This window comes from Streptomyces prunicolor (assembly GCF_045162825.1).
GTDB classification, from domain to species: Bacteria; Actinomycetota; Actinomycetes; order Streptomycetales; family Streptomycetaceae; genus Streptomyces; species Streptomyces prunicolor.
The window spans coordinates 9,592,122-9,649,474 of sequence record NZ_CP108676.1; the positions used below are offsets into that span (position 1 = coordinate 9,592,122).

The following is a 57,353-nucleotide window of genomic DNA, read 5'->3' on the forward strand; positions in this document are numbered from 1 at the left end:
ACCGGCTGCTGCGGCCCACTCTGGACGCGGCGCAGGTCATGCCGCCGTTCGTCTATCTCGTGCCGTTCCTCGCGCTGTTCGGCCCCACCCGCTTCACGGCCATCGTCGCCGCGATCGTCTACGGGGCCCCGGTCGCCATGAAGATCATCGCGGACGGGATCCGGGCGGTGCCCGAGACCACCGTGGAAGCGGCCACCTCCGCCGGGTGCAACACCTGGCAGATCATCACCAAGGTCCAACTGCCGATGTCACGCAGTGCCCTGACGCTCGCGACCAACCAGGGCCTGATCTACGTGCTGTCGATGGTTGTTGTGGGCGGCCTGGTAGGTGCGGGCGCCCTCGGCTACGACGTCGTGGCCGGATTCTCACGCGGGGAGCTGTACGGGAAGGGGCTTGCCGCGGGTCTGGCCATCGTCCTTCTCGGAGTCATGTTCGACCGGATCACTCAGGCCGCGGCGCGCCGCGCCACCGCTTAAGGAGCACGACACCATGGCAAGACACTGGCGAGCCGGCGCGGCCGGCCTGGCCGTCCTCGGCCTCACCCTCACCGCGTGCGGCGGGGCGAAGGTCGAAGACAGCTCCTCCGCGGGCTCGGGAAGCTCGGGCAAGTGCGGCACCTTCAATCTGGCCGTCAACCCGTGGGTGGGCTACGAGGCGGACGCGGCGGTCGTCGCGTACGTCGCGCAGCACCAACTCGGCTGTACGGTCGAGAAGAAGGACCTGAAAGAGGAGATCGCCTGGCAGGGCTTCGGCACCGGCGAGGTCGACGCCGTCCTGGAGAACTGGGGCCACCCCGACCTGGTGAAGAAGTACATCACCCAGCAGAAGACCGCCGTGGACGCCGGCCAGACCGGCAACAAGGGCCTCATCGGCTGGTACGTGCCGCCGTGGCTGGCCAAGGCGCACCCCGACATCCTCGACTACAAGAACCTCAACAAGTACGCGTCGAAGTTCAAGACGTCCGAGTCGGGCGGCAAGGGCCAGCTCCTCGACGGCGACCCGTCGTACGTCACCCACGACGAGGCGCTGGTGACGAACCTGAAGCTGGACTTCAAGGTGGTGTACGCGGGCAGCGAGACGGCGCTCATCCAGGCCTTCCGCACCGCCGAGAAGAACAAGCAGTGGGTGATCGGCTACTTCTACGAGCCGCAGTGGTTCCTGTCCGAGGTGCCGCTCAAGAAGGTCAGCCTGCCCGCGTACAAGACGGGCTGTGACGCCGATGCGGCGAAGGTCGCCTGCGACTATCCCGTCTACAACCTCAACAAGGTCGTCAGCGCGAAGTTCGCCAAGTCGGGCAGCCCCGCCTACAACCTGGTGAAGAACTTCAACTGGACGAACGACGACCAGAACGAGGTCGCCAAGTACATCGCCCAGGACAAGATGACCGACGACGCCGCGGCCAAGAAGTGGGTCGAGGCCAACAAGGACAAGGTCGACGCCTGGATCAAGTAGCGCCGGCGTCCGCCGCTGATGTGGTTGTTCTCCGGCCAAGGCTCCGTGGGTGTATTGCGTGAACTGCCGGAGGACAGCCTATTTCGCCCGCGATTCCTCCCGAATTCCAACATGAAATCCTCACCTGGAGCGTGGCCGCCGGCAAAATAGTCAAGCTGCGGCAAAAATGATTTCCGAGGTCCGGGGTGAAGGCATCTCCCCGGTAAGATCTCGTCCGGAATGACACACGGTTACGACCAAACCCAAATTCATTCGGAAACGGGGAGACATGGGGATTCGCAGATATACGCGGAGCGTTCTGATTGCCGGGATTCTGCTTGGGACATCCATCTTCACTCCAGCCACTCAGGCTGACGCTGCAGCTGGGCAGTACCACTTGAACCTCGGTCAGAAGCTGACCGTCGGGAAGTGCATCGTGTCCACTAAGGGGCAGCGCGGGGCTGTCGCAAAGCTTTGCATGGGCAAGTATGCCAACGCGCTCATCTACTACAAAGGTGTTCTAAAGGATGAGTTCGGACCGAATCACGTGACGTCGGCTCAGCCCAGCGCCTACATCACGCTCGCGTCCGACCACAACGTCAAGATTTATAAGTACTCCGGTGGGCCACTTCTGTTCAACAGCAAGACCGCCGGGAGATTCCCGGCGACCCAGCTGTGGATCGACTCCTGCGCGGCTCTTCCCTACTGGAACGTCGCCCTGGTGAAGCCTGGAAGCTTCAACTGGCCCTGGAAGGGTGAACACTGCGTCGGCTAGTTGTACCCGGCCAGTCGGGTAGGACCGCCGCATTGCTGCGGCGGTCCCCCTCAGAACCGGCCGTGCGGGCTTTCCCCGCAGCTCGGCTCAAGCAAGCCCGAGTGGCTCACAGGCGTGCAGTGCAGGACGAGTGGATGAGACGGAGTTGCACCCCGTCCGACGTTTCGATCCCGCGATAGGTGATCTTCCTGGTGGTGACCGCCTGTCGGGTGCCTCGCAGCCATTGTTCCCACTCGGTGGGGCTGGACGGCGGAGCGTCGGCGTGCAGCAGCGGTCCCCGGCAGATCAGAAACTGCCCGTTCTGCGCCTGGAGCAGGCGCAGGGTGGCACGGTTGATCGGCGGTGGTGGGCTGGTGCGGCGCCGTTCGGCCCAGTAGGTCGCCAGGGCAGGGTCGTCCGGGAACGCCGAGCCGTGGACCGTCTGGTGTCGGACGATCTTCGTCCAGGCGTATTTCAGCAGGTAGGCGCCGCTGTCGCGGTCACCGAACACCCACTGGTCCTGCCGGGACTTGTTGAATGTGCCGTAGTACCGGGTGGTGACCCAGTGCCGGGGCTTGTTCGGGTGCGCGCGGGTCGCCCACTTGTAGGTGAGCTTCCACATGTAGTCGTCCAGCGCGGTGAAGACCTCGCTGGCGACCACGCTCCGGTAGTAGGCCGACCTGCCCCGGATGATCGGGTTGAGTCGTTGCAGCACCGCGGCAGCGTTGGCCCCGTGCGGGGACCGCACCTCGGCGCGCAGCCTGTTCCGGATCCGTCTGATGGCCTCACGGCTGGGCTTGATCAGCAGCTTGCCGTGATAGGGGCGGATGGTGAAGCCGAGAAAGTCGCAGCCTTCTTCGAGGTCGACGACGCGCGTTTTGTCCTCGTTGAAGACCAGTCCCCTCGGCCTCAGCCACTCGGCAAGCCGGGCCTTGACCTGTTCGGCCTGTTCCCGTGAATGGCACAGGGCGACGAGATCGTCGGCGTATCTCACCAGCAGCGGGGAGCCCGGCATGGTGTCACCGGCACGGCGTCCGGTCGGCCGGTACTGGACTCCCGCAGCCGTCTCCATCCCATGCAGGGCGATGTTCAGGAGCACAGGGCTGATCACGCCGCCTTGAGGAGTTCCCTCCTCGGTTGGCGTGAACCGGCCTTCCTCGACCACACCTGCTCGCAGCCACTGCCCGATCCGTTCCCGCGCGGGGAATGTGCCGAGCTGCTGAAGCAGGTGGTCGTGGTCGATTCGGTCGAACGCCGCTGCCAGATCCGCGTCCAGTACCCACCGGCGGCGGGTCTTGCTGCCCTTGGCCGTCCAGTAGATCGCCGCGATGGCGTCCTGACAGCTGCGGCCGGGCCGGAAGCAGTACGACTTCGGCTCGAACCGCGCTTCCCACTCCGGTTCCAGTGCCTGGGAGACGCGGGCTGGCTCGACCCGGTCCAGGATCACGGGAATGCCGAGCGGGCGTCTCCTGCCGCCTGGCTTGGGGATATACACCCGCTTGACGGGCCGGGCTCTGTCCGGGCTGATCCGGTGCTGAACCCGAAGGGCCAGTTCCGCTTTGCCCGAGGCGGTCAGGACGACCTGACCGTCGATCCCGGCCGTCTTGCGTCCTGTGTTGATCTCCGTCACCCGTCGCACGCTGACCAGCGTGCTGGACAGAGAGCGGAGCATCAGTTTCTGCAAGTTGCGGACCCTTTTGAGGTCCCCTGCCTGCGATGCCGTGAAGATTCTCTGCCGCAGTCGCCGTACTGACTCCTCCTGGACCTGCCAGTCGATGGCATCCCAGTCGAGCGGAGTGTCCTCCGGTCCGTTCACCGGGCCGGTGCTGGTCGCGGCCGAGGCGGCAGCGGGTATGACCGTCACGGTGTCCAACTTGCCCTTCGGTTCTGGTTCCTGTTCAACAGCGTTCCTCACAGGCTCACCCGGCCCACGTCAGCACCCTTTCGGGTCGGGCATCCGCCCGTATCCGGCCAGTTATGCGGGACTCGGCGGAGGTGCCGGTGCTGTCCCGGTTTCCTGCTGCCTTTCGGCGGCCGGCGTTGGCTTCTTGGACCGTCCTGCACCCGCTGGGGAGTTGGGCCTTCCTTACGGTCGGCTGACCAGACCAGCAGGTCTGGACCCCAACGGGGTTGTCGCGTTCCGCACGCGTGAGATGCGACCGGGGTGGGCGCCCTCATTACCCCGGGGCGGTGGTGTCCTCCCGGCCGACTCGGAGTCTTCGACCGGCACCCGCCGCTTCTCAGCGGCCAGCCCTGCACCCCGCTCATGCTTCCCATCTGCGAGGCTTGCCATCACGGAGCATCGTTGAGGGTTCAGTGGGCTTCACCCGTCCGGTCTTCCCCTTGCCTGTGACCCCCGGATGGAACGGGAGCCCTTGGGCTTCTCCCCCGAGCTTCGCACCCCGCCATTACCAGCGGGTCCCAGATCGCGCTGCCACGCTAACTCGTTCGCCGCCCAGTGCCGCAAGCCCGTAAGCCGACCATCACACGATCGAGCTAAACGTCCCTGCGTGCTGAGTTCTTGACACCCCTCCCCGAGGCGGGCACATTGAGTTGCGCAACCTGCAGCACGTTGCGCAGAAAGCAACTCAACGGTTTTGAATTTCGGAGGTGCGGCGATGGCGGGACCCCGAGTGGTCATCATCGGAGCGGGCGTCGTGGGGGCGGCGCTCGCGGACGAGATCTCCGCGCGAGGCTGGACCGAAGTGACCGTGGTCGACCAGGGCCCGCTGCCCGCCACCGGCGGCTCGTCCTCGCACGCACCAGGGCTGGTCTTCCAGACCAACTCCTCGAAGACGATGACCGAGTTGGCCCGCTACACGGTCGAGAAGTTCTGCTCCCTCGACGTCGACGGCAAGCCCTGCTTCCTCCAGGTCGGCGGTCTCGAAGTCGCCACCACCCCCGAACGCGTCGCCGAACTCCACCGCCGCCACGGCTGGATCACCGCCTGGGGCATCGAGGCCCGCCTGCTGAGCGCCGAGGAGTGCGTCGAGCACCACCCGCTGGTGAACCCCGACCGGGTCCTCGGCGGCCTCCTGGTCCCCACCGACGGCCTCGCGAAAGCCGTCCTCGCCGTCGAGGCGCAGATCCGCCGGGCCACGGAGCGCGGCGTGACCTTCCTCGCCCGCCACGAAGTCCTGGACGTCCAGCAGACCGACGGCCGCGTCACCGGCGTCCTCACCGACCAGGGCGAGATCCCCGCCGACATCGTCGTGTGCTGCGCCGGCATCTGGGGCCCGAAGATCGCCCGCATGGTCGGCATGAACCTCCCGCTGACCCCGCTCGGCCACCAACTCGCCTGGACCGGACCGGTACCCGCCCTCGCCGGCCAGACCGAGGAGGCCGTCCGCCCGATCCTGCGCCACCAGGACGCCGACCTCTACTACCGCGACCGCTTCGACGCCATCGGCATCGGCTACTACGGCCACCGCCCCATGCCGATCTCGGCCGACGACATCCTCGCGGTCGGCGAGGCCGACGACATGCCCTCCGTCCTCAAGTTCACGGAGGACGACTTCGCGCCCGCCTGGACGGAAACGCAGTCCCTGCTCCCCGCGACGAAGGACGCGAAGGTCGAGGAGGGCATCAACGGCCTGTTCTCCTTCACCACCGACAACTTCCCCCTCCTCGGGGAGAGTTCGGACGTCAAGGGCTTCTGGGTCGCCGAGGCGGTCTGGGTCACGCACTCGGCGGGCGTCGGCCGAGCGATGGCCGAGTGGCTGGTCGACGGCCACTGCTCGTCCTTCGACCTCCACGAGTGCGACGTCAACCGCTTCGAACAGCACCAACTCGCCCCCGAATACGTCCTGGCCCGCGACTGCCAGAACTTCGTAGAGGTCTACGACATCCTTCACCCCCTGCAACCGTCCGGGAAGCCGCGCCCGATCCGCACCAGCCCCTTCCACACCCGCCAGCAGGAACACGGCGCGGTCTTCCTGGAGGCCAACGGCTGGGAACGCCCCCAGTGGTACGAGGCCAACTCGGCCCTGCTGGAAGGCCGTTCGATCCCCACCCCCAACGACTGGGCGGCGCAGTACTGGTCGCCCATCGTCGGCGCCGAGGCGCAGGCCACCCGCGAGACGGTCGCGATGTACGACATGACGGCCCTCAAACGCCTGGAGGTCACCGGCCCCGGCGCCGCCGACTTCCTGGAGGGCCTGGTCACCGGCAAGGTCGCCAAGTCGGTCGGCTCGGTGACGTACACCCTCCTGCTGGACGAGGACGGCGGCATCCGCAGCGACATCACCGTCGCCCGCCTGGCCCGCGACCGCTTCCAGGTCGGCGCCAACGGCAACCTCGACCTCGACTGGTTCACCCGCCACCTCCCGGCCGACGGCACGGTCCAGGTCCGAGACATCACCCCCGGCACCTGCTGCATAGGCCTGTGGGGCCCACTGGCCCGCAAGGTCCTCCAGCCCCTGACCGACGAGGACTTCACGAACGAAGGTCTCAAATACTTCCGCGCCAAAAAGGCCTACATCGGCACGGTCCCGGTAACGGCCATGCGCCTGTCGTACGTCGGCGAACTCGGCTGGGAGCTGTACACCACGGCCGACCAGGGCCAGAAACTCTGGGACACCCTCTGGCAGGCAGCGCAACCGCTGGGCGGTGTCATCGCGGGCCGGGGCGCCTTCAACAGCCTCCGCCTGGAGAAGGGTTACCGCTCCTTCGGCACCGACATGACCTACGAGCACGACCCGTACGAGGCCGGCGTCGGCTTCGCCGTCAAACTCGACAAGGGCGACTTCATCGGCAAGGCGGCACTGGAACGCCGAAAGACCGACGTACAACGGCAGTTGACCTGCCTCACCATCGACGACCCGCACGCGGTCGTCATGGGCAAGGAACCGGTCTACGACGGCGAGCGCGCCGTCGGCTACGTCACCAGCGCCGCCTACGGCTACACGATCGGCAAGGGCATCGCCTACGCCTGGCTCCCGGCCGAACTCGCCACCCCCGGCACCCAGTTGCACATCGGCTACTTCGACCAGCGCGTCGAGGCGGTCGTGGCGGCGGAGCCACTGTTCGACCCGACGATGTCCCGTCTCCGTGGCTGACCGGAAGGACACGAACGCCGTATGAACGCGCTCAACACCCCCTTGGCCGAACTGGATCCCGAGGTCCACGCCGCGCTCCGCGCCGAACTGCACCGCCAGCAGTCCACGTTGGAGATGATCGCCTCCGAGAACTTCGCACCCTCTGCCGTACTGGAGGCGCAGGGCTCGGTCCTCACCAACAAGTACGCGGAGGGCTACCCGGGCCGTCGCTACTACGGCGGCTGCGAACACGTCGATGTCACCGAGAGGTTGGCGATCGAGCGGGTCAAGTCCCTGTTCGGCGCGGGCTTCGCGAACGTCCAGCCGCACTCGGGCGCGCAGGCCAACACGGCGGTGTTCTTCGCCCTGTTGAAGCCCGGCGACACGATCCTCGGCCTGGACCTCGCCCACGGCGGACACCTCACCCACGGCATGCGCCTCAACTACAGCGGCAAGATGCTGAACGTGGTGCCGTACCACGTGGGCGAGACGGACAACCTGGTCGACATGGACGAGGTGGAACGTCTCGCGAAGGAGCACGGCCCCAAGATGATCATCGCGGGATGGTCGGCGTATCCACGGCAGTTGGACTTCGCGGCGTTCCGGCGGATCGCCGACGAGGTGGGCGCGCTGCTGATGGTCGACATGGCGCACTTCGCGGGCCTGGTTGCCGCAGGCCTGCACCCCAACCCCGTCCCGCACGCACACGTGACCACGACGACAACCCACAAAACCCTCGGCGGCCCACGCGGCGGAGTCATCCTCACCAACGAGGCGGACCTCGCCAAGAAGATCAACTCGGCGGTGTTTCCCGGCATGCAGGGCGGCCCGCTGGAGCACGTCATCGCCGCGAAGGCGGTGTCGTTCAAGGTCGCGGCGTCTCCGGAGTTCGCCGAACGCCAGGCCCGCACACTCGCCGGCTCCCGCATCCTCGCGGAGCGCCTCACCCGAGCCGACGTGGCCGCGACCGGCGTGAGGGTCCTGACCGGCGGCACGGACGTGCACCTGGTCCTGGTAGACCTGCGCGACTCCGAACTCGACGGCAGGCAGGCGGAAGACCTCCTCCACGAGATCGGCATCACGGTCAACCGCAACGCCGTGCCGTTCGACCCGCGCCCGCCCATGGTCACATCGGGCCTGCGCATCGGCACCCCGGCGCTGGCCACGCGAGGCTTCACGGAGGAGGACTTCGCCGAGGTCTCCGACGTGATCGCGCTGGCCCTCCAACCGGCCCCGGACACAGAGGACTTGCGCGCCCGCACGGAGGCGCTGGCCGCGAAGCACCCGCTCTACCCGTACCTGTCCGAGGAGGGCGACCCCCGATGACCCCGCGCACCCCCGGCGCCGACCTCCCCGAACACCCCGACTGGCTCTGGCGCACACCCGAGCCGAAACGCTCGTACGACGTCGTCATCGTGGGCGGCGGCGGCCACGGCCTCGCCACTGCCCACTACTTGGCGAAGAACCACGGCATCACCAACGTTGCGGTGTTGGAGAAGGGTTGGCTGGCGGGCGGCAACATGGCCCGCAACACCACGATCATCCGCTCCAACTACCTGTGGGACGAGAGCACGGGCATCTACGAACACGCCCTCAAACTCTGGGAGGGACTGGAGGAGGAACTCGACTACCCGATCCTCTTCTCCCAGCGCGGAGTCCTCAACCTCGCCCACAGCCTCCAGGACGTCCGGGACAGCGTGCGCCGAGTAGAGGCGAACCGCCTCAACGGGGTGGACGCCGAATGGCTCGACGAACGGCAGGTCAAGGAGGTCTGCCCGATCGTCAACACCTCACCGGACGTGCGGTATCCGGTGATGGGAGCCACCTATCAACCCCGCGCGGGCATCGCCAAACACGACCACGTGGCCTGGGGCCTGGCCCGTTCCGCCGACGCGGCAGGCATCGACCTCATCCAGAACTGCGAGGTGACAGGCCTCGACATAGTCGACGGCAGGGTGGTGGGCGTACAGACCACGCAGGGCCCGATATCGGCGGGCAAGGTAGCCCTGTGCTCGGCGGGTCACACGTCAGTCCTGGCAGCCATGGCGGGCATCCAACTCCCTCTCCAGAGCCACCCGTTGCAAGCACTGGTCTCGGAACTCCTGGAACCGGTCCACCCCACGGTGGTCATGTCGAACGCGGTCCACGTGTACGTGAGCCAGGCGCACAAGGGCGAGTTGGTGATGGGCGCGGGCATCGACTCGTACAACTCCTACACCCAGCGCGGCGCGTTCCACATCATCGAGGAACAGATGGCGGCGGCGCTGGAACTGTTCCCGGTCTTCGCCCGCGCGCACGTCCTGCGCACGTGGGGCGGAATCGTGGACGTAACCCCGGACGCGTCACCGATCGTAGGCCTCACTCCGGTGGACAACCTGTACCTCAACTGCGGCTGGGGAACAGGCGGTTTCAAGGCCACCCCGGGTGTCGGCTGGGTCTACGCCCACACGATCGCCCACGACACCCCTCACCACCTCAACGCCCCCTTCTCGCTCGACCGTTTCACCACCGGCGCGCTCGTCGACGAGCACGGCGCCGCCGCGGTGGCCCACTAGGGAGCCCAACGATGCTGCTGATCCCCTGCCCCTGGTGCGGGCCCCGCGACGAAGCCGAGTTCCACTACGGCGGCCAGGCCCACGTCGTCTACCCGGAGACCCCGGCCGACCTGACCGACGAGGAGTGGGCCCGCTACCTGTTCTTCCGCGACAACCCCAAGGGCCCGTTCGCGGAACGGTGGAACCATGGGGCGGGGTGCCGCCGGTGGTTCAACGCGGTGCGAGACACGGCGACGAACGAGATTCTGGGGGTGTATCGGGCGGGGGAGGAGCGGCCAACGGTGAGTGGGCTGGGGGCGGTTGCCGACTCGACGGTGCCTTCTCAGCCCCGTCCGGTCGCCTCTGTCCTTCCGGTCACTATTCGGCGCGGGCCCGCAATCTCAGCCCGTCCGGCGTCTGAGGACGAGGCTCTTTCGGGGCCGACGGGGGTCCAGGGGGCGGAGCCCCCTGGGAACGGGGTCGAAGGGGCAGCGCCCCTGGAGGATGGGACGGGTAGGGGCGGCGGGGGCGAAGAAACCCATCCGTTCCGCCACCCCACCCACGGCCGAATCCACCGAGACACCCCCCTCACCTTCACCTTCGACGGCACCGCATACCAGGGCTACAAAGGCGACACCCTCGCCTCCGCCCTCCTCGCCAACGGCATCATCCAAACCGGCACCAGCATCAAACTCGGCCGCCCCCGAGGCATCTTCACGGCAGGCGTCGAAGAACCGAACGCGGTCATCCAGATCGAGGCCCCTTTCCCCGAGCCGATGCTCCCCGCGACAACGATCGAGCTGTACGACGGCCTGGTCGCGACCAGCCTCCCCGGCCAGGGCCGCCTCGCCACGGAACCGGACCCCGCCCGCTACGACGCGGTCCACGCCCACTGCGACCTACTCGTGGTCGGCGCAGGCCCAGCCGGCCTCGCAGCCGCCGCAGCCGCAGCCCGCACCGGAGCCCGAGTAATCCTCGCCGACGACCGCCCCGAACTGGGCGGCACCCTCCTGGACACAGCCCAACTCCTCGACTGGGTAGCGGAGTTGAAGGAGGGGCTGGCCACCGCACCCGACGTCCGCGTACTGACCCGCACCACCGTCTTCGGCCACTACGACGACAACCACCTCCTAGCCGTGGAGCGCCGCACCAACCACCTCGGCGCAGCAGCCCCCACCCATGTCTCCCGAGAACGCGTCTGGCGCATCCGAGCCCGCCGAGTAGTCCTGGCAACCGGCGCCCACGAACGCTCACTTGCCTTCGCGGACAACGACCGCCCGGGCGTGATGCTCGCCGCCTCGGCCCGCGCGTACGTCAACCGCCACGGCGTCCTCCCCGGCCGCCGAGCCGTCGTCTTCACCACCAACGACAGTGCGTACGCAGCCGCGTTGGACCTGGCGGCGGCAGGCGTGAAGGTCGAGGCGATCGTGGACACCCGCCCGTCCGGGCCGGAGGAGTGGGCGAGCCGAGCCCGAGAGGCAGGCATCGAGGTACTGACCGGACACGCGGTCGTAGGCACCGAGGGCACCCCACGCCTGACCGCCGTAACGGTCGCTCCATATGGCGAAACCACAAACAAGCCAAGGCAGTTCACCGCCGACCTCCTCCTGGTCTCCGGCGGCTGGAACCCCGTCGCCCACCTCTTCAGCCAGGCAGGCGGCAAACTCCGCTACGACGAGACCCTCGGCTCCTTCGTCCCGGACACCTGCCGCCAGCTGGTCGAGGTCGCGGGCAGCGCGAACGGCGTCCTCGACCTGGCCGGAGTCCTCGCGCAGGGCGCGGCCGCAGGCGCCCGAGCGATCGAGGCCGAGGGCTACACGGCCGAGACCCCTCACCTGCCCTACGTGCCCACCGAACCCCACACCCCCGCCATGCAGGTCTTCCTCGTCCCCGGTCACACCGACGCCCCCCGCTTCGTGGACCTCCAACGAGACGTCACCGTCGCCGACTTGACCCGAGCCACCACCGCCGGCCTCAACTCGGTCGAACACACCAAGCGCTACACGACGGCCGGTACGGCCAACGACCAGGGCAAGACCTCGGGCATCCTGGCCAGTGGCGTGGTCGCCGAACTCCTGGGCGTGGACGTGTCGTTGCTAGGCACAACAACATTCCGCCCGCCCTACACGCCCGTCTCCTTCGCCACCCTCGCCGGCCGCGACCGGGGCGCGCTGCACGACCCGATCCGTACGACCGCGCTGCACGACTGGCACGTCATGCAGGGCGCGTTGTTCGAGAACGTCGGCCAGTGGAAGCGGCCTTGGTACTACCCGCAGGACGGCGAGGACATGGAGACCGCCGTGCTGCGCGAGTGCGCGGCGGCCCGCGAGGGCGTGGCCTTCATGGACGGTTCCACCCTCGGCAAGATCGACGTACAGGGCCCGGACGCGCCGGTCTTCCTCGACCGGCTCTACACCAACATGATGAGCAACTTGAAGGTCGGCATGATCCGTTACGGCGTCATGTGCCGCCCGGACGGCATGGTCTTCGACGACGGCACGGCCATCCGCCTCGCCCCGGACCGCTACCTGGTCACCACGACCACGGGCAACGCCGCCGCCGTACTGGACTGGATGGAGGAGTGGCACCAGACCGAGTGGCCCGAACTCCGCGTCCACTGCGCCTCGGTGACCGAACAGTGGGCCACCGTCGCCCTGGTCGGCCCCCGCTCCCGCGAGGTGCTCGGCTCACTCGCACCCCAACTCGCCGTCGGCAACGACGACTTCCCGTTCATGGCCTGGCGCGACACGACCGTCGCCGGCATCGAGGCGAGGGTGTGCCGGATCAGCTTCTCCGGCGAACTCGCCTACGAGATCAACGTGTCACCGTGGGAGGCCCTCGCCCTGTGGGAGGCGCTGTACGAGGCCGGTGCCCCCTTCGGCATCACCCCGTACGGCACCGAGACCATGCACGTCCTGCGCGCAGAGAAGGGCTACCCGATCATCGGCCAGGACACCGACGGCACCGTAACTCCCCAGGATCTCGGCATGAGTTGGGTGGTCTCGAAGAAGAAACCCGACTTCATCGGCAAGCGCTCCTACGCCCGCGCCGACGCCGTCCGCCCCGACCGCAAACACCTCGTCGGCCTGCTCCCCGAGGACCCCGCAGCCTTTCTCCCCGAGGGCACCCAGCTCATCGCGGACAGCGTGCTCCCGGCCCCGCCCGTCCCGATGCTCGGCCACGTCACCTCCAGCTACCGCAGCGCCGCCCTCGGCCGCACCTTCGCCCTCGCCCTCATCAAGGGCGGCCGCGACCGCATCGGCGAGCGCCTGTACGCCCCCGTGGGCGACCGGTTGATCCCGGTGACGGTCGCAAGCCCTGTCCTCTACGACCCCGAGGGAGCCCGCCGCGATGGCTGACACCGCCGTTTCCGTCCCGCGCCGCAGCCCCCTCGCGGGTGCCGCCGACCGGCTGGCCGCCGTGACCCGTACCTCCGGCGGCACGGTCAGGCTGGCCGAACTCCCCTTCCTGGCCCAGGTGAACCTCCGGCTCGACGCGAAGGGAGCGGCGGCGGACGCCGTAGGACTCGCGCTCGGCCTTTCCCTGCCCCTGGAGCCCAACACGGTTGTACGGGCAGAGGAGTTGACCGTGCTGTGGCTCGGTCCGGACGAGTGGCTCGTGGTGGGGCCGCCGGACACCCAGCGGGACGTGGAGCACCGGATCCGGGCGGCAGCCGGGGACGAACACATCGCCGTCACCGATGTCTCCGCCCAGCGCACCACCCTCCTCGTCTCCGGCGCCCGCGCCCCCGAACTGCTGGCCCACGGCTGCCCGTTGGACCTGCACCCGCGCGCCTTCGGCCCCGGACGCTGCGCCCAGACCACCCTGGCCCGCGCCCAGGTAGTCCTGGTCGCCCGGGACGAACCCGGCGCCGGATTCTGGGTGTTGGTCCGTTCTTCCTTCGCCGGGTATCTGACGGACTGGCTGCTGGACGCGGCGGCGGAGTACGTGCAGGAGTCCTGAACAGACCCGCAGTGGCTTGGGCGGCAGCGGGCGAAAGCTAACGTTGCGGCCTGCGTCGGCTGCGGGCCTGGTCAGCGATATCAAGCCGAGTCTTCGACGAAATTGTCAACAATAGAGTCGACGCTATTGCCTGCGGATTAACGGACAGCTACGTTCCTCGCCGTGCCTGCACGACCCCGATCCGGCGATCGAACGGAGTACCCAGCATGCCCAAGCTGTTCAGATGGTGTCGGTGGAATTCGGCCACCTTCATGGCCACCCTCGCCGCAGCCGTCGCGCTGGTCACCGGTGCGGGCGTGGCACTGGCCAACAGTGCGACCGGCAGCGCGCAGGCCGCCAACTCGGCCTCGGCGAACGGTGTTTCGGCGAGCACCACGACCTCGGGCATCGCACCGGCCATCTCGTGTTCCGCCGTCGCGCAACTGGACCTGGCGAGCGCCGTTCCCGGCGTCCCCTTCGAGATCACCTCGGCCACCGAACTCGCCGCGAGCGCCAACACCCTTGGAAACTGGGCGGCTTGTGACGTCAAGGGCGTGATCGCCCCCCAACTCCACTTCGAGATCAAGCTCCCCGAGACCGGCTGGCAGGCCAACTACCTCCAGGTCGGCTGCGGCGGCCTCTGCGGCAACGTCAACGTGACCAGCGCCCCTGCCTCGACCGGCTGCGTCCCGCTGACCACCGGCGCGTTCGCCGTCGCCTCCAGCGACGAGGGCCACTACCAGGGCGGCGGCCTCTTCTCCACCGACCCGACCCTGCGCGCCGACTTCGGCTACAAGTCCGACCACGAACTGGTCCAGGCGGCCAAGGCCGTCATCAAGCAGTACTACGGCCAGCCGGCCACCCACTCCTACTTCGACGGCTGCTCCCAGGGCGGCCACCAGGCACTCACCGAGGCCCAGCGCTACCCGACCGACTTCGACGGCATCATCGCCGGCGCCCCGGCCAACAACTTCACCGCGCTGAACACCTTCTCGCACGCCTGGACCGCCCAGTCCGTGTACCTGAACGGCGGCCCGGCGACCATCACCAACGCGGACCTCGCGGACCTCCACAAGGCTGTGCTGAAGGGCTGCGACGCCCCTGCCGACGGCATCATCGCCGACCCGCTGAGCTGCACCTGGGACCCCGGCACCATCCAGTGCAAGACGGGCCAGACCTCGGCGTCCGACGCGTACTGCCTGACCGCCGACCAGGTCACCACCCTGCGCCGCATCTACGCCGGACCGACCGACGAACACGGCCAACTCCTCTACCCCGGCTACCAGTTGCGCGGCTCCGAGCTGAACTGGGCCGGAATCATCACCCCGGCCACCGCCACCGGCGCCAGCGGCGACATCAGCTTCGTGCGGGAAACCCTGCGCTACCAGATCTTCGACAGCCCGCAGCCGACGCTCACGTACAAGGACATCAAGTTCACGGCCGCCTACTACAAGAAGGTCATGCGGCTGGGCGAGGGCATGTATGACGCCACCGACCCCGACCTCACCGCGTTCAAGAAGGCCGGCGGCAAGCTGATCCTCTGGCACGGCCTGGGCGACCAGCACATTCCCGCCGTAGGAACGATGGCCTACTACAAGGCAGTTGAGAAGGTCGTGGGCGGCGAGGCGGCCACCAAGACGTTCGCCCGCCTCTTCCTGCTCCCCGGCGTCGCGCACTGCGGCGGCGGCCAGGGCCCGAACACCTTCGACGCGCTGACCGCGATCACCGACTGGGTCACCAAGGGCGATGCCCCGGCGAGCCTGACGACCAAGTCGGTCGACAGCAGTGGCAACACCACCGCCTCCCGCCCGGTCTACCCCTTCCCGTACTACGCCAAGAACACCACGGGCGGCCCGGCCACCGACGCGAGCAGCTACACCCCCGTCAAGTCCACCGCCGAAGCCTCCCTCAAGCTCGACTGGCTCGGCTCCTTCCGCTCCGGCTACGAGACGGTCGGCAACTGGGTGGGCGGCAAGTGGGTCGTCACCAAGGGCGAGAACTGACCGTAAATGGAAGCTAGTTGAGGTGTCGCGGCTCCTGGATCACGCCGGGGGCCGCGATGTCGTCTACGCCGTACCGTCGCGCAGAACGCCGGTGATGACGGTGTTCGCCACGCGGTGATAGGCCTCGGTCTCGGGTGCGGTGCCCGGCTGTCCGGCGGCCAGCAGGTGTCCGGCGCCGATCAGGGTGCGGGCGAGCGTGTCGATGTCCGCGTCCGGGGTGATGCGGCCGAGCTCGCGTTCCGTCGTGAGGTACGAGACGAACATGGCGGTGGCTTCCGTCAGCAGGGGGATCCCGGCAGGCGTGGTGGGGCGCAGCCGGGCGCGCAGGGCGTCCCGGGAGATGACCAGGCCGACGATCGCCACCGCGACCGGACCGAACAGGTCCGCCAACGCACCGGTGAGGTTGCCGGCGACGGTGCCCGTCCCGGCGGCGTCGCGCAGCGCGGCGGACTGGGCGTCGAGCCGCCCGATACGGTCCAGGACGAGTTCGGCGAGGAAGGCGTCGAAGTCGGTGAAGTGCCGGTGCAGGACCGCGGGCGGTCCCGGCGACGCGACGACCCTGCTCAACGTCGCCGTCTACACCCAGTACGGGCAGAGCTTCTTCGGTACGGCGAGCGCGCTGGGCTTCGTCGTCACGCTGATGGTGATCGTCACGGCGGTCCCGCTGATGAGCTGGCTGCGCCGGCGGGAGGTGCCGATGTGAGCGCGATCGCCGTACGAACACGGGGAGTTGCCCGGTACGTCGGGCTCACCCTCTTCGCGATCCCCTGGATCCTCGTCCCGTTCTGGCTGCTGATCGTCAACTCCCTCAATACGGAGGGCGATGCGAGCGTCCTGTCGATGAGCTGGCCCAAGCACTGGAGCGCCGGGGCGAATTACCACACGGTGATCGACAAGGGTTCGTACCTCACCGGTCTGCGCAACAGCGCGCTGCTGGCCGTACCGACGATCCTCGCCGTGCTGCTGCTCGGCTCCATGGCGGCCTGGGCGTACGCCCGTTCCGACTCGCGGACGCTGCGGTTCGCGTACTACACGTCCGCGCTGTCGATCGTGCTTCCCCCGGCGATCATCCCGACGATCTACGTCCTCACCCAGCTCGGCCTCAACGGATCGCGTCTCGGTTATCTGCTGGTGATCGCCGGCACCCGGCTCGGTGTGGTGATCTTCCTCGCGACCGGGTTCGTCCGCACCCTTCCGCACGACTTCGAGGAGGCCGCGCAGTTGGACGGGGCGAACAGATGGCAGATCTACTGGCGGATCGTGCTGCCCGTGCTCACCCCGGTGCTCTTCACCGGCGCGGTCATGCTGATCATCTCGGTCTGGAACGATTTCTACTTCGCCCTGTTCCTGCTGCGCGGCTCCCAAGCGGCCACGCTGCCGCTGACGTTGTACTCCTTCGCCTCCTCGTCCACGCACGGTGTCAGCCGGAACCTGGTGTTCGCCCATGTGGTGCTGACCAGCCTGCCGCTCGTCCTCGTCCACCTCGTCCTGCAGCGCCGCGTCCTCGCGGGCCTCACGGAGGGAGGTGTCACGGGCTGAGTGCCCCGGTCAGGACACACAACCCACGTGCGCCAGCGCCTGCTTGAGCAACACCCCGTGCCCGCCCGGCATTTCGCTGCGCAGCGCCTCCGAGGCAGCCTCCTCGGGGCTGAACCAGACCAGGTCGAGAGCGTCCTGCCTGGGCCGGCAGTCGCCGGTGACCGGCACGACGTAGGCGAGGGACACCGCGTGCTGGCGGGGGTCGTGGTACGGCGTGACGCCGTGCGTCGGGAAGTACTCGGCGACGGTGAACGGCTGCAGCGAGGTCGGGATCCGGGGCAGCGCGACCGGGCCGAGGTCCTTCTCCAGATTGCGCAGGAGGGCGTCGCGGACCCGTTCGTGGTGCAGTACGCGGCCGGAGACGAGGGTGCGGTTGACGGTGCCGTCGGGGCCGATGCGCAGCAGCAGTCCGATGCTGGTCACCTCCCCGTTGTCGTCGACGCGGACGGGCACCGCTTCGACGTAGAGGATCGGCATGCGGGCGCGTGCCTGTTCGAGGTCGTCGGCGGACAGCCAACCGGGCGTGGTATCGGTCATGTCAGACATTGCTTGATCATACTTTCAGTGTCCGTCGGATAGCCGGTAGACCCGGCGGGCATTGTCGGCCCCCGCCCAGCGTGCCAGCCGCAGCGCGTCGGGCAGGCCCAGTTCGTCGGCGTCCACCCGCTCCTGGAGCAGATCCCCCAGTCCCCGGCGGAACGCCAGTGCTCCGAGCCCATAGAACTCCGAAAGACCATAGGCGTCAGAGCTGTACAGCAGTTTGCGGAACGGTGTGATCTCCATCGCCTCCGCCAGCACCGCACGCGCCCGGACCGGTCCAACATGGTGCAGGGTGAGCCCCACGTCCAGGTACACCTGTTCGAAGACGGTCGCCAGGTATCCGGCCTGACGCTGATACGGCCAGCAGTGCAGAAGCAGCACCGGGATCGTCCCGGCGGTCAGATGCAGCCAGTCCGTGAGCAGGGCGGGATCCGTGCGGTGCAGCCGGATGTCGTTGTCGCCGAACCCCGTGTGGAGCTGGAGCGGCAGCCCCAGGTCGACCGCGGTCCACAGCAACTCCCGCACCAGCACCGGGTCTTCGAGCCGCCCACCACGCGCCAGCCAGTCGCGCGCAGCCCGGGTGACCTCCGCCGCCGACGGCCTCACCGGATCGAGATCGAACCCGGTCCGATACGCGGCCACCGACTTCACCCCCACCACCCCCGGCCGCCCCACCGCGTCAAGGGCGGCGGCCCGAAAAGCGTCGGTATACCCGTCCGGCTCGACACCCCGCCCGGCCACGGACTCCGCTACGGCTTCGAGCCGTACGACCTCATGCGCTACGGCGCCCGCAGCCTCGGCGAGTTCAGCGGGTGAGGTGATGTCGTGGGGCGCGAACCCCGTGTCGACGCAGAAGACGCCGGTGCCCGCGGCGGCCAGGAAACGCCGGTTCACCTCGTGTGGCCCCAACTCCGCGCGCCGGGCGAGGTATTCGTCGGCGGGCGCGTGCCGCTCCAGGTCCAACACCGGTGCGCAGTAACGGCGTACGGCGATCCCGACCGGACTGTCGAACGGGGAGATCCCGCTGCCGGGCCAGACGTCCCCCTCGGTGAGCAGCGACGCGAAGGCCGCCCGGTCGAGGTCTTCGGTGACGACTCCATGGCAGTGGTGATCCACCAGCTCCAGCGCGGCGAGCGCCTCGTGGACCGGTCCACTGGCCATCGTCAGTACTTCCAGCGGTACACGGCAGCCACTTGCTCGTCGTCCAGCTCCGCCACGGCCGCGATCTCGCCCTCTCGTACGGCGATCACCGCGTCGGCGAGGACCGGTCCAAGCGCGGCCCGCAGCTGCGCGTCCTTGCGGAACTCCGCGACGGACTCGGCGAGGGAGGTCGGCAGTCGTCGTACACCCCGGGTCTCGGCCTCCGCGGCGCCCAGATGCGCGGGGTCTCCGGTGGTCTCCTCGGGCAGGGCGGCGGATGACGTCAGGCCGTCGAGGCCCGCGGCGATCAGGCTGCCGAGGGCGAGGTACGGGTTGGCGGCCAGGTCGACCGGCTTGACCTCCAGGTTCGCGGCCTGGGCGCGTTGGCCCGCCGTGCCGGTGACGACGCGTACCGCCGCCTCGCGGGTCTCGCGGCCCCAGGCGGTGAACACCCCGGCCCACTGGGAGGGTTGGAGGCGGAAGTAGCTGGCCGGGCTGGGTGCCGTGACGGCGGTGAGGGCCGGGAGGTGGGCGAGGACGCCGGCCGCGAACGACTCGGCGTCGGCCGTCATGCCGTAGCGGCGGTCGCCCCCGGCATGCAGGTTCGCGCTCTCGCGCCAGGCGGAGAGGTGGATGTGGCCGCCGTTGCCGACGCCCTGGGCGAAGACGGCCGGTGCGAACGAGGCGCGCAGGCCGTGCCGCCCGGACACCGCGCGGATCGTCTGCCGTACCAGGACACTGCGGTCGGCCGCCGCGACCGGGTCGAGCGCGCCGATCGACAGCTCGAACTGCCCGGCCGCGTACTCGGGATGGAACTGGTCCACGTCCACGCCCTGAGCCGCCAGGGCGGAGAGCAACTCGGCGCCGTAGTCGCCCAGTTCGATCTGGCGGGTCGCGCTGTAGGCCGGACCCGAGGTAGCGGGGACGAACGCGTCGTCCGGTGCCGTGGCCAGGCCGAGCGCCCACTCGATCTCGATGCCCGCCCGGAAGGTGAGCCCGTGCAGCCGCTGCGCGTCAACGACCGTACGGCGCAGGAAGGTTCGGCTGCAGCCGGGGTGGCGCTCGCCCTCCTGGGTGATGCGGTCGACCGGGGCCCAGGCCCAGCCGGGCTGTCCGGACAGGATGGCCAGGTGGTCGAGGTCGGGGAAGAGGCGCAGATCGCCGTCCGGGGAGCCGAGGACGTCGGTGGTGACGATGGAGTCGTTCGCGAGGAACGTGTCGAAGACCGGGGACATGCCGACGCCCCAGGCCGCCGCCGAGGCGAGTTTCGCGGTCGGGACCGTCTTCACCCGGCCCACGCCCGCGGTGTCGACGTAGGCCAGGACGATCCCGTGCACACCCCGCCCGGTCAACTCCGCGGCCAGCGCGGTGGCGCGCTCGACCTCGCCGGGACGGCCGCCGGGCAGGGGGTCGGCAAGGGTGGTCATACGTCCTCCACGGTCGCGTCCTGGACGGTCGGCGTCTCCGTGTCAGGGTTTCACGGCCACCGCGCCGAACTGCGGTACCACGGCGGGGGAGTCGGAGTCCGGGCGCCATCGTGAGCACGGCACCAGGCCCGGGTCGAGGAGGTCGAGGCCCTCGAAGAACGCGGCGACGTCCTCGCGGCTGCGGGCGGTGATCGGGGGAGTGGCGTTCTCGTTCCAGAACTCCATGGCCGGGATGTTGCCCTCGCCACCGAGGTCGGCGTCGAAGGTGGGGTGCGTGAGGACCAGGAAACTGCCCGACGGGACCGAGGCCATGACCTGGCGCACGGCTTGGCGGGCCTCCTCGGTGTCGAGGATGAAGTTCAGGATGCCCAGCATCATCACCGCGACGGGCCGGTCGAAGTCCAGGGTGTCGGCGGCCCGTTGGACGATCGCCGCCGGATCGTGCACGTCCGCGTCGATGTAGTCGGTGACGCCCTCGGGGGTGCTCGTCAGCAGAGTGCGGGCGTGGATCAGCACCAGGGGATCGTTGTCGACGTACACGATGCGCGCGTCCGGTGCGACGCGCTGCGCGATCTCGTGCGTGTTGTCGACCGTCGGCAGCCCGGTACCGATGTCGAGGAACTGCCGTACCCCGCGCTCGGTGGCGAGGAAACGGACCGCGCGGCCGAGGAAGTCCCGGTCCGCGCGCGCCACTTCACGGATCACCGGGAACATGCCGGCGACGTGCTCGCCGACCCGCTGGTCGATCTCGTAGTTGTCCTTGCCGCCGATCCAGTAGTTCCACACGCGCGCGTTGTGCGCCACACCGGTGTTGAGCCGGGTCGGTCCCTCTGCCGGGGTGTCGCTGTCACTCACGTCTTGGCTCCTTGTCGCCCGTCTGACTGGTCAACTCCATTGTGCCGCCAGGTGATCACCCGGCCCAAGGGGTTGCGACGATCGGGGCGCACGTTCTTCGGGGGCGGTGAACTGTTCAGTCCAGGTTGCCGGGTTGGGCGGGCGGCGTGCGTCCGGCCTGGACGTCCTTCAGTCGCGTGGTGCCGTTCTGGACGGCGGCCTTCGTCGTGTCGGACTCCGTGCCGTCGAGACCGCCGGACGTGACGGTGATCGCGTCGGTGCCGACCCGGACGACCGCCAACTGCGCGGTGAGTATGGTGGGTTCGCTGCCGCTCGTGCCGGTGACGGTGACCTGGAGACCCTGCTGGGCGTCGCCCACCGAGGGCACCGAGTCCTCGACGACCTGGACCGTCCGATGGCCGCCCTTGGAGTCGGTCGCGGTGAACTGGTCGCACTTCACCGGCAGCGTCTTCAGCCAGTTCAGGGAGGCGCCGAGCTTGGCCCGGTCGTAGGCGGCGACCTGGTAGAGCAGCCGGGATTCGCTCTGCTCGAACCCGGTCAGCGCGGACGCGCCGGACGGCTTGCCGAGGAGGGTGTCGTCGTAGAGCGCGTCGAGCAGTTTCTGGCAGTCTGCGGCGTTCGTCTTCGCGGTGAGGAAATCGGCGACGTCGACCTTGTCGACGACCAGCTTGTCGCCCCAGCCGGCGGCGTCTCTGACCTGCGTCCAGTTGTCCTCCAGGTCGGCCTCGGTGATCAGCGCGGCCTTCGCGCCGGCCGGGGTGAGGGCCGGGGACGACGAGGCGGACCTCTCCGTACGGGGCGAGGCGAGCTTGGACTCGGCGGCGAGTGGGGAGGCGGCGACGTCCGAGGCATTGGAACGGTCCACATCACGGCTGCCACCTCCTCCGTCGCCTTCGCCGGAGCAGGCCGCGCAGGTCAGCAGGGCGCCCACCGCCAGGGCCGAGGCGAGGACACGGGCGGGACGAGACGGTCGGGAGGGCGGGCGACGGTGCATGGCGGGGCCTCCGGGGGAGTGGCAGGTGTGTCCTCAGCGCACCACCGGGCCGTCCGACCCTCCAGCGCAGGGGGCCGTACGGGTGAGTTACGGACGGTCAGGGGCGCGCGTCCGCTCGGCCGACCGGCACGTCAGCGCGTGTCGTCCTCCGGCGGCCCGGAGTGCCGGTGCGGCAGATGCAGACGGTGCTCGTGGTGCTCGTGCGGCGGGCGGGGTTCGTGTTCCGCGCGGCGTGCCCGCGCCGCGAGCCCGGCCTCCAGGACATGCACCGTGCGCCCGCCGCACTTGGGGCAGATCGCGTCCGCGAGCGGTGACCTGAGGGCCTTGCCCTCCTCGTCGACGTACTCCTGCGTGGTCAGGCCTGTGGTGTCGGTCGGATCGGTGAAGAACATCAGCTGGAAGGTGGCCTCCCAGCAGTGGCCGCAGTCACCACAGGTGAACGCGAAGGTCTCCGGCACGGCTCGGGGTTCCGCGGTCATGGCAGGGTCCTCCGTCGAGTAGGGCAGCAGGCCGGGTGGCCGACAGTGCCCCCAGCGCACAACGCCCCAGGTCGTACGGCAACTCGAACGCCCCGCCCGGCATGCCCGCGCCCCCGCCCGCCCCGACACTGGCCCCAGGCCCCGCCACCGTGACGCGAAGGAGTGACCATGCTGCCCGGATTCCTCACCAGGGCGGTCGAGTTGCTGCTCGGCAAGGAGGGCCGCTCGCTCCACCTGAAGGCGGCGGGCGGGGCGACGGCGGTCCTCGGCGTGATGATGCTGGTCGGCTCCTGGGCGGTGGTCGCCGCCGAGCACGGAGCCCGCGGCGCCAATCTGACGACGTACCCGAAGGCCCTGTGGTGGTCGATCGAGACGGCGACGACCGTCGGGTACGGCGACTTCTACCCGGTGACGCTGTGGGGCCGCGTCGTCGGCTCGGTGGTGATGGTCGTCGGTATCACCACCTACGGCCTGGTCACCGCGGCCCTGGCCACGTGGTTCGTCGGCCGGGAGCAGCGCCGCCGGCATCATCTCGCGCACGGGGCCGAGGAGTTGGGCGAGGAGGCGGTGCGGGCGCTGCACGAGCGGTTCGACCGGCTGGAGCGGATGGTGGCGGGGAAGGGCGAGGGCCCAGGACGACGGTAGGGGTGGCGGACGAGGCCTGTGCGGGAGTGTGCGCGGTGAGGAAGCCGGCTGTTCCCGGCTCCCGTCCGCCTAATCGGCCAACGTCAGCGCAGTGAAGGCGTGCCCCTCCCACAGCCGCCGCGAGGCCTCCTCCGGGTACGCCGTGACCACGGGCTTCGCGTCGAGCACCTGCACCGACCGGCGCTCGGTGTCGTACGCGGGCCAGCCCGGGTCGCCCGTCCTCGCGAACGCCGTCCAGGACGCACGGAATCGGGACGAGAGTGCCAGGGCCTCGGGGGAGGGTTCGACGTCGGCGAACAGCAGATTGCCCAGGTCGGCGGTGAACGTGCCGAACAGCAGCGGGATGTCGAGACCGTGGCAGGCGCCCAGTACTCCGCCCAACCCCGGTGCGGGCCACGTGAGTTCGTAGACGTGCACGCGACCGCCCGCGGCGACCTGCGCATCCGCGAGGTGGACGCAGGGCATGCGGAACACCCGGTCGGAGTTGACGAGCTCGTGCAACTCGCCCGGTGCGGCGTCCGGGAAGGCGGTGCGGTAGGCCTGTGCGGCATCGGGGCCGGGCCCGAACCGGCGCAGTGCGGTCGCCGCGTCCTCGTCGGTGATTTTCCCGAACTGCCCGTCGAGCACGGTGAACAGGCGGAACTCGTCCCGGTTGTGACCGAGGATCAGCTCCACCTCCCGGGCCGCGCCCGCCGCGAGACCCTTCCAGGGTGTGGTGGGCAGTACCTCGCCGTCGACGACGGGCGCGAAGGGGCTCAGCGTGTGGGCGAGGCCGCCCCACCGGTCCTCGTACTGGTGCATCTTGGCGGTCAACGTCTCGCCCGCCGTGGGCAGTTGACGTGGGTCCAGGGTCGCCAGGTCGGCGGCCGTCGGGCGCAGCCCCGCCTCGGCGGCGATGGCGGCCGCGATGTCCTTGGCCAGCGGGTCGGAGAAGATCGGGCTCGGCACGCTCTGCGCGATGGCCCGGCGGAACAGTCCGGCGGCGCTCGGCATGACCAGCAGCGAGGCCACCGATCCGGCACCGGCCGACTCGCCGAAGATGGTGACCTGTTCGGGGTCGCCGCCGAACGCGGTGATGTTCTCCCGCACCCACTCCAGCGCGGCGACCTGGTCGAGCAGCCCGCGGTTGGCCGGGGCACCGTCGATCCGGGCGAACCCCTCGATGCCGACACGGTAGTTGAAGGTCGCGACCACCAAGTCGCCGTCGCGGGCGATGTGTTGGGCGTCGTAGCCGGGGCTGCCCGCGTGTCCCAACTTGTAGGCGCCGCCGTAGATCCACACCATGACCGGGCGGCGGGCCGCCGGATCGGGTGCGGGCGTCCACACGTTGACGGTCAGCCAGTCGTCGCCCGTCGGTCCCTCCAACACGCCCCTACGGCCCTGGAATCCGGACTCCTGCGGGGGCGGCGGCCCGAAGTCGAAGGAGTCCCGCACGCCGTCCCAGCCGCGCACGGGCCGCGGTGCCTGGAACCGGGCCTCCCCGACCGGCGGTTCGGCGAACGGGATACCGCGGAAGACCGCCAGCCGGTCCTCCAGCCGCCCGCGCACCGCACCGGCGCCGTATCGCACCACGGGTGCGGCGGCCGAACCGGCCGTGGTGTCACGGGAGTTGGGTGTCGTCATCGTGGATTCCTCGTCGTGTGCCGGGGGAAGGACGGGGTGTGCGGCAAGCGGGGGACGGTCGCCGTCCCGCACCTCGCGGGACGGCGACCGTCGTGTGCTCGATGGCCAGAATGCCTTACGCCTTGGCCTCGGCGACCTCGGGAGCCGGGGCCGGCTCCTTGTCGGCCGGTGCCTCAACTGCCTTACGTGCCTTGGGGATCAGGGTCGCGAGGAAGAAGGCCAGGAGCGCGGCTCCGGCACCGATCGCCATGACCACCTTGAAGCCGTTCTCCGACGGAAGGGCGTAGCCGCCGAAGTCGGTGGTCATCTGGGCCAGGATCACACCGGCGATGGCGCTGGCGAAGGAGGTGCCCAGGGACCGCATCAGGGTGTTGAGGCTGTTCGCCGCGCCGGTCTGGGACGGGTCGACCGCGCCCATGATCAGGGCGGGCAGGGCGCCGTAGGTGAAGCCGACACCGGCACCGATGATGCAGGACACCAGGATGAGGTGCCAGACCTCGGACATCAGCAGGATGTTGAGGGCGTACCCGGAGGCCACGATCAGCGCGCCGATCATCAGGGTGACCTTCGGGCCCTTGGCCTTGGTGACGCGGGCCGACACGGCGGACATGGCCATCATGACCAGGCCCTGCGGGGCGAGCACCAGGCCGACCATCAGCATCGACTTGCCCAGGCCGTAGCCGGTCTGCGTGGGCAGTTGGAGGAGCTGGGGGAGGACCAGGGACATCGCGAACATCGAGAAGCCGAGGGCGATCGAGGCCAGGTTGGTGAACAGCACCTGCGGCTTCGCGGTCGTACGGAGGTCGACCAGCGGCTGCGGGCTGCGCAGCTCGTACCAGCCCCAGGAGAGCAGGATCGACACGGCGGCGATGCCGAGGATCAGGGTGGTCGCGCTCGTCCAGCCCCAGTCGGAGCCCTTGGAGATCGCGAGGAGCAGGGAGACCAGTCCGGCGGAGAGCCCGAGGGCGCCGACCAGGTCGAAGCGGCCGCCGGTGCGGACCTTGGACTCGGGCACGATCAGCAGGACCAGCAAGAAGGAGAGGGCGCCGAGGACGGCGGAGACCCAGAAGAGGAGGTGCCAGTCGTAGTGGTCGGCGATGAAGGCGGCCGAGGGCAGACCCAGGGCGCCGCCGACACCGAGCGAGGCGCTCATCAGGGCGGTGGAGCCGGCCAGCCGGTCGCTGGGCAGCACGTCGCGCATGATGCTGATGCCGAGCGGGACGACCGCGGCGGCCAGACCCTGGAGCGCGCGGCCGATGACCATCGGGACCAGCGAGTCGGCCAGCGCGCAGACGATCGAGCCGGTCACCAACAGGATGATGCTGCTCAGCAACATGCGGCGCTTGCCGAACATGTCACCGAGGCGGCCCACGACCGGGGTGGCCACGGCCGCGGCCAGCAGGGTGGCGGTGACCGCCCACGCCGTGTTCGACGCGGAGGCGTTCAGGTACTTCGGCAGCTCCGGGATGATCGGGATCACCAGGGTCTGCATGAGCGAGACGACGATCCCGGCGAGGGCCAGCACCGCGACGACGGCGTTCGACCTCGGCGGAGCGGAAGAACCCGCTTCGGCGGGTCGGGCAAGGGCGTCGGACATGGCAGTGCCTCCATCGGGAACGAGCTGCGATGAGCTGGATGTACGGACTTGCTTGACTTACTCAACCATAATGAGATTGATTGAGTTAAGCAAGTGCATTCTGGGTGGGGGGCCGGTCGGAGGAGAGCAGTGGCAGTTCGGTGACGACCTCGAAGCCGCCCTCGGGGCGGTGACCTGCGCGAAATCGACCACCGGCGGAGAGTGCACGCTCACGCATGCCGATCACGCCGTACCCGCTGCCGGACGCGGGGGAGGAAGGCGGCGCCGTACCGCCGTGGTCGGTGACGGTGATGCCCAGCCGGTCGGGTGCGTAGCTGAGCCGCACCTCCGCCGAGCCGGTGCCCGCGTGCTTGGTCACGTTGGTGAGCGCCTCCTGCACGATCCGGTACGCCGTGAGATCCGCGCCGGCGGACAACGGCCGTGGCCTGCCTGTGGTGTTGACGGTGACGGACAGCCCGGCGGGCTCGAACGAGGCGGCCAGCTCGGCGAGTTGGGCAAGTCCGGGTGCGGGTACTGACGGAGTCTCGGAGTCGTCGGCGTGGCGCAACAGGCCGACGGTGGCCTTGAGTTCACGTACGGCGGACAAGGTGGTGCCCGCGAGTTCACCGGCGATGCGCTCGGCCTCGTCGGGGCGGCTGCGCATCAGCCGTACGACCGTGCCGGCCTGGAGGTTGGCCAGGACGAGGTGATGGGCGACGACGTCGTGGAGGTCGCGGGCGATCCGCATGCGCTCCTCGGTGACACGGTGCCGTGCCTCCTGTTCCCGGGTCCGTTCCGCGTGCTCGGCACGTGCCTGTACCGCCTCCAGGTAGGCCGCGCGGAGTCGGGTCGTGGTGCCGAGCGAGGTCGGCAGCAGCAGCCAGAAGGCCGGGCCGAGCAGCTTCATGACCAGCGGTTCGCTGCCGGGTCCCACGGCCAGGGCCGTGCCCACCAGCAGGGTGATGCCGGAGACGGTGAAGAGGTTCGCGGTGGTGCGGTCGGTGCGCAGGGCCAGCGTGTGGAGCGCGACCATCAGCGGTCCGATCACGAGGACCGTGAGGATGTAGCCGAGCGCGGTCACCGCCACGGCACAGCCGAGGGTGACCACCACCGTGCTGCGGGGCAGGGTGCGCCGCCACAGCAGGGCGAGCGAGGCGACGCCTGCTACCAACACGCCGGGCCACCAAGGGACTTCGAGGTCGCGGCCGGGCAGCGTCAGCACGCTGCCCGGGAAGGAACAGACGAAGAGCGCGGCGGCGACGACCAGATCGACGGTACGGGGATGGCAGCGCAGCAGCCGCTGCAGGCTGTGGATCATGGGGTGGGGATCATGAGGTGGGGGTGTTCCTGTCCGAGATGGCCGGCCGGCCGCGGGTTCCCGCCGTCGGCCGCGGCCGACGGCGGGAACCCGCGCGCCCGCGACTACTCGTCGAAGGTGACGACGATCTTCTCCGCCGCGCCCGGTGTCAGCGCGAGCTCGAAGGCGTCCCCGACCTCGGCGAAGGGCACACGGTGGCTGATCAGCTTGGCGAACCGCTCGTGGTGCTCGACGATCTCCCGCGTGACCTCGAAGATCTCGGAGGGATAGCCCTGCGAGGCGATCAGCGTCAGCTCGCTGCGCAGCATCCCGCCGAGGTCGATGTCGGCGCCCTTCTTCTGTACGGCGACCATGACCAGCTTGGCGCCCCACTTCGCGGAGTCCACCGTGGTGTTGACGACCGCGGCGACACCGGCGGCGTCGATGTAGATGTCCGTACCGGGGCGGGGTTGTCCCAGCGCGTTGGCGGCCTGGCCGTGCAGCTCGGTCAGCCGGGCGGTGACGTCCTCCTCGGCGGAGTTGATCACGGCGTCCGCGCCGACGGCGAGCGCGGTCTCCAGGCGCGAGGCGATGACGTCCGCGACCACGACGTGCTCGACCCCGCGCAGCTTCAGCCAGATCGCCGCGCCCAGACCGATCGGCCCGGCGCCGAAGATGACGACCTTGTCGCCCGCCTTGGCCTCCGAACGGTTGACGGCGTGCCGGGCCACCGCCATCGGCTCGTTGAGCGCGGCGACGTCGAACGGCACGGTGTCGGGGAAGACGGTGACGCTCTTGCCGATCTCGCAGTCCTCCAGCAGGAGGTAGTCGCTCATGGCGCCATGCCTGCCGCCGCAGCCGATGATCCCGGAGGGCGAACCCTGCGGGTTGACGACCACCCGGTCACCGGCCTTCAGGCCCTCGACCTCCGCGCCGACCTCGACGATCTCGCCGGCCGGCTCGTGGCCGAGGGGGACCGGGACCATGGCGCCGCCGGGCCCGAAGGGGCCGCCTCCGATGTGCAGGAAGAAGGTGTCGGTGCCGCAGATCCCGCAGGCACGGATCTTCATGAGGGCGTCCTTCGGCCCGGGCACCGGACGCTCGACGTCCACCACGTCGATCTTGTTGTCGGCGCCGGTCCGCACGGACTTCATCGTGGCCATGAGGGGCTCGCTTTCCATGTACGTGAGGGGTGTCACCGGCCCCGACGGCGGACGGGGGGAGTGCTCCGGTCGCCGGGACCGGTGACTGTGCCGTACTCCGTCCCCACGGTGTACGGCACGAAGGGGGGACGCCTCCGCTTAGGCGGCCCCAGCTCTGGGCTTACTTGAGTTAGGCAACCATAAATGCGTTACTTGAGTCAAGCAATTGATTTCTGCCTTGCTTAACTCAGGCAAGTAGCTGTTACGGTGGACGCATGCCCACACCGTCGCCCGAAACAGCACCCGTTCCGGAGGACGTAGCCGAGATCGAGCGGGTCCTCACCCGTATCGCCTACCTGGCGGGGCGGGCCCGGCAGCACGAGCGTCTGATGGCGCTGGCCGGGCTGCCGCTGGACCGGGCCGCCGTGTCGATCCTCCGGTACATCGCCGAGAGCGAGCCGCTGCGCCCTGGTGTGCTGGCGGTCCGGATGTCGGTGGAGGCCTCTCATGTCACGCGCCAGCTACGGCAGTTGGAGCAGCTCGGCCATGTGGTGCGCATCCCGGACCCCGACGACGGCCGCGCCCAGCGCGTCCAGCTCACCGACAGCGGCCTGGCCGCCGTCAACCGCATCCGGGACGCGAGCCGCCGCGGCATCGAGATGGCCCTGATCCACTGGTCCGCCGAGGATCTACGCCACCTCGCCGGCCTCTTCCACCGGCTGGTCGACGACTTCGTCACCCATGCCGAGGCGGCCGTGGACGTCGAGACGTCCGCCTGAGGGCACGGAACACCTCCGCGTGACGGCTCGGGACCCGGGCCGCGGCCGACCGTGCCGGGGGCGCCGACGGTGCCGGGCCGAGGGCTGTCAGGCGGGCGCCCCTCGGCCTCGCGGCTGGTGAGGGTTCGCGCGGAGTGGGTAGAGAGTGATCGCTCGGGGGCACTCGTGGCCCTTCCGGCTTCCTCAGACCTTGAAGCCGACTCCGCCGTACAGCGAGACCGGCCCCTCGCCGAGCGGTGTCTCGCCCTCCGCGAGTTCGGGGTGCCACTCGGACACGGACACGATGCCGGGGTCCATCGGCTCAAGTCCCTTGAAGATGCTGCTCACTTCGGCGTGCGAGCGGGCCACCAGCCTCACCCCGCCCGCCGCGTAGGCGGCGATGCCGCGCGCCACCTTCTCCGGTTCGAGGTCGGCCGTCATCGCGGACAGGACGAGACAACTCCCCGGCGCCAGCGCGTCGATGAGGGTGTCCACCAGCTCGCGGGCGCCGTCCTCGTCCGGGATGAAGTGCAGCAGGGCGATCAGGGACAGGGCGATCGGGCGGTCGAAGTCGAGGACGCGCGCCGCCTGTTGGAGGATGGTGAGCGGTTCGCGGGCGTCGGCCTGGAGGTACTCCGTCGCACCCTCGGGCGTGCCGCGCAGCAGCGCCGCCGCGTGAGCGAGGACGATCGGGTCGTTGTCGACGTACACGACCCGCGCGTCCGGCGCGGTGGACTGGGCGATCTGATGGAGGTTGGGCTCGGTCGGTATGCCGGTGCCGACGTCCAGGAACTGGCGGATGCCCGACTCCCGGACGAGCATCCGCGTCGCCCGCTGCATGAACCAGCGGTTGGCGCGCGCGGTGCGCGGGGCGCCGGGGTCAAGTGACCTGATCTGCCTGCCGAGTTGCTCGTCGACCGGGTAGTTGTCCTTGCCGCCGAGGAACCAGTCGTACACCCGCGCCGGATGCGGCTTCGACGTGTCGATCCGCTGGACGGCCGGCTCTGTCCCGGTCACGCGATGCTCCTCTGCTCGACTGTGCACGACGTCCCTCGCGGGTGGTTGTGCGGCGACCCCTGTGGGCCGTGCGAGAAGTTTGGCACGGTCATGTCGACCGGGTGGCGCCGTTCTGGGTGGCGCTGTTCAACACCCCGTCCAGGAAACGGATCAGGTCCGCGAAGACCTCCGCCCGGTTCGTCTCGTTGAACACCTCGTGCCGGGCGCCCGGATACACGTGCTCGGTCAACTCCCCGCCGCTCAACCGTTCCACGCCGACCCGGCTGCCGACGAGCGGGACGAGCCGGTCCTCGCTGCCGTGGAGCCAGAGCAGGGGGAGTCCGCCGATGTCGCCCAACTCGCCCACGGTCTCCAGGGTTTGGGCGAAGGCCTCCAGTGTCGGCCGCTTCATTGGACCGTGCCAGACCAGCGGATCCGCCGCGTACGCCGTACCGACGCCGGGGTCGCGGGAGAGCGAGGCCGGGCTGATCGGGATGTCGGGGATCTCGGGCAGGGCGAGCAGTCGGCCCGGCAGTTCCCAGGTGCCGATCACCGGCCCGGACAGCACGAGCGCGGCCGGCTCGTCGCCGTGGCGCTGCGCGAAGCGGGACGCGATCAGGCCGCCCATGGAGTGGCCGATCAGGACGAGGGGGACGCCCGGGTAGGTGGCGCGGGCCAGGTCGGCGACGGCGTGCAGGTCCGTGACCACGTCCTCGAAGTCCTCGATCAGCACCCGCTCACCGGCCGAGGTGCCGTGGCCCTGGTGGTCGGGGCCGAGGACGGCCGCGCCGTGCGCCACGAGTACGGTCGCCAACTCGGCGTACCGGCCCATGTGTTCGCCGTATCCGTGCGCGACGAGGGCGATGTACCGCGGGTGCTCGTGCGGCCACTCGTGTGCGGTGATCGGGTTCCGGGTGCCGGAGAGGACATGCTCGCGGGTGTCGTCCACCCCCGAAAACTAGCATCGCTCATCGGGCGACCCCGGTCCGCTGCGGTGCGGCAGGGGCCATCTGCCGAGACACTCCTTACGCGGACGGATGTAAGGACATACCATCGGTCCTCGCATGAACACGATGACTCTCTGGCACATATCCGGCTGGGAATTCGCCGCGCTGGCCGCCGCGGCCCTGCTCGTCGGCTTCTCGAAGACCGCCGTGAGCGGGGCCAACACGGTCAGCCTCGCGATCTTCGCGGCCGTCCTGCCCGCCCGCGCCTCCACCGGCGTCCTGCTCCCGATCCTGATCGTCGGCGACGTCCTCGCCGTCCTCACCTACCGGCGGCACGCCCACTGGCCCACCCTGTGGCGGCTGTTCCCGGCGGTCGCGGCGGGCGTCGTGATCGGGACGTTGTTCCTGGTGTGGGCCGACGACGCGGTCGTACGGACGTCGATCGGGGCGATCCTGCTGCTGATGGCCGGGGTCACGGTGTGGCGCCGGCGCAAGGCGGAGGCGGGTGCCGAGGGCGAGCCCGATGCCGTCGCCACCCGGTCCGGCCGGGCGAAGGCGCGCTCCTACGGTGTGCTCGGCGGCTTCACCACGATGGTCGCCAACGCCGGCGGCCCGGTGATGTCGATGTATCTGCTCTCGGCAGGCTTCCGGAAACTGGGCTTTCTCGGCACGTCGGCGTTCTTCTTCCTGATCGTCAACGTGACCAAGGTGCCCTTCAGCGTGGGCCTCGGTCTGATCGACGGCCACTCGCTCCTCCTTGACGCGGCGCTCGCGGCGTTCGTCGTGCCCGGTGCGTTGATCGGCAAATGGGCTGTGAACCGAATCAACCAGCGATTGTTCGAGCAACTCGTGATCGCGGCGACGATCATCGGCGGCCTGCAACTGCTCCTCCGCTGACCCCTCGCGCCCGTGACCTCGTACGCTCGCCGTATGTCCCCGCACATCCTGATCCTCGGCGGCACCACCGAGGCACGTGAACTCGCCGCCGAACTGGCGGTACAGCGGCCCGAGGCCCGGGTCACCACGTCCCTCGCCGGGCGGGTGGCGAAGCCGGGGGCGCTGTCGGGAGAGGTACGGATCGGCGGGTTCGGCGGAGCCGAGGGGCTGGCCGAGTGGCTGCGGGAGCACCGCGTGGACGCCGTCGTCGACGCCACCCACCCCTTCGCGGAGTCGATCACCGCGAACGCGGTGCGGGCCGCGACGGACACCGGACTGCCCGTCGTCGTGCTGCGCAGGCCCGGCTGGCGGCCGGTTCCCGGAGACCGCTGGCACCCGGTCGCCTCCCTGGGCGAGGCCGCCGAGGCGCTCCCCGGACTCGGGCACCGCATCCTCCTCACCACCGGCCGCCTCGGCCTCGCCGCCTTCGCCCACCTCGCCCAACTGCACTTCGTCGTACGGTCGGTGGAGCCGCCCGAGCCTCCGATGCCGCCGGACATCGATGTGCTGCCGGCACGCGGGCCCTTCACCCTGGCCGAAGAGACGGCACTGCTCCGCGAGCACCGGATCGACGTGGTCGTGACGAAGGACAGCGGGGGAACGGCGACGGCGGCGAAACTCACGGCCGCGCGGGAGGCGGGCGTCCCGGTCGTGGTCGTACGACGACCGTCGTTGCCGGACGGGGTGAGCGCGGTGCCCGATGTCGCCGGGGTGCTGGAGCGGTTGGGGCTCAGCCCGGGGCGATGACCGTGGCGCGGAGACGATCCACCGCGCGCAGGACCTCGTCGCGGTTCTTGGCGCTCTTGATCCAGGCCGGGAGCCGGGCGACCAGCGTCATCTTTTGCCCGTGGTCGTACCAGGGCGCCCGTTCACGCAGGTCGGCGGCGACGAACCGCCTGATCAGGTCCAGGTGTTGGAGGTTGTACGCCCACAACTCCCCGTGCCTGGTGTCGGTCCGCAGCCACAGGGGCGGGTAGGAGCAGTCGTTGGGATACCGCGAGGAGCGGTACGCGCGGCTGCCGTCCCGGCACAGGCCGCAGGACCGGCAGACCAGGCGGGAGTGCGGATGTGTCCCGCAGTCGGTGCTTGGCGGGGTGCACGGGCGCCGCTCGAAGTGGGCGATCCGCTCGCAGCGCGGGCACCGCACCAGCATCGAGTCGAGGAAGTCGTACTCGGTGCTGCGCGGATCACGGAAGCGGACGGGTGCGGAGGACATACCGTGAGTGTCGTCCCCGTCCGCCCCGCGCGTCACCCGGTTTTCACGGCGCCGAGCTCGACTCCAACTCCGCGGCGCGCTGCGGCAGTCCGGAGGTCAGGTCCTCCACCAGGAGGCGCTTGGCGATGGAGTCGACCGCGGCGCGCAGGTCCGTGTCCGACGGGCGGCCGATGTCCTGCTGCACCCTCTCCTCCAGCCAGGTGCCCCACGCCTTGCCGATGACCTCGGCCTCGCGTTCGCCGGCCGCGGTGTGGGAGAGGAGGTAGCCGTCGCGGGTCAGATAGCCCTCCTCGACCATGCGGTCGAAGACCGGGAGGAGCACCTCCGGGGGCATATGGCGGCGCGCGGCGATCAGGCCGAGGCTGGCATGGCCGACCATCCTGCCGAACAGTTCGACCTGCATCACGGCCCAGGCGCCGGCGACGTCCAGCCGGGTGTCGGAGTTCGTGATGATCCGCCGGGCGGTGTCCAGGTCCGTGCTGCCGATGACCTTGCCGACGGCCGCTTCGAGGAGCCGTTGCGAGTCCCCGCCGCGCGGTGACGCGAAGCCCTCGCCCATGTCGGTGGAGCCCATCCGCGCACTGTCGCGCAACTGCACCTGCTTGAGGAACAGGGCGACGACAAAACCGATCACGGCGACCGGGACCGTCCACCGGAACACCGTGTGGATGGTGTCGGCGTACGCGTTGATGATCGGCGCGGCGGCGGCGTGCGGCAGCTTGTGCAGACCCTCGGGGCTGGTCGCCGCCTTGGTGATCACGGCCGGGTTCAACGCGCTGGTCCTCGCGGCCTCGGCGATCCCGTCCTTGAGGTTCGGGGCCAGGCTGTTGGCGTAGATCGTGCCGAAGACCGCGGTGCCGAACGAACTGCCCAGCGTACGGAAGAAGGTGACGCCGGAGGTCGCGGTGCCGAGGTCGGTGTACTCGACGGTGTTCTGCACGGCGATCGTCAGCACCTGCATGCACAGCCCGATGCCGGTGCCGAGCACGAACATGTACACCGACTCCAGGAATGCGCCGGTGCCCGGGCCCATGAGGGACATCAGATACAGGCCGACGCCCATCACCGCGGAGCCGATGATCGGGAAGATGCGGTACTGGCCGGTCTTGCTGACCACGTTGCCACTGAAGACGGAAGCGATCAGCAGCCCCATCACCATGGGCAGCGTCCGCACACCGGAGATGGTCGCCGAGTCACCGTCGACGTACTGCAGATAGGTCGGCAGATACGTCAGCGCGCCGAGCATCGCGAAACCGACGATGAAGCTGAGGATCGAGCAGACCGCGAACACCGGGTTGGTGAACAGCCGCATGGGCAGCATGGGTTGCTCGGCCCGGGTCTCCACCCAGCAGAACAGGCCGAGCGCGATCACACCGCCCACGAACAGGCCGATGATCGTCGCCGAACCCCACGCGTACTCGTTGCCGCCCCAACTCGTCGCCAGGATCAGCGAGCTCGCACCGACCGCGACCAGCGCGATGCCCAGATAGTCGATCACGGGCCGCATCGCCGACTTGACCACGGGGATGGTGCGGGCCGCCGCGATGACGACGACGATCGCGATCGGGACGTTGACGTAGAACGCCCAGCGCCAGGTGAGGTGGTCGGTGAACAGGCCGCCCAGCAGCGGTCCGATGACCGTGGCCACGCCGAACACCGCGCCGATCGCGCCCTGGTACTTGCCGCGTTCCCGCAGCGGGATGACGTCGGCGATCAGCGCCATCGCCGTCACCATCAGACCGCCCGCGCCGATGCCCTGCACGGCCCGCCAGGCGATCAGCAGCGTCATGTTGGTGGAGAACCCGCACAGGAACGAGCCCGTGATGAACACGATCGCCGAGACCTGGAAGACCACCTTGCGGCCGAACAGGTCGCCGAACTTGCCGACCAGCACGGTCGCCACGGTCTCCGCCAGCAGATAGGCGGTGACCACCCACGACATGTGTTCGGCGCCGCCCAGGTCCGACACGATCGTCGGCAGTGCCGTACCGACGATGGTCTGGTCGAGGGCCGCCAGCAGCATGCCCAGCATGATCGTCACGAAGACGACGTTGCGGCGGCGGGAATCCAGCACGGGGGGCTGCTGCGCGGAAGGCAGCGAGGTTTCCTCGGCGACTGTCACGAGGCCACTGTCACACCGTCGGCCCCCTGATGCATACGGGGCGGTCCACTCGGGTGCCCCAGCCCAAGCTCCAGCCCAAACCCCAGCCGCTGCCCCAACCTCCAGCCCCGGTCCCTGCCCGCTACTCGCCCTTCGGGTGCCGTCGCAGCAGATACGTGTCCATGATCCAGCCCTTGCGCTCCCGGGCCTCCGCGCGCAGCAGCTCGATGCGCGGGGCGGCCTCGGCTATCGGACCGGAGGCGAGGATCTCGTCCGGGGTGCCCAGATAGGCGCCCCAGTAGATGTCGATGTCCTGGTCGGCGTACCGCCGGAACGCCTGGTGCGCGTCCAGCATCACGACTACGTCGTCCACCCCGTCCGGGAACCCCTCGGACAGTCGCCGGCCCGTGGTGATCTGCACCGGCCTGGCCACCCGGTTCAGTCCCGTGCGGTGCCGGGCGACGAGCGCCGAGACACTGCTGATGCCGGGCACGACGTCGTACTCGAACGCGACCGCGCCCCGCTCCAGGATCTCCTCCAGGATGCCGAGCGTGCTGTCGTACAACGAAGGATCGCCCCACACCAGGAACGCGCCGCTCTCGTCCTCGCCCAACTCCTCGGCGATCAGCCGCTCGTAGATCTCCGCACGGGCGCTGCGCCAGTCCCCGACCGCCGGGGAGTACGCGGCACCCCCCGCCTTCCGGTCCCGCTCCGGGTCCCGCGCCTCGACCAGGCGGTACGTCCCCTCCGGCAGGTGAGCGTCGAGCATGTCCCGGCGGAGCTGAGTGAGGTCGGACTTCACCTCGCCCTTGTCGAGAAGGAAGAACACGTCGGTGCTCCGCAGCACCCTGACCGCCTGCAGGGTCAGCTGCTCGGGGTCGCCCGCGCCGATACCGATGACATGAATCTTTCGCACGCCCCCGAGTCTGCCCCACGCCACTGACACTCCGTACACCGCACCAGCACGTACCGGCACATACTTGTACAGACCGGGATGATTCCGGCTACGTCGTCCCGCGCAGCCGAGGCGCCCGCGCCCCCGCGTCGACACTTCCGCCGCCCCGCTCCACGTCGTCCCCGAGCCCCCGCGCCCAGGCGGCGACCCCCGCGAGATCCATCCCGTACGGCTGCTCCCGCCCCGTCAGGGCCGCCCACTCCTCGACGCCCCCGGCGCCGCGCCGCAGCAGCCGGGCACCGCCGGTGACGTTCCCCCGGGCCGCGTGCGTGAGGCCCACCGCGAGTTGGGCGAGCCCGCGCCACAGGGCGCGCTCCTCGTCCGGCCCCGACTTCCAGGCGTCCTCGAAGACCTCGTGCGCGTGGAACGGTTTCCCCTCGTCGAGCAGCGCCTGCGCCTCGACGACGGTGTCCTCCGGCGCCCGCACGACCCCCTCGGGCTGCCGCGCCACACCGTCCGCGTCGTACGGCAACGGCCGCCCGAGCCCGTCCCGAGGCCGGGCGTTGCGCGCCCGCCCCTCGCCGTCCCGGTCGCGCGCTCCGGCCGTATCGGCTGAGGTGGTACCCGAGGTCGCATCTGAGGTTGTGTCGCCCATACGACGATTGTCCCGCGCCCGGCACCGGCTTCGGGGCACCCCCGGGCGTGGGGTAAAGTGCTGTTCGCGCGATCACACGGTTTTCCGTGGGAACCGCATCGGGACGTGGCGCAGCTTGGTAGCGCACTTGACTGGGGGTCAAGGGGTCGCAGGTTCAAATCCTGTCGTCCCGACTCGACAGAGTCGTAGGTGAGGGGCGGTTTCGGAGGAATCCGAAACCGCCCCTTGATCCTTTTTGGGGACCGGTTGGGGACCGGTGTTCCTTTGCCTCAGCGTGAGGTGAGTTTCCACAGGTGGTCGGCGGTGCCGTTGTCGGACCACTGCAGGACCTGGGCGCCGGAGGTGGTGCTCATCTGGTCGACGCCGAGCAGGAGACCACTGTTGTAGTTGGCGATCTTGGCGTAGCCGTCGCGGGCCGGGATGATCTGCCAGAGGTGATCGGCGGTGCCGTTGTCGCCCCAGATCAGGGCCGTGCCGCCGTTACTGGTGCCCGCGTTGGTGATGCCGAGCAGCAGGCCGCTCTTCTGGTTGACGATCTTGTAGAGGCCCCGGCCGGCGGCCACGAGGGTCCAGTTCTGGTCGGTGCCGGTGGTGGACGTGGCCTGGACGACCGAAGTGCCTTGTGCGGTGGCCGCGTTGAGGGTGTCCAGGGCGAGGCCGCTGTTCTTGTTGGTGATCTGGTAGCGGCCGGCCAGGGACGTCGAGGTGCCGCTGGGGGTGATCGTCAGGTGGTAGCCGTCGGCGGCGTTCATCGTGACCGGCACGGTGATCGAGCCGTTCGAGACGGTGTAGTCCGTGTCGGAGACGGTGATCGGGCCCGGGGAGGCGGTGGTGCGGCCCGTGTCGGGGCTGTACTCCAGCTTGACGTGGACGTTGCTGCCGTAGGCCGACAGGGACGAGAGCCCGTTGACCGTGACGGCGCACGAACCGGTGCAGCCGCCGGCGATGACGCTGATCTGGTTGCCCGCGCCGTTGAGGGAGGCGAGACCGTCGATGCCGGTCTGCGCGGGCGGTGTGGTGGTGAGCATGTTCCCGGACATGTCGCCGTACCACTTGTACGTCCAGTAGGAGCCGTTGGGCGAGCCGCCGGTGTCGGTCAGGGTGTCGCCGAGGGTGCCGTAGTGGTTCCAGAAGGCCAACTCGGCGTCGCGGACGCCCGCGCGCTCGAACTTGGCGGCGTAGCCGATGAGGGCACCGGAGTTGCCCATCTCGGTGGGCGTGCCGTACTCCTCGATGTCGATCGGACGCGGGCTGATGCCGAGGCTGCTCTCCAGCGAGCGGTAGGCCGCGACATGGGCGGCGATGCCCGAGCTGCCCTGGAGCTCGTGCCAGGCGATGACGTCGGGGACCGTACCGCCGGCCTTGGCGTCGGTGAGGAAGGTGGTCATCCAGGACTGGTTCCACGCCGAGTAACTCGGGCCCTGGATCGGGGTGGTGGTGTCTTTGGCGCGGACCTCCTTGAACGTACGAGCCCAACCGGCGTCGAAAGCACCGGCGTTGGTGGTGTCCCAGGTCCAGTCCGGCTCGTTCCACAGTTCGTACGCGCTGATGTTGGTGGCACCGGAGGACTTCACCGAGGCGACCTGCTGGTCGACCGCCGCGAGCCAGTTGCTCCAACTCACCCACTGGTACGGGAAGTTCGGATACCAGTCCGGCATCCGTACGACGACCTTGGCCCCCGCGGCCGCGGCCTTCGGGGCGACGACCAAGGCGTCACCCGCGGGCGCTGGCTCTCCGTTGGGGAGTTGGCTGCCGCCGGGCGCCATCTGGACGAACGTGTTGGGCTTCAGAGCCTGTACGACGCTGTCGCCGGGGGTGCTCGCGGTGGCGAGGCCGTAGAGGCTGCCCGTGCCGACGTGGGTGACGGAGCGCAGGTTCTGCGCGGCGTTGACGACCAAGGTGGTGGCCGACGTGGGGGCGGCCTGGGCGGGTGCGCCCGTCAGGGCGATGGCGGTGGCGGCCAGGGTGGCGGCCGTCACGGCGGCGCCTACGCGGCCGAGGGGCGCTCTGGAACGGTGATGGCGGCTCAGGTATGACATCAGCGGCTCTCCTGAGTGGGGGAGGGGGACTTGCCGAGTGCTGGGTGACGGGTGACGGTTCTGCGTGACGGGCGAACGGGGCCAGGGCGGAGCGCGGGCCCGCCCGACTGGTGAGCCCGGGGCGGCCGGCACCGTGGATCAGTCCTTGACCGCGCCGGCGGTCACGCCCGCGGCCACATAGCGCTGGGCGAGGACCAGGAGGGCGGCTGCCGGGATCGACGCGACGACGGCGGTGGCCATGATCGCGTTCCACTCCTGGTTGTTGTTGCCGATGTACTTGTAGATGCCGAGGGTGATCGGACGCCAAGTACCGCCGCCGTCAAGGGTGTTGGCGAAGACGAAGTCGGACCAGGCCCACAGGAAGCTGAACAGTGAGACCGTGACGATCGCGTTGCGGCTCACCGGGAGCACCACGGACACGAAGGTGCGCCAGGTGCCGGCGCCGTCGATACGGGCCGCGGAGATGAGTTCGCCGGGGATGCCCGACATGAAGGCCGTGAAGATCATCACGCCGAACGGCACGGCGATGGTGGAGTCCGCGACGATCAGTCCCCACCACGAGTTGAGCAGGCCGAGGTCGAGGAAGATGCCGTAGAAGCCCATCGCCATGACGATGCCGGGGATCATCTGGGCGACCAGCAGGGCGAGTCCGAGGGTTCCGCCGCCCAGCGGGCGGAGTTTGGCCAGGGCGAAGCCGGCCGGGGCGGCGAGGAGCAGGGTGAGGGCGACCGTGCCCAGGCCGATGAGGAGGCTGGTGCCGAGGTAGGGCAACTGGTCGTTCAGGACGGCCCGGTAGCCCTCGAAGGTGGGGTGCAGGGGCAGCAGGTCGGGCGGGGTCTTGCGCATGTCCTGTTGCGGGGTGAGGGACACGTTGATCATCCAGTACACCGGGAACAGCATCAGGGCGGTCAGCAGGACGCCGATGACGGTGTAACGGCGCTTTCCCGTACGGGACTTCATGCTTCCTGCCTCCTCTGGACACGGATGTACAGCAGGCCGAAGACGAGCGCGATGAGGATGAGGATGTTGCCGACGGCCGCGCCGGGGCCGAACTTCGGCAGCAGCGTGCCGAAGCCGAGCTGGTACGACCAGGTCGCGAGGGTGGACGAGGCGTCGCCCGGACCGCCTTTGGTCATGATCCAGATCAGGTCGAACACCTTGAGCGTGTAGACCAGCCCGAGGAGCAGGGTGATCGCCGAGACCGGGCGCAGCAGGGGGAAGGTGATGCGGCGGAACTGCTGCCAGGCGCCGGCCCCGTCCAGGGACGCCGCCTCGTACAGCTCCGCGGGGATGTTCTGGAGCCCGCTGTAGAGGATGACGAGGTTGAACGGGATGCCGATCCAGATGTTCGCGATGACGACCGAAGTCAGCGCCCAGTCCGGCGAGTTGAGCCAGTCCACCGGGGAAACGCCCACGAAGTGCAGGGCGTAGTTGATGACACCGGACTCGCTGTTGAACATCCACGACCAGGTCGACGCCGACACGATCAGCGGCAGCAGCCAGGGGATCAGGAACAGGGCGCGCAGGGTCCCGGCCAGCCGGAAGTGCCGGTTGAAGAAGACCGCGAGGGCGAGCCCGGCCACGTACTGGAACGCGATCGACGCGAAGGTGAAGATCAAGGTGTGGCGCATCGCCGGGCCGAACGTGGGGTCGTCCAGGACGGTCCTGAAGTTGGCGAGGCCGGAGAAGGGCGCGTCCCCCTGCACGAACGACCGGACGGTGTAGTCGCGCAGGCTCAGGTCGAGGTTGCGGTAGAGCGGATAGAGGTAGAAGGCGGCGAGGTAGACGAGCAGCGGGGCGATGAAGGCCAGCGCGATCAGCCGACTCCTACGGCGCTGTCGGCGCCGTAGGTTCGACGCGTCCGTCCGTTGTCCGGTGCCGGTCGCCCCGGACCCGGCCGGGGACCGCTGCGCGCGGCGGTCGACGCGGGCGATGGTCATGGGTACTCCTGGATGCGGGTGGCGTGTTCGGACGGACGCGATGGCGATGCGGTTTCCGGAGAGGTTCGGAAGTCGGGGGTGTCAGCCCTTGCTCGCGGCCGTCTGAGCGGCGTCGAGGGCCGCCTGCGGGCTCTTGCCGCCCGACAGGGCGTTCTGCACGGCGGTCCACAACGGCTGGGAGATCGTCGGGTACTTGGTGCCCAGACCGCCGCTGGTGCGGCCGCGCGCCGCGGCCACCGCACTGACCCACGGCTTCAACTCGGGGTTCTGCTTCACCTGTTGGGCCTGCACCTGGGCGGTGGGCGCCACGTACGTCAGGGTCGTGTCGGTGGTCAGCAGGTTCGTGGAGTTCGTCAGACAGGTGACGATCTTCTTGCTGACGTCGTAGCGGGAGGTGTCCTTCTGCACCGGGACGGTGACGAACTCGCCGCCGGTCGGCACCGGCGCCGAACCGCCGTTCTGCCCGGGGATGTTGAGGACGCCGTACGGGAAACCGGCCTTGTCCGCGTTGCCGAGCTGCCAGGTGCCGTTCTCGCTGAACGCGTAGTCGCCGGTGGCGAACTCCTGCCAGCTGGTGGTCTGGGTGTTCTGCAGCACGTCCTTCGGCGCGTATCCGCCGTCGACCCACTGCTTCCACAGCGACAGCGCGGCGACGCCCTTGTCCGAGTCGAGCTTGGTCAGGTCGCCGCCCGCGCCCCAGAACCACGGCAGGAACTGGAAGCTGCCCTCCTCCGTGTTGATCGCGGAGAAGGTGATGCCCTTCTTTCCGGCCTCCTTGACCTTCTTCAGGGCCGCCGTGAGCGAGGCCCAGTCCTTGATGGACGCCGGGTCGATGTGGGCCGCGGTCAGGATCTTCTTGTTGTAGTAGAGCGCAAGGGTGTTGGCGCCGATCGGCACCCCGTAGGAGGCGTTGTCGATGACACCCGCGCCGAGGATGTTCTTCTGGATCGACGACGTGTCGAGGCCGAGGTCGCTCGTCTTGTTGAGGATGCCCGCCTCCACGAGCGTGGAGACGACCGGGTTGTCCACCAGCATCACGTCGGGGGCGTTGCCCTGCTGGGCGGCGAGCAGCGCCTTGTTGCCCAGGTCCGTGGTGTCCATGCTGGTGCGCTTGACCTTGACCCCGGCGTCCGTGCCGCACTTGGTGACGAGCTTGCCCCACGCCGAGGAGGCGTCGAACTGCGGGTACGGGTCCCAGAAGTTGTACGTCCCGCCGGCCTTCCCGGAACCGGACGCGGAGGAGTCGGAACCGCCCCCGCAGGCGGCGACGGAGGTGAGCGCGCCGACGGCGGCTATGGCGGTGAGGAGGGTGCGGCGGGTGTTTCTCACGGTGACCTCGTTGTCTTGGTGCGGCTCGTAGGAGGAAGACAGGGGGTGGGTGCGGCGGGCTCAGGAGGTGGGCAGCCAGACGCGCATGGCGCCGTCCCGGCGGTTGGCCCACGCGTAGTAGGGGATCGCGGTGAGCTCGACCAGGTCGCCGGTGTGGGCGGCGTCGGGTGAGGGGGCCCGGTACGGCCACCAACTCCCCTCGTCCGCAAGGCGCCTGCGGTACCCGGCCGCGACGACGGTGGTGACCCCGCCGAGCAGATCCGGGCGGTGCTTCACGGCGAGCGGGCGGGTGGGGTCGAGGACGATGTCGTCCAGACCGCCGCCGGGGACGTCCACCTGCTCCAGGCAGTACACGAGCGGCCCGCGCTCGATCGCCGCACAGCCGCGCACGGCGTCCACCCGAGGGTCGGCGGCGGTCAGCCGGGGTTCGAGCACCAGCTCCAGGACGACCGAGTCGCCCCGCGCCCAGGTCCGTTCGAGGCGCAGCCACCCGTCCTCGACCGGCGCGTCCGTCTGGTCGTACGTCAACTCCCCGACGCGCACCCGGAATTCGCGGCACCACTGCGGGACGCGCAGGGACAGGGTCCACGGCCGGTCGGGGGTGTCCTCGACGGTGAGGGCGATCGTGCCGTGCCAGGGGTAGTCGGTCTCGGCGCGGACGGACAGCTCGCCGTAGGAGTAGCGGCCGGTGGTGAACTGGTGGATCTGCAGGCCCTGTTCGTCACCGGACGCGAGGTAGTGCTCCAGTGAGGCCAGCAGCCGCATCACGTTCGGCGGGCAGCAGGCGCAGCGGAACCAGCGGGTGCGGCGGGCCGACTGGTCGCCGCCGGGGTCGGTGTGGCCGTCGCGGACCTGGAGCGGGTTGACGTACAGCCAGCGCTCTCCGTCCAGCGAGACCCCGGCCAGGAAGCCGTTGTACAGGGTGCGTTCGATCAGATCGGAGTAGCGGGCCTCGCCGGTGAGCAGTGCCATGCGCCAGCTCCACTGGACCGAGGCGATGGCGGCGCAGGTCTCGCAATACGCGCGCTCGTTGGGGAGTTCGTACGGGTCGCCGAAGTCCTCCTCGTCGTGGTGCGCGCCGAGGCCGCCGGTGAGGTGGGTCTTGGTCGTGGTCATCGCCCGCCACAACCGCTCGCCCGCGGCCCGGAGTTCGGCGTCCCCGGTCTCGGTCGCCAGATCGGTGGCGGCGGCCAGCAGGTACAACTGCCGTACGGCGTGGCCCTCCACGGTGTCCGCCTCGCGCAACGGCACCCGGTCCTGGCAGTACGCCTCGCCGCCCAGCAGGCCGTGGCCGAAACGGTCGACGAAGTAGCCGGCCAGATCGAGGTAGCGGCGCTCGCCTGTCTCCCGGTACAGCTCCACCAGGGCTGTTTCCACCTCGGGGTGGCCGTCGATGCCGTCGATCTCCTTGCCGCTGCCTGGCAGGCCGAACACGGAGTCGATGTGATCGGCGAACTTGCGGGCCACGTCCAGGAGTTGGGGCCTGCCGGTGGCCCGGTGGTGGGCGACGGCCGCCTGGATGAGATGACCGGCGCAGTACAACTCGTGGCCCCAACGCAGGTCCTTGTACCGCTCGCCCCCCTTGACCAGCTGGAACCACGTGTTCAGGTAGCCGTCGGGCTGCTGCGCGGCGGCGACCAGGCCGATGATCCGGTCGACCTCCAACTCCAGGTCGGCGTCGGGCTGTTGGGCCAGTTGCCAGGCGGCGGCCTCCAACCACTTGTAGACGTCGGTGTCCACGAACGGGTACGCGCCCCGGAACTCGCCCGCGACCGCGCCCGCCGCCAGCCGCAGGTTGTGCAGATTCCCCGCCGACTCCAGCAGTTCGGGGCCCTGCGGGAGCGAGATCCGCGCGTTCACCTCGCGGCGAGTGCTCCAGAAGCCGGCGCGCACCTCGACCGCGGCGGGCGCGAGTGCGGCCTTGGCGCCCGGTCCTGGTTGGACCGGTCCAGTGGCGGTGCGTGCCGGTTCGGACGGGGCCGGGGCCGAGGAGGAAAGCGCGGTGGAACGTGGGCGGGGCATGGCTCTCCGGAAAGGTAGGTGGGAAGCAAGACGGGGGGACCGACGCGCGAAGTGCGTCAGGGCGTGCCTGAGGCCGGACGGGCGTTGCTCCGTCTTTCGAACCCGTTTAGGAAAACGTTTTTCTGCCGGGAAAGGTAGGAACGGGACCGAGTGCGCGTCAAGGGGTCGCGCAAACATTCTCTTCGCCTGGCCGGGGCTGGCCAGTTGCCGCGAACGGTGCCAGGATGCAGGTGCCGACTTCGTCCAGGAAAAGGGTTGCGCGTGACCGCCGTTCCAAGTCTTCCGCCCACCGGGCGGGCGAAGCTGGCCGACGTGGCCAAGCTGGCCGGTGTCAGTGTCGGGACGGCCTCAAAGGCGCTGAACGGCAGTGGGAACATGCGCCCGGAGACCCGGCAGCGGGTCCTGGACGCCGTCGAAGAGCTCGACTTCCGGCCCAATCAGCAGGCGCAGAGCCTGCACACCGGCCGCAGCTGGACCGTCGGGCTGATGACGACGGACGGGATCGGCCGCTTCAGCACGCCCGTCCTCCTCGGGGCCGAGGACGCGCTCGGCGCCGGAAAGATCTCCGTGCTGCTGTGCGACACCCGCGGCGACGCCATCCGCGAGCAGCACCACCTGCGCAATCTCATGGACCGCCGGGTGGACGGCATCATCGTGACCGGCCGAAGGACCGACCCGCGCCCGCCGCTGAACGGCATCGAGCCGATCCCGACGGTCTACGCGCTCTCGCCGTCCACCGACCCCGACGACATCTCCGTCGTGTCCGACGACCGGAGCGGAGCCCAGCTGGCCATCGAGCACCTGCTCGGGACCGGCCGCAGCCGGATCGCGCACATCACCGGCCCGGCCCACCACGCGGCCGCCCGCGACCGCGCCCGCCACACGCTTGAGCACCTTCAGCGGTCCTCCCGCGAACTCGCCACCGGCCGGGTCCACTTCGGGGAGTGGAGCGAGGCATGGGGCCGGCGCGCCGCCGAAGCGGTGCTGCGCACCGCACCGGACACGGACGCCTTCTTCTGCGGCAACGACCAGATCGCCAGAGGCGTCGCCGACGCGCTGCGCGAGAACGGCCTGGACGTCCCCGGCAAGGTGTCGATCGTGGGCTACGACAACTGGGACGTCATGGCCCTGGCCTCCCGTCCGCCCCTCACCACGATCGACACCGACCTCTCCGAGGTCGGCCGACGGGCCGCCCTCCTGCTGCTGGACGCCATCAACTCCGAGCCGGCGCCCGGACTGCACAGCGTTCCCTGCCGACTGGTGGTTCGCGAATCCACCTGAGTTGTCGGGGGAGTTGGGACCGTGTGAGCAGTTCCGGACGCCGGTCGTACTGCGGTTGTCGGGTCCGGGGGGTGTCGTCAGGACCACCCCCGATCCGGTGTTCAGGCCCAGGGACCGTGAAGGCTGTCGGCGGCAGGATTCAAGGCGTACCGAATCCACCACACGGAACCTCCGGGGGACCCCATGAACGAAATGTCGGCCAGGCGTCTGGCGGGCGGCGCGGGCATCGCCGCCGCCGTCGCTCTCATCGTCGAAGTGCCCCTGTACTTCGTCTACTCGGGCCCGCCGCCGGACGCCAACGTGCTCGCCAGGCTGCTGATCGGGATCGTCGCGCTGGCGTTCCTGCTCGTGTTCGTGACCGCGTTCCGCGAGCTGGTGAAGCGGGTGAATCCCGAGTACGAGTGGGCCGGTTCGATGGCCTTCACGGCGGGGGTCGTCTACACGACGATCACACTCGTCTCCAGCGGTCTGGAGGCCGGCGCGGTCATCGCCGCCGACCATCCCATCGACCCGACGATCGACGTCAGCGGCACGTACATCCTCTACGGGTCGATCTCCCGCCTGATGCTGGCGTTCTTCCTGACCGCGCTGGGCTTCGCCGTCTCCCGTACGGAACTGCTGCCGCGCTGGACCAGCAGGTCGGCCTACGTCCTGGCCGGGATCAACCTGGCCTTCGTGCCGTCGCTGTTCTTCGGGAACACGCCCGCGCACTTCTACGCGGCGAACGGCTGGGGCACCACCGCCCTGATGGGCGCGATCCTCAGCTACTGGCTGCTGGCCCTGGGCATCTCCACCTACCGCAGCGCGAAAGCGCCCGCAGCGGGGGCACTCACCTAGGTGTCCGGTGCGGGCCGGATACCCAGGGTGGGTATGGTGGCTCCATGGCCCGTCCCGAGCAGCCCGTAGGACCGCACCCTCGCGTGCGGTCCTACGGGCTGCTCGTGGCCGTCCTGCTGTTCGGTCTGCTCGGGATGCACGGGCTCGGACCCGTTCCCATGGCCGACCTCGCTCACGGGCACACCATGGCGGCCACGACCGTAGCGACGGGCGAGAGGGCGTCGACGCCGGACGCCTGCGATCACGACGCGGGCGACTGCGGTGGCAACCACATGGCGCACGCCGACGCGACCTGTGCCTCCGCGTCCGTCGGCGGACCACCGGCCGTGGTTCCGGTGCTGCAACCCGATGTGGCGGCCTGCGCCGAGGTGCCCGACGGGCGTACGTCCGGGGCGGGCAGTGGTCCCGACGGGGGCCGGGCCCCACCCTCCCTCTCGGAACTCCAACTCCTGCGGATCTAGAGCGGCCCGCGCGACACGTCACCGTGCGCGCACCGGCATGCCCTGAACGGATCCACACACCAGGAGTTCCACCATGACCGCACAGCGCAGGTTCGTCCGTCGTACCGTTCTCGCCGTCACCGCCTCGGTGGCCGCCCTCACGCTCGCCGCGTGCGGCAACGACGGCGACGGCAAGGCAGGCAGCGGGACCGCGTCCGCCACCGCGACCGGTGGCCACAACGCCGCCGACGTCTCCTTCTCGAAAGAGATGATCCAGCACCACCGCCAGGCCGTGGAGATGGCCGGACTGGCCGCGGGCCACGCCTCCTCGGCGCAGGTCAAGAGCCTCGCCACGAAGATCGAGGGCGCACAGGCCCCGGAGATCAAGACCATGTCCGGCTGGCTCACCTCGTGGGGCGAGCAGGTTCCCCAGGACATGTCCGGCATGGACTCCGGTATGGACCACGGCATGTCGTCCTCGACGCCCGGCATGATGAGCGACGCCGACATGGGCAAGCTGGAGAAGGCCTCCGGCGCCGACTTCGACGCCATGTTCCTCACCATGATGATCGAACACCACAAGGGCGCCGTCTCCATGGCCAAGGCCGAGAAGACGGGCGGCAAGTACGAGCCGGCCACCAAGCTCGCGGCCGGCGTCATCACGGCTCAGAGCGCCGAGATCGAGCAGATGAACAAGATGCTCGGCAAGGGCTGACACAGTCGCCGGACGGGGCCCGACCGCGCACCACGCGGTCGGGCCCCCGACTCAGGATCCCTCCGCCGCCTCGCGCCGTTTCCGCTGCTCCTCGAAGAGCCGGAGGAACTCCTTCGCCTGCTCCTCGGCGATGCGCTGCTGCTCGGCCTCCTCCTCGCTGAGCACCCGGTCCTCGTCGAACACGCCTTCCTCGCGGAGCTGTTGCGTCTGGACGGCGGTGGGCAGTTCGGGGTCGGGGTCGGACGGGCGCGGGCCCTCGGGACCGTCGGGACCGACCCGCACGAGGCGTTCTACGCGCACGATCCGTGTCCGGCACCCGTCGATCACGATCTCGTCGCAGCGCTCGGCGTCGATCCGGTCGGCCAGCCGCCCGTACTCCGCCCGTGTCTCCTCGTCGAGCTGCTCCATGACCGGCGCCATCACCCGCAGATAGGAGGTGAGCGTGTCCCGCGACCCCTGCGGACTCGGGTTCGTCATCTGCGTCGGCGCCCAGTGGCCGTCCGAGAACTCGGCCGCGGTGAACTCGGCCGGCAGCAGCACACCCCCGGGATGCGTCTTCAGAGCACGCAACGAGTCCTTCCGTACGGCGGCGGGAGCCGTGCCCCGCGCCTGGACCAGCGACAGCAACTCCATCCGCAGGATGCCCTCGGACATCCCCGTCGGGGTGTACGGATCGATCACGAATCCCTTGGTACGGCCGCGGTATTCGTTCCCGTGCCCCACCTTCGCCGGGTCGGGGTCGGACGGCCGGGGCGGCTCCGGTCCCGTCGGTCCCATCCGGATGAACTGATCGCCCCGCACGACCCGGAACCGGCGGCCGTGCACGGTGAGTTCGTCCACGGTCTCCCAGTCCAGCCGCTCCGCGCCGCGCAGCCACTCCTGCTGCGACTCCGTGTCGCCCGCGTCAAGGGCGTCCCGCGCCCAGCCGCGGAAGAGCATGGCCATGGTGTCGCGGGCGCCCTGCGGGAAGGAGGTGGAGCAGCTGGAGATGATCCGCCAGCCGCCGGTCTCCAGTTCCTCGGCCACACCGAACACCGGGCCGCCACCGCCGAGGACGTTCGGATAGGCCTTGCGGGCCTGCCACGCCTCGACGTCCGCGAGGGCCGCCGCCGGTGCGTCCGGCAGGGCCTCCATCCTGATCATCCGGTACCCGGGAACCTGATCACCGTGCTCAGACATGCTTCCAGCATGCCCGGACCCGGGGACGGTACGCGACGAATCAACGCAACCGGCACACCAGTTGGGCTCGCGAGGCGCAGGTTTCGGCCAGGCGTCCCGCGCTCCGAGATGATAGACGTCGGACATGAACAACGTGATCGTCCCCGACTCTCCCGCCGTCCCCGTCCCCGTCCCCTCCCGCCCGGCCGGTGCCCGATGACCGCCGGCGCCGACACCCCCGACCGCCGGGGCCGCACCGGCCTGGACCGCACCGGCCTCGACCTGACCGGCAACCCCCGCGTCAAGGTCCGCGATGTGACCCTGCTGTCCAGCCACTGGTACGTCGAGCGCACCACGACCTTCGACTTTCGCCACGGCGACGGCACTTGGACCACCCAGGAGCGCGAGACCCACGACCGCGGCAACGGCGCCACCCTGCTCCTCTACGACGCCGAGCGCGAAACGGTCCTGCTCACCCGCCAGTTCCGCTTCCCCGTGTACGTCAACGGCCACCCCGACGGCATGCTCGTCGAGACCCCGGGAGGCCTCCTCGACGACGAGGACGAGCACCCGGAGGAGGCCGTACGACGCGAGGTGGTGGAGGAGACCGGCCACACCGTCGGCGAGGTCGAGCACGTCTTCGACGTCTACATGAGCCCCGGCTCGGTCACCGAACGCATCGGTTTCTACGCCGCCTCCTACGGCCCCTCGACCCGCACCCACGAGGGCGGCGGTCTTCAGGAGGAGGGCGAGGACATCGAGATCCTCGAACTGCCCTTCCGTAGAGCCCTGGAGATGATTCGGAACGGCGAGATCGCCGACGCCAAGACCATCATGCTGCTCCAATGGGCCGCGCTGGACGGGCCGTTCGCCAAGTAGCCGCGCGGGGCCTTGACTTGAAGTGCGCTTCAAGAGGAAGACTCCCGTTCGTGCCCGGAGGACCGGGTGCGAACGGGAGGGACCACCATGAAGTACCGCACCATAGGCGCCGATCCGGCGCATCGCCGCGAGGTGAGCGTGCTCGCGCTCGGCGCGATGCTGTTCGGCTCCCGCACCGACGAGGAGACCTCCTTCGCCGTGCTCGACCGCTATGTCGAGGCCGGCGGGAACTTCATCGACACGTCCGACAACTACGCGTTCTGGGTCGACGGAAGCCAGGGCGGCCAGAGCGAGAAGCTGCTCGGACGGTGGCGGCGCAGCCGCGGCATCGGCGACGAGATCGTGATCGCCACCAAGCTCGGCGCCCGTCCGCTGGCACCCGGCACGGGGTTCGTCGACAACCCGGAGGGTCTGTCGGCGAAGGTCATCCGCGAGTCGGCCGAGCGCAGCCGCGAACGCCTCGGTGTCGAGAAACTCGACCTGCTGTACGCGCACATCGAGGATCAGAGCGTTCCACTGCAGGAAACCGTCGAAGGATTCGCCGAGTTGGTCGCCGAGGGCACCGTCGGTCTCCTCGGCGTCAGCAACCACGCAGTCTGGCGGGTGGAACGGTCCCGCGCGCTCGCCGCCGCGGCCGGGCTGCCCGGCTACGAGGTCCTCCAGTACCAGCACAGCTATCTGCGCCCTCGGACGGACCTGCCCTCGGAGTTCTTCCCCGACGGCAGTATCGGCAGCGCCGGCCCGGACCTGCTCGGCTATCTGCGCGCCGAGCCCGCCCTCACCCTGGTCGCCTACTCACCCCTGCTGGCCGGCGCCTACACGCGCGAGGACAAGCCCCTGCCCGCCGACTACGACCACCCCGGCACCCCCGCCCGTCTCGCCGCGCTGCGGGAGGTGGCGAAGGAGACCGGGGCGAGTGTCAACCAGGTAGTACTGGCCTGGCAGTTGGGCGGACCGCTGCCGATCGTCCCGCTCGCGGGGGCGTCGTCGGTGGCCCAGCTGGAGGAGAACCTCGCTGCCGTGGACCTGGAGTTGACGGCGGAGCAGCGGCAACTCCTCGACTCCGCCGTGTAGTTCAGGGCCTGACCAGCAACTGGAAGTCGAACGCGTACCGGGACGCCCGGTAGATGTGCGTCCCGTACTCGACTGCTCGCCCGGTGTCGTCGTACGCCGTGCGCTGCATCGTGAGCAGGGCGGCGCCCTCCTTCTCGTCCAGGCGGGTGGCCTCCGCCGGGGTGGCGGAGCGGGCGCCTATCGTCTGGCGGGCGCTGTGCAGGGTGATGCCGGCGGTGCGCAGCATCCGGTACAGGCCCGTCGACTCCAGCCGGGCGGTGTCGAGCGGGAGCAGGTTCGACGGGAGGTAGTTGCAGAGGAACGCGACCGGCTGGCCGTGGGTGGAGCGCAGCCGTTCCAGGAGGGTGACCTCGCTGCCCTCCTGGACACCGAGGGCGGCCGCGACATCCGCGGTCGCGGGCACGCCCTCGTTGCGCAGCACCTCCGTGGTCGGGCCTTGTCCGGCCGACTCCAGGTCGTCGTAGAGGCTGCTGAGTTCCAGCGGTCTCTTGACCTGGCTGTGCACCACCTGCGTGCCGACCCCGCGCCGCCGGACCAACAGCCCCTTGTCGACGAGGGATTGGATGGCCTGGCGGACGGTGGGGCGGGACAGGCCGAGGCGTACGGACAGGTCGATCTCGTTGCCCAGGAGGTTGCCCGGCGCCAAGGTCCCGTGCTCGATCGCCGACTCCAGCTGTTGTGCGAGCTGGTAGTACAGCGGCACCGGACTGTTGCGGTCCAGGGCGAAATGCAGGGCATCGAGCGGGGACCCGTTCGCGGCACGCGCGAAGTCACCGGTCTTCGCCACAGGGGCACCTCCTCACGGATTGTGACGGGCAGTCAGGAGTTGCTGGGGAAACCGAGGTTGATGCCACCGTCGGCGGGGTCCGGCCAGCGGGTGGTGATGACCTTGCCCTGCGTGTAGAAGGCGACGCCGTCGTTGCCGTAGACGTGGAGGTCCCCGAAGAGGGAGTCCTTCCAGCCGCCGAAGGAGTGGTAGCCGACGGGCACCGGGATCGGCACGTTCACGCCGACCATGCCCGCCTTGACCTCCATCTGGAAGCGGCGGGCGGCGCCGCCGTCGCGGGTGAAGATCGCGGTGCCGTTGCCCCAACGGGAGCTGTTGATCAGGGTGATGGCCTCGTCGTAGGACTCGGCGCGGACGACGACCAGGACCGGTCCAAAGATCTCGTCCTTGTACGCGTCCGCCGTCAGCGGCACCTTGTCGAGGAGGGAGACGCCGAGGAAGAAGCCGTCCTCGTGGCCCTCGACCGAGAAGCCGGTGCCGTCGACGACGACCTCGGCGCCCTGCGCCGCGGCCGAGGCGACGTACGACGCGACCTTGTCGCGGTGCTCGCGGGTGATGAGCGGGCCCATCTCCGACGCCGGGTCGTTGCCGGGGCCGATGCGCAGGTTGCCGGCGCGCTCGGCGATCTTGGCGACCAGCTCGTCGCCGGTGTCGCCGACCGCGACCACGACGGAGACGGCCATGCAGCGCTCACCGGCCGAACCGTAGGCCGCGTTGATCGCCTGGTCGGCCGCGAAGTCCAGGTCCGCGTCCGGGAGGACGAGCATGTGGTTCTTGGCGCCACCGAGGGCCTGGACGCGCTTGCCGTGCTCAACTGCCTTGAGCTGGATGTACTTCGCGATCGGCGTCGAGCCGACGAAGGAGACGGCCTCGATGTCCGGGTGCTCCAGGATGCGGTCGACGGCCACCTTGTCGCCCTGCACGACGTTCAGCACACCCTGCGGCAGGCCCGCCTCGGAGGCGAGTTCGGCGAGACGGTACGACGCCGACGGGTCCTTCTCGGACGGCTTGAGGATGAAGGTGTTGCCCGTCGCGATCGCGAGGGGGAACATCCACATCGGCACCATGGCCGGGAAGTTGAACGGCGTGATGCCCGCAACCACCCCCAGCGGCTGGCGAATTGAGGCCACGTCCACGCGGGTCGAGACCTGCGTCGACAGTTCGCCCTTCAGCTGCACGCTGATGCCGCAGGCGAGTTCGACGATCTCCATGCCGCGCGCGACCTCGCCGAGCGCGTCCGAGTGGACCTTGCCGTGCTCGGCGGTGATCAGCTCGGCGATCTCGTCGCGGTGCGCGTCCAGCAGCTCGCGGTACTTGAACAGGATCGCGGTGCGCTTGGCGAGCGAGGCGACGCCCCAGCTCTCGAACGCGGCCTTCGCGGAGGCGACGGCGGCGTCCACCTCGTCGACGGTCGCGAAGCCGACCTGCTTCTCCTGCGCGCCGGTCGCCGGGTTGTACACGGGACCGAAACGGCCCGAGGTGCTCTCGACGGGCTTGCCGTCGATCCAGTGAGTGATCGTCTTCATGGTGCAAAGGCCTTTCGGGGGAGGGGAGTTCAGAGGTGACGGCGACGGTCGGCGACCTGGCGGTCGTACTCCTCGCGGGCCTGTACGGCCGATGCGCGCGAGGCGGTCTCGGCGACCGGCACGTCCCACCAGGCCTCGGCCGGGGGAGCGGTCGGGGTGGCGGTGTCGGTCTCGACGTAGACGCACGTCGGCCGGTCGGAGGCGCGGGCCGTGGCGAGCGCCTCGCGCAGTTCGCGCACCGTCTTGGCGCGCAGGACGTCCATGCCGAGGCTGGCCGCGTTGGCGGCGAGGTCGACCGGGAGCGGGGCTCCGGTGAATGAACCGTCGGTAGGCGAACGGTGGCGGTACGCCGTGCCGAAGCGCTCGCCGCCGACGGACTCGGAGAGGCCGCCGATGGAGGCGTAGCCGTGGTTCTGGATCAGGACCAGGTTGACCGGGAGGCCCTCCTGGACCGCCGTGACGATCTCGGTCGGCATCATCAGGTAGGTGCCGTCGCCGACCAGCGACCAGACGGGGGTGTCTGGTGCTGCCTGCTGGACGCCGATGCCGGCCGGGATCTCGTAGCCCATGCAGGAGAAGCCGTATTCGAGGTGGTACTGGCGCGGGCTGCGGGCCCGCCACAGCTTGTGCAGGTCGCCGGGGAGTGAACCGGCCGCGTTGATGACCACGTCGTCGTCGCCGACTACCGCGTCGAGGGCGCCGAGGAGTTGGGTCTGGGTGGGTACGGCGTTCTCGTCGGGGGCGGTGAACGCGGTGTCAACAACCCGCTCCCAGCGCTCCTTGCCCTCGCGGTACTCGGCCTCGTAAACCGAGTTCACACGGTGATCGGCGAGTGCCTCGGTCAACGCGGTGAGGCCCGCCCTCGCGTCGCACACCAGGGTGCGCGCGGCGAGCTTGTGCGCGTCGAACGCGGTGATGTTGAGGTTGACGAACCGCACGTCCGGGTTCTGGAAGAGCGTGTGGGAGGCCGTCGTGAAGTCCGTGTACCGGGTGCCGACGCCGATCACCAGGTCCGCCGTGCGCGCGATGTCGTCGCTGACGGCCGTGCCGGTGTGGCCGATACCGCCCAGGTCGGCCGGGTGGTCGTAGCGCAGCGATCCCTTGCCCGCCTGGGTGGAGGCGACCGGGATGCCGGTGGCGTCGACGAGCGCCTTGAGCGCGTCCTCGGCCTGGCTGTGGTGGATGCCGCCGCCCGCGACGATCACCGGACGCTCGGCGGAACGGATGGCCTCGACGGCCTCTGCCAGCTCGAAGACGTCCGGCGCGGGACGCCGTACGTGCCACACGCGGTCGGCGAAGAACTCCTCCGGCCAGTCGTACGCCTCGGCCTGAACGTCCTGCGGCAGTGCGAGAGTTACCGCTCCCGTCTCGACCGGGTCGGCGAGCACGCGCATCGCGTTGAGCGCGGCCGGGATCAGGGCCTCGGGGCGCATGACGCGGTCGAAGTAGCGGGAGACCGGGCGCAGCGTGTCGTTGACCGAGAGGTCCGCCTCGACCGGGTGCTCCAGCTGTTGGAGCAGTGGGTCGGCGGCGCGGGTCGCGAAGTAGTCGCCGGGCAGGAGCAGGACCGGCAGCCGGTTGATCGTGGCCAGCGCGGCACCCGTGACCAGGTTGGTGGCGCCCGGTCCGATGGACGTCGTGACCGCCTGCGCGGAGAGCCGGTCCAGTTGACGGGCGTACCCAACTGCCGCGTGCACCATGGCCTGTTCGTTGCGGCCCTGGTGGAACGGCATCGTGTCCTCGCCGGCTTCGAGCAGCGCCTGGCCGAGTCCGGCAACGTTGCCATGGCCGAAGATGCCCCAGGTGCCGGCGATCAGCCGGTGCCGTACGCCGTCGCGCTCGGTGTACTGGACCGACAGGAACTGCACCAGGGCCTGGGCGACGGTCAGGCGGCGGGTGGGGGTGCTCATCAGGACTTCTCCGGTGCCGTGTAGAGGGGGAGGCGTGGGTCGACGGGCTGCTCGGGCCAGGTGCCGCGGACCCAGGCATGATCGGGGTGGTCGCAGATCAGCCAGGAGCGGTCGTCCTCGGGACCCGCCATGACGTTGAGGTAGTACATGTGGTGACCGGGCACCGCCATCGAGGGCCCGTGCCAGCCGTCCGGGATCAACACGACGTCCCCGCCCCGGACTTCGGCCAGGACGTCCGTGTTACGGCCCTGCCCGGACGGGGAGACGCGCTGGTAGCCGAGACCGGGGGTGCCCTCGTGGTCGGCGAACTCGAAGTAGTAGACCTCTTCGAGGACGGACTCCTCGCCGGGCCGGTGCTCGTCGTGCTTGTGCGGCGGGAAGGAGGACCAGTTCCCGCCGGGCGTGATCACCTCTACGGCGATGAGCTTGTCGCACTCGAAGACGCCGGCCGCGCCGAAGTTGTTGACCTGGCGGCTGCTGTTGCCGGTGCCGCGCAGCTCCACCGGCACCGACGAGGCAGGGCCGTAGCGGGCGGGCAGTCGGCGGGTGCAGCGGGCGCCGGTCAGCGCGAAGCGGCCACCGCCGGGCGACGAGACCGTCGTACGGGAATCGCGCGGGACGTACGCGAAGTCGCTCACGGCGGTGAACACGCTCTCGCGGCCGTGGAGTTCGAAGGTGTCGTGGCCGAAGTCGTCGGCCGCGGAGACCGTGCAGGCGCCGGCGAGCGGGACGACGATCCACTCGCTGTCGTCGGTGTCGAAGGTGTGGGTGCCGCCCGGCGGCAGCTCCAGGACCCGCAGGCTGGAGTAGCCCCAGGCCGCCGACTCAGGGGTGACGTCCACGACGTAGGGGCCGCCGAGGGCCTTTCCGGCGGGAAGGTGATACGCGCTCGTCATGGTGTGCCTCCGGTTCACAACAGGCCTACAGCGGTGTCCACCGCCGTCTCCACGCCACCATCGGCGGGATACAGCAGGGAGCGGCCCACGACCAGGCCCTGGACGGTGGGCAGGCGCAGCGTCTTGCGCCACTTCTCGTACGCGCCCTCCTGGTCGTCGCCGACCTCGCCGCCGAGCAGGACGACGGGCAGGGTCGAGGTCTCCAGGACCTCGGCCATGTCGTCCGGGTCGTCGGTGACGGGCAGTTTCAGCCAGGTGTAGGCGGAGGTGCCGCCCAGGCCCGAGGAGATCGCGATCGAGCGGGTCACGGCCTCGGCGGACAGGTCGTTGCGGACCTTGCCGTCGACCCGGCGGGATATGAACGGCTCTACGAACAGGGGGAGTTGGCGCGCCGCCATGTCGTCGATGGCGCGTGCCGTCGACTCCAGGGTGGTGAGCGAGCCCGGGTCGCCGTAGTCGATGCGGAGCAGCAGTTTGCCCGCGTCGAAGCGGAGGCGCTCGATGTCCTCGGCGCGGTGGCCGGTGAACCGGTCGTCCATCTCGAAGGCGGCGCCGGACAGGCCGCCGCGGTTCATCGAGCCCATGACGACCTTGCCGTCCAGGACACCGAGGAGGAGCAGGTCCTCCAGGATGTCGGCGGTGGCGAGTACCCCGTCGACACCGGGCCGGGAGAGCGCGATGCAGAGGCGTTCCAGCAGGTCGGCGCGGTTCGCCATGGCCGTGCGGTGGTCGCCGACGCCGAGGGCGCCGCGGGCCGGGTGGTCGGCGGCCACGATCATCAGGCGGCCGCTGTCGCCCAGCAGCGGGCGGCGTACCCGGCGGGCGGCCGCCTCGGCGATCGCCTCCGGGTGCCGGGCTCTGACCGTGACGAGGTCGGGGATGCTGATGCTCAAGAGAAGCTCCGTTCAGGGAAGGCTCGGGCGGCCATGGGGTCAGCCGCCCACGCGCGCGCCGGCGAGGAGGTCCTCGACCTCGGACTCGGTGGGCATCGCGGTGGAGCAGGCGAGACGGGAGGCGACGAGGGCGCCGGCCGCGTTGGCGAACCGCATGGACCGTTCC

General features: G+C 69.7%; 49 protein-coding genes, 1 tRNA gene and 1 pseudogene (2 of these 51 cut by a window edge). 21 read left to right on the forward strand and 30 right to left on the reverse strand.

Annotated features, from left to right (window positions below; all coding sequences use genetic code 11):
- The 3 genes from OG588_RS43470 to OG588_RS43480 form a co-directional block, all read left to right on the forward strand.
- Window positions 1-476, forward strand: partial view of an ABC transporter permease gene (locus tag OG588_RS43470; RefSeq protein WP_405952062.1) — the end only. Its footprint begins 1,531 nt before the window's first position; 476 of the gene's 2,007 nt are visible here — the last part of the coding sequence; its start codon lies off the left edge, out of view; its stop codon occupies window positions 474-476.
- Between the two features lie 13 nt (window positions 477-489).
- Window positions 490-1,452 carry an ABC transporter substrate-binding protein gene (locus OG588_RS43475; RefSeq protein WP_266864769.1) on the forward strand — a complete coding sequence of 321 codons (963 nt, stop codon included), beginning with the start codon at window positions 490-492 and terminating at the stop codon, window positions 1,450-1,452.
- A 268-nt stretch (window positions 1,453-1,720) separates the two neighbouring features.
- Complete coding sequence (locus OG588_RS43480; RefSeq protein WP_266864770.1) at window positions 1,721-2,206, forward strand: hypothetical protein; 486 nt, start codon at window positions 1,721-1,723, stop codon at window positions 2,204-2,206.
- Window positions 2,207-2,312: 106 nt separating this feature from the next.
- Here OG588_RS43480 and ltrA read toward each other — a convergent pair whose 3' ends face one another.
- Window positions 2,313-4,049, reverse strand: a complete 1,737-nt coding sequence (gene ltrA, locus OG588_RS43485) for a group II intron reverse transcriptase/maturase (protein WP_398850065.1) — start codon at window positions 4,047-4,049, stop codon at window positions 2,313-2,315.
- A gap of 754 nt (window positions 4,050-4,803) precedes the next feature.
- On the opposite strand from ltrA, the gene OG588_RS43490 reads away from it, so the two are divergent.
- From OG588_RS43490 to OG588_RS43515, 6 genes are all read left to right on the forward strand, one after another.
- A complete protein-coding gene (locus OG588_RS43490; RefSeq protein ID WP_405952063.1) occupies window positions 4,804-7,242 on the forward strand; it encodes an FAD-dependent oxidoreductase in 2,439 nt (812 codons plus the stop codon).
- A gap of 21 nt (window positions 7,243-7,263) precedes the next feature.
- Window positions 7,264-8,547: a serine hydroxymethyltransferase gene (glyA, locus tag OG588_RS43495; RefSeq protein ID WP_405952064.1), complete on the forward strand. Its 1,284-nt coding sequence runs from the start codon at window positions 7,264-7,266 to the stop codon at window positions 8,545-8,547.
- Window positions 8,544-9,776, forward strand: coding sequence for a sarcosine oxidase subunit beta family protein (locus OG588_RS43500; RefSeq protein ID WP_405952065.1), 1,233 nt, complete (start codon window positions 8,544-8,546; stop codon window positions 9,774-9,776). Before glyA ends, OG588_RS43500 begins: the two co-directional genes overlap by 4 nt.
- An 11-nt stretch (window positions 9,777-9,787) precedes the next feature.
- On the forward strand, window positions 9,788-13,114 hold the full coding sequence (locus OG588_RS43505) for a sarcosine oxidase subunit delta family protein (protein WP_405952066.1): 3,327 nt from the start codon (window positions 9,788-9,790) through the stop codon (window positions 13,112-13,114).
- Window positions 13,107-13,718, forward strand: coding sequence for a sarcosine oxidase subunit gamma (locus OG588_RS43510; RefSeq protein ID WP_405952067.1), 612 nt, complete (start codon window positions 13,107-13,109; stop codon window positions 13,716-13,718). Before OG588_RS43505 ends, OG588_RS43510 begins: the two co-directional genes overlap by 8 nt.
- 206 nt (window positions 13,719-13,924) lie before the next feature.
- Complete coding sequence (locus tag OG588_RS43515; RefSeq protein ID WP_405952068.1) at window positions 13,925-15,700, forward strand: tannase/feruloyl esterase family alpha/beta hydrolase; 1,776 nt, start codon at window positions 13,925-13,927, stop codon at window positions 15,698-15,700.
- A 63-nt stretch (window positions 15,701-15,763) separates the two neighbouring features.
- Here the strand turns inward: OG588_RS43515 and OG588_RS43520 are convergent.
- Window positions 15,764-16,276 (reverse strand): annotated as a pseudogene (locus OG588_RS43520) (TetR/AcrR family transcriptional regulator); the annotation flags it as partial.
- A gap of 123 nt (window positions 16,277-16,399) precedes the next feature.
- Here OG588_RS43520 and OG588_RS43525 point away from each other — a divergent pair.
- Window positions 16,400-17,239, forward strand: coding sequence for a carbohydrate ABC transporter permease (locus OG588_RS43525; RefSeq protein WP_405952069.1), 840 nt, complete (start codon window positions 16,400-16,402; stop codon window positions 17,237-17,239).
- 9 nt (window positions 17,240-17,248) lie between these two features.
- On the opposite strand, the gene OG588_RS43530 is transcribed toward OG588_RS43525, so the two are convergent.
- The 6 genes from OG588_RS43530 to OG588_RS43555 form a co-directional block, all read right to left on the reverse strand.
- Entirely contained in the window at window positions 17,249-17,776 is a 528-nt protein-coding gene (locus OG588_RS43530) for an NUDIX hydrolase family protein (RefSeq protein WP_026151198.1), read from the reverse strand.
- 24 nt (window positions 17,777-17,800) lie between these two features.
- A complete protein-coding gene (locus OG588_RS43535) occupies window positions 17,801-18,940 on the reverse strand; it encodes an amidohydrolase family protein (RefSeq protein WP_405952070.1) in 1,140 nt (379 codons plus the stop codon).
- Between the two features lie 2 nt (window positions 18,941-18,942).
- Window positions 18,943-20,346, reverse strand: a complete 1,404-nt coding sequence (locus OG588_RS43540; protein ID WP_405952071.1) for a glutamine synthetase family protein — start codon at window positions 20,344-20,346, stop codon at window positions 18,943-18,945.
- 42 nt (window positions 20,347-20,388) lie between these two features.
- Window positions 20,389-21,201 (reverse strand): SAM-dependent methyltransferase, encoded by an 813-nt coding sequence (locus tag OG588_RS43545; protein WP_405952072.1) that lies wholly within the window; start codon window positions 21,199-21,201, stop codon window positions 20,389-20,391.
- Between the two features lie 115 nt (window positions 21,202-21,316).
- Window positions 21,317-22,195: a hypothetical protein gene (locus tag OG588_RS43550; RefSeq protein WP_405952073.1), complete on the reverse strand. Its 879-nt coding sequence runs from the start codon at window positions 22,193-22,195 to the stop codon at window positions 21,317-21,319.
- 131 nt (window positions 22,196-22,326) lie between these two features.
- A complete protein-coding gene (locus OG588_RS43555; RefSeq protein ID WP_266864799.1) occupies window positions 22,327-22,674 on the reverse strand; it encodes a hypothetical protein in 348 nt (115 codons plus the stop codon).
- Window positions 22,675-22,842: 168 nt separating this feature from the next.
- On the opposite strand from OG588_RS43555, the gene OG588_RS43560 reads away from it, so the two are divergent.
- Window positions 22,843-23,319, forward strand: coding sequence for a potassium channel family protein (locus tag OG588_RS43560; RefSeq protein ID WP_405952074.1), 477 nt, complete (start codon window positions 22,843-22,845; stop codon window positions 23,317-23,319).
- A gap of 69 nt (window positions 23,320-23,388) precedes the next feature.
- On the opposite strand, the gene OG588_RS43565 is transcribed toward OG588_RS43560, so the two are convergent.
- The 4 genes from OG588_RS43565 to OG588_RS43580 form a co-directional block, all read right to left on the reverse strand.
- The gene (locus tag OG588_RS43565) at window positions 23,389-24,942 is read right to left on the reverse strand and encodes a carboxylesterase/lipase family protein (protein WP_405952075.1); all 1,554 of its coding nucleotides are present in this window, start codon (window positions 24,940-24,942) and stop codon (window positions 23,389-23,391) included.
- 115 nt (window positions 24,943-25,057) lie between these two features.
- Entirely contained in the window at window positions 25,058-26,539 is a 1,482-nt protein-coding gene (locus OG588_RS43570; protein WP_405952076.1) for an MFS transporter, read from the reverse strand.
- A gap of 85 nt (window positions 26,540-26,624) precedes the next feature.
- Window positions 26,625-27,836: a sensor histidine kinase gene (locus OG588_RS43575; protein ID WP_405952077.1), complete on the reverse strand. Its 1,212-nt coding sequence runs from the start codon at window positions 27,834-27,836 to the stop codon at window positions 26,625-26,627.
- 104 nt (window positions 27,837-27,940) lie between these two features.
- Window positions 27,941-28,978 (reverse strand): zinc-binding dehydrogenase, encoded by a 1,038-nt coding sequence (locus OG588_RS43580; protein ID WP_405952078.1) that lies wholly within the window; start codon window positions 28,976-28,978, stop codon window positions 27,941-27,943.
- A 254-nt stretch (window positions 28,979-29,232) separates the two neighbouring features.
- Between OG588_RS43580 and OG588_RS43585 the strand changes: the two genes are divergently transcribed.
- Window positions 29,233-29,736 (forward strand): MarR family winged helix-turn-helix transcriptional regulator, encoded by a 504-nt coding sequence (locus tag OG588_RS43585; RefSeq protein WP_405952079.1) that lies wholly within the window; start codon window positions 29,233-29,235, stop codon window positions 29,734-29,736.
- Between the two features lie 183 nt (window positions 29,737-29,919).
- Here the strand turns inward: OG588_RS43585 and OG588_RS43590 are convergent, their stop codons facing one another.
- Together OG588_RS43590 and OG588_RS43595 are read right to left on the reverse strand one after the other, a co-directional pair.
- Window positions 29,920-30,732, reverse strand: a complete 813-nt coding sequence (locus tag OG588_RS43590; protein ID WP_405952080.1) for an SAM-dependent methyltransferase — start codon at window positions 30,730-30,732, stop codon at window positions 29,920-29,922.
- 88 nt (window positions 30,733-30,820) lie between these two features.
- Window positions 30,821-31,660, reverse strand: a complete 840-nt coding sequence (locus OG588_RS43595) for an alpha/beta hydrolase (protein ID WP_405952081.1) — start codon at window positions 31,658-31,660, stop codon at window positions 30,821-30,823.
- 115 nt (window positions 31,661-31,775) lie between these two features.
- Between OG588_RS43595 and OG588_RS43600 the strand changes: the two genes are divergently transcribed.
- Both OG588_RS43600 and OG588_RS43605 read left to right on the forward strand, forming a co-directional pair.
- Window positions 31,776-32,555: a sulfite exporter TauE/SafE family protein gene (locus OG588_RS43600; RefSeq protein WP_405952082.1), complete on the forward strand. Its 780-nt coding sequence runs from the start codon at window positions 31,776-31,778 to the stop codon at window positions 32,553-32,555.
- Window positions 32,556-32,588: 33 nt separating this feature from the next.
- On the forward strand, window positions 32,589-33,341 hold the full coding sequence (locus tag OG588_RS43605; protein ID WP_405952083.1) for a cobalt-precorrin-6A reductase: 753 nt from the start codon (window positions 32,589-32,591) through the stop codon (window positions 33,339-33,341).
- On the opposite strand, the gene OG588_RS43610 is transcribed toward OG588_RS43605, so the two are convergent.
- From OG588_RS43610 to OG588_RS43625, 4 genes are all read right to left on the reverse strand, one after another.
- A complete protein-coding gene (locus OG588_RS43610; protein WP_405952084.1) occupies window positions 33,325-33,810 on the reverse strand; it encodes a hypothetical protein in 486 nt (161 codons plus the stop codon). The genes OG588_RS43605 and OG588_RS43610 overlap by 17 nt on opposite strands.
- A gap of 43 nt (window positions 33,811-33,853) precedes the next feature.
- Entirely contained in the window at window positions 33,854-35,932 is a 2,079-nt protein-coding gene (locus tag OG588_RS43615; RefSeq protein ID WP_405952085.1) for an MDR family MFS transporter, read from the reverse strand.
- A 121-nt stretch (window positions 35,933-36,053) separates the two neighbouring features.
- Window positions 36,054-36,827, reverse strand: a complete 774-nt coding sequence (gene cobF / locus OG588_RS43620) for a precorrin-6A synthase (deacetylating) (RefSeq protein WP_405952086.1) — start codon at window positions 36,825-36,827, stop codon at window positions 36,054-36,056.
- Window positions 36,828-36,915: 88 nt separating this feature from the next.
- The gene (locus OG588_RS43625; protein WP_405952087.1) at window positions 36,916-37,461 is read right to left on the reverse strand and encodes a DUF309 domain-containing protein; all 546 of its coding nucleotides are present in this window, start codon (window positions 37,459-37,461) and stop codon (window positions 36,916-36,918) included.
- Between the two features lie 99 nt (window positions 37,462-37,560).
- Between OG588_RS43625 and OG588_RS43630 the strand changes: the two genes are divergently transcribed.
- Window positions 37,561-37,634: transfer RNA gene (locus OG588_RS43630), tRNA-Pro, on the forward strand.
- A gap of 96 nt (window positions 37,635-37,730) precedes the next feature.
- Here OG588_RS43630 and OG588_RS43635 read toward each other — a convergent pair.
- From OG588_RS43635 to OG588_RS43655, 5 genes are all read right to left on the reverse strand, one after another.
- Window positions 37,731-39,500 (reverse strand): RICIN domain-containing protein, encoded by a 1,770-nt coding sequence (locus tag OG588_RS43635; RefSeq protein ID WP_405952088.1) that lies wholly within the window; start codon window positions 39,498-39,500, stop codon window positions 37,731-37,733.
- A gap of 138 nt (window positions 39,501-39,638) precedes the next feature.
- Window positions 39,639-40,460, reverse strand: a complete 822-nt coding sequence (locus OG588_RS43640) for a carbohydrate ABC transporter permease (protein ID WP_405952089.1) — start codon at window positions 40,458-40,460, stop codon at window positions 39,639-39,641.
- Window positions 40,457-41,440 carry a carbohydrate ABC transporter permease gene (locus OG588_RS43645; protein WP_405952090.1) on the reverse strand — a complete coding sequence of 328 codons (984 nt, stop codon included), beginning with the start codon at window positions 41,438-41,440 and terminating at the stop codon, window positions 40,457-40,459. Before OG588_RS43645 ends, OG588_RS43640 begins: the two co-directional genes overlap by 4 nt.
- 81 nt (window positions 41,441-41,521) lie before the next feature.
- Entirely contained in the window at window positions 41,522-42,769 is a 1,248-nt protein-coding gene (locus OG588_RS43650; protein WP_405952091.1) for an extracellular solute-binding protein, read from the reverse strand.
- Window positions 42,770-42,829: 60 nt separating this feature from the next.
- Entirely contained in the window at window positions 42,830-44,791 is a 1,962-nt protein-coding gene (locus OG588_RS43655; RefSeq protein WP_405952092.1) for a glycoside hydrolase family 127 protein, read from the reverse strand.
- A 261-nt stretch (window positions 44,792-45,052) separates the two neighbouring features.
- On the opposite strand from OG588_RS43655, the gene OG588_RS43660 reads away from it, so the two are divergent.
- From OG588_RS43660 to OG588_RS43675, 4 genes are all read left to right on the forward strand, one after another.
- Window positions 45,053-46,072, forward strand: a complete 1,020-nt coding sequence (locus OG588_RS43660; RefSeq protein WP_405952093.1) for a LacI family DNA-binding transcriptional regulator — start codon at window positions 45,053-45,055, stop codon at window positions 46,070-46,072.
- A gap of 183 nt (window positions 46,073-46,255) precedes the next feature.
- A complete protein-coding gene (locus OG588_RS43665) occupies window positions 46,256-46,909 on the forward strand; it encodes a hypothetical protein (protein WP_405952094.1) in 654 nt (217 codons plus the stop codon).
- Between the two features lie 44 nt (window positions 46,910-46,953).
- A complete protein-coding gene (locus OG588_RS43670) occupies window positions 46,954-47,370 on the forward strand; it encodes a DUF6153 family protein (protein WP_405952095.1) in 417 nt (138 codons plus the stop codon).
- Between the two features lie 73 nt (window positions 47,371-47,443).
- Window positions 47,444-48,064: a DUF305 domain-containing protein gene (locus tag OG588_RS43675; RefSeq protein WP_405952096.1), complete on the forward strand. Its 621-nt coding sequence runs from the start codon at window positions 47,444-47,446 to the stop codon at window positions 48,062-48,064.
- Window positions 48,065-48,115: 51 nt separating this feature from the next.
- On the opposite strand, the gene OG588_RS43680 is transcribed toward OG588_RS43675, so the two are convergent.
- The gene (locus OG588_RS43680) at window positions 48,116-49,243 is read right to left on the reverse strand and encodes a DUF5954 family protein (RefSeq protein ID WP_026150903.1); all 1,128 of its coding nucleotides are present in this window, start codon (window positions 49,241-49,243) and stop codon (window positions 48,116-48,118) included.
- 195 nt (window positions 49,244-49,438) lie between these two features.
- Here OG588_RS43680 and OG588_RS43685 point away from each other — a divergent pair, with 195 nt between their 5' ends.
- Entirely contained in the window at window positions 49,439-50,101 is a 663-nt protein-coding gene (locus OG588_RS43685) for an NUDIX domain-containing protein (RefSeq protein ID WP_405952097.1), read from the forward strand.
- Between the two features lie 87 nt (window positions 50,102-50,188).
- Window positions 50,189-51,175, forward strand: coding sequence for an aldo/keto reductase (locus tag OG588_RS43690; RefSeq protein ID WP_405952098.1), 987 nt, complete (start codon window positions 50,189-50,191; stop codon window positions 51,173-51,175).
- Window position 51,176: 1 nt separating this feature from the next.
- Here the strand turns inward: OG588_RS43690 and OG588_RS43695 are convergent, their stop codons facing one another.
- The 6 genes in view from OG588_RS43695 to iolC are tightly spaced (at most 39 nt apart) and all read right to left on the reverse strand, a layout consistent with a single transcriptional unit that may run on beyond the window.
- On the reverse strand, window positions 51,177-51,962 hold the full coding sequence (locus OG588_RS43695; protein ID WP_405952099.1) for a GntR family transcriptional regulator: 786 nt from the start codon (window positions 51,960-51,962) through the stop codon (window positions 51,177-51,179).
- 32 nt (window positions 51,963-51,994) lie between these two features.
- Window positions 51,995-53,488 (reverse strand): CoA-acylating methylmalonate-semialdehyde dehydrogenase, encoded by a 1,494-nt coding sequence (locus OG588_RS43700; protein WP_019060176.1) that lies wholly within the window; start codon window positions 53,486-53,488, stop codon window positions 51,995-51,997.
- A 29-nt stretch (window positions 53,489-53,517) separates the two neighbouring features.
- A complete protein-coding gene (iolD, locus tag OG588_RS43705; RefSeq protein WP_405952100.1) occupies window positions 53,518-55,398 on the reverse strand; it encodes a 3D-(3,5/4)-trihydroxycyclohexane-1,2-dione acylhydrolase (decyclizing) in 1,881 nt (626 codons plus the stop codon).
- Window positions 55,398-56,294, reverse strand: coding sequence for a 5-deoxy-glucuronate isomerase (iolB, locus tag OG588_RS43710; RefSeq protein WP_405952101.1), 897 nt, complete (start codon window positions 56,292-56,294; stop codon window positions 55,398-55,400). Before iolB ends, iolD begins: the two co-directional genes overlap by 1 nt.
- Window positions 56,295-56,308: 14 nt before the next feature.
- The gene (locus OG588_RS43715; protein WP_405952102.1) at window positions 56,309-57,187 is read right to left on the reverse strand and encodes a deoxyribose-phosphate aldolase; all 879 of its coding nucleotides are present in this window, start codon (window positions 57,185-57,187) and stop codon (window positions 56,309-56,311) included.
- 39 nt (window positions 57,188-57,226) lie between these two features.
- On the reverse strand, window positions 57,227-57,353 hold the end of the coding sequence (gene iolC, locus OG588_RS43720; protein WP_405952103.1) for a 5-dehydro-2-deoxygluconokinase. 842 nt of this gene lie beyond the right edge of the window; the window shows 127 of its 969 coding nt (coding positions 843-969); its start codon lies beyond the right edge, outside the window — the gene reads right to left on this strand; it ends in the stop codon at window positions 57,227-57,229.

What these genes read in the sequence shown, in the direction of transcription:
- OG588_RS43475 (WP_266864769.1), top strand. Translation starts at nt 490, where the DNA reads ATGGCAAGACACTGGCGAGCCGGCGCGGCCGGCCTGGCCGTCCTCGGC.
- OG588_RS43480 (WP_266864770.1), top strand. Translation starts at nt 1,721, where the DNA reads ATGGGGATTCGCAGATATACGCGGAGCGTTCTGATTGCCGGGATTCTG.
- OG588_RS43490 (WP_405952063.1), top strand. Translation starts at nt 4,804, where the DNA reads ATGGCGGGACCCCGAGTGGTCATCATCGGAGCGGGCGTCGTGGGGGCG.
- glyA (WP_405952064.1), top strand. Translation starts at nt 7,264, where the DNA reads ATGAACGCGCTCAACACCCCCTTGGCCGAACTGGATCCCGAGGTCCAC.
- OG588_RS43500 (WP_405952065.1), top strand. Translation starts at nt 8,544, where the DNA reads ATGACCCCGCGCACCCCCGGCGCCGACCTCCCCGAACACCCCGACTGG.
- OG588_RS43505 (WP_405952066.1), top strand. Translation starts at nt 9,788, where the DNA reads ATGCTGCTGATCCCCTGCCCCTGGTGCGGGCCCCGCGACGAAGCCGAG.
- OG588_RS43510 (WP_405952067.1), top strand. Translation starts at nt 13,107, where the DNA reads ATGGCTGACACCGCCGTTTCCGTCCCGCGCCGCAGCCCCCTCGCGGGT.
- OG588_RS43515 (WP_405952068.1), top strand. Translation starts at nt 13,925, where the DNA reads ATGCCCAAGCTGTTCAGATGGTGTCGGTGGAATTCGGCCACCTTCATG.
- OG588_RS43530 (WP_026151198.1), bottom strand. Translation starts at nt 17,776, where the DNA reads ATGACCGATACCACGCCCGGTTGGCTGTCCGCCGACGACCTCGAACAG.
- OG588_RS43535 (WP_405952070.1), bottom strand. Translation starts at nt 18,940, where the DNA reads ATGGCCAGTGGACCGGTCCACGAGGCGCTCGCCGCGCTGGAGCTGGTG.
- OG588_RS43540 (WP_405952071.1), bottom strand. Translation starts at nt 20,346, where the DNA reads ATGACCACCCTTGCCGACCCCCTGCCCGGCGGCCGTCCCGGCGAGGTC.
- OG588_RS43550 (WP_405952073.1), bottom strand. Translation starts at nt 22,195, where the DNA reads ATGCACCGTCGCCCGCCCTCCCGACCGTCTCGTCCCGCCCGTGTCCTC.
- OG588_RS43555 (WP_266864799.1), bottom strand. Translation starts at nt 22,674, where the DNA reads ATGACCGCGGAACCCCGAGCCGTGCCGGAGACCTTCGCGTTCACCTGT.
- OG588_RS43560 (WP_405952074.1), top strand. Translation starts at nt 22,843, where the DNA reads ATGCTGCCCGGATTCCTCACCAGGGCGGTCGAGTTGCTGCTCGGCAAG.
- OG588_RS43565 (WP_405952075.1), bottom strand. Translation starts at nt 24,942, where the DNA reads ATGACGACACCCAACTCCCGTGACACCACGGCCGGTTCGGCCGCCGCA.
- OG588_RS43570 (WP_405952076.1), bottom strand. Translation starts at nt 26,539, where the DNA reads ATGTCCGACGCCCTTGCCCGACCCGCCGAAGCGGGTTCTTCCGCTCCG.
- OG588_RS43575 (WP_405952077.1), bottom strand. Translation starts at nt 27,836, where the DNA reads ATGATCCACAGCCTGCAGCGGCTGCTGCGCTGCCATCCCCGTACCGTC.
- OG588_RS43580 (WP_405952078.1), bottom strand. Translation starts at nt 28,978, where the DNA reads ATGGCCACGATGAAGTCCGTGCGGACCGGCGCCGACAACAAGATCGAC.
- OG588_RS43585 (WP_405952079.1), top strand. Translation starts at nt 29,233, where the DNA reads ATGCCCACACCGTCGCCCGAAACAGCACCCGTTCCGGAGGACGTAGCC.
- OG588_RS43600 (WP_405952082.1), top strand. Translation starts at nt 31,776, where the DNA reads ATGAACACGATGACTCTCTGGCACATATCCGGCTGGGAATTCGCCGCG.
- OG588_RS43605 (WP_405952083.1), top strand. Translation starts at nt 32,589, where the DNA reads ATGTCCCCGCACATCCTGATCCTCGGCGGCACCACCGAGGCACGTGAA.
- OG588_RS43610 (WP_405952084.1), bottom strand. Translation starts at nt 33,810, where the DNA reads ATGTCCTCCGCACCCGTCCGCTTCCGTGATCCGCGCAGCACCGAGTAC.
- OG588_RS43625 (WP_405952087.1), bottom strand. Translation starts at nt 37,461, where the DNA reads ATGGGCGACACAACCTCAGATGCGACCTCGGGTACCACCTCAGCCGAT.
- OG588_RS43635 (WP_405952088.1), bottom strand. Translation starts at nt 39,500, where the DNA reads ATGTCATACCTGAGCCGCCATCACCGTTCCAGAGCGCCCCTCGGCCGC.
- OG588_RS43640 (WP_405952089.1), bottom strand. Translation starts at nt 40,460, where the DNA reads ATGAAGTCCCGTACGGGAAAGCGCCGTTACACCGTCATCGGCGTCCTG.
- OG588_RS43645 (WP_405952090.1), bottom strand. Translation starts at nt 41,440, where the DNA reads ATGACCATCGCCCGCGTCGACCGCCGCGCGCAGCGGTCCCCGGCCGGG.
- OG588_RS43655 (WP_405952092.1), bottom strand. Translation starts at nt 44,791, where the DNA reads ATGCCCCGCCCACGTTCCACCGCGCTTTCCTCCTCGGCCCCGGCCCCG.
- OG588_RS43665 (WP_405952094.1), top strand. Translation starts at nt 46,256, where the DNA reads ATGAACGAAATGTCGGCCAGGCGTCTGGCGGGCGGCGCGGGCATCGCC.
- OG588_RS43670 (WP_405952095.1), top strand. Translation starts at nt 46,954, where the DNA reads ATGGCCCGTCCCGAGCAGCCCGTAGGACCGCACCCTCGCGTGCGGTCC.
- OG588_RS43675 (WP_405952096.1), top strand. Translation starts at nt 47,444, where the DNA reads ATGACCGCACAGCGCAGGTTCGTCCGTCGTACCGTTCTCGCCGTCACC.
- OG588_RS43680 (WP_026150903.1), bottom strand. Translation starts at nt 49,243, where the DNA reads ATGTCTGAGCACGGTGATCAGGTTCCCGGGTACCGGATGATCAGGATG.
- OG588_RS43685 (WP_405952097.1), top strand. Translation starts at nt 49,439, where the DNA reads ATGACCGCCGGCGCCGACACCCCCGACCGCCGGGGCCGCACCGGCCTG.
- OG588_RS43690 (WP_405952098.1), top strand. Translation starts at nt 50,189, where the DNA reads ATGAAGTACCGCACCATAGGCGCCGATCCGGCGCATCGCCGCGAGGTG.
- OG588_RS43700 (WP_019060176.1), bottom strand. Translation starts at nt 53,488, where the DNA reads ATGAAGACGATCACTCACTGGATCGACGGCAAGCCCGTCGAGAGCACC.
- iolD (WP_405952100.1), bottom strand. Translation starts at nt 55,398, where the DNA reads ATGAGCACCCCCACCCGCCGCCTGACCGTCGCCCAGGCCCTGGTGCAG.
- iolB (WP_405952101.1), bottom strand. Translation starts at nt 56,294, where the DNA reads ATGACGAGCGCGTATCACCTTCCCGCCGGAAAGGCCCTCGGCGGCCCC.